Origin of the sequence: Dactylosporangium sp. NPDC000521 (assembly GCF_042898305.1) — a bacterium.
In the GTDB taxonomy this organism is placed as follows: Bacteria; Actinomycetota; Actinomycetes; order Mycobacteriales; family Micromonosporaceae; genus Dactylosporangium.
The window spans coordinates 54,319-110,267 of record NZ_JBIAYW010000025.1 but is presented as its reverse complement, the minus strand read 5'-3'; the positions used below and the strand labels follow the sequence as shown (position 1 = coordinate 110,267).

Below are 55,949 nucleotides of genomic sequence, written 5' to 3'. Positions count from 1 at the left end.
GACCTGAAGGCCAGCTTCACGTTCCACGTGACGGCGCCGGCGCACTGGAAGGTCATCTCCAACATGCCGCCGGAGCGGCGCGACGGCCTCACCGTGCACTTCCCGCCCACGCCGCGGATGAGCACCTACGTCACGGCGGTCTGCGCCGGGCCGTACCACGAGGTGCGCGACAGCCACGACGGCATCGACATGGGCGTCTTCTGCCGGCAGTCGATGAAGCAGTACCTGGACGCCGACGACATCCTGCTGATCACCAAGCAGGGCTTCGACTTCTTCCACCAGGAGTTCGGCATCCGGTATCCGCTGCCGAAGTACGACCAGGTGTACTCGCCGGAGTTCAACGCGGGCGCGATGGAGAACTTCGGCTGCGTCGTGCACGCCGAGCAGCACTACATCTTCCGCTCCCCCGTCACCGACTTCGAGTACGAGCAGCGGGCCAACACGATCCTGCACGAGCTCGCCCACATGTGGTTCGGCGACCTCGTCACCATGCGCTGGTGGGACGACCTGTGGCTCAACGAGTCGTTCGCGGAGTGGGCCAGCCACTGGTGCAACACCCGCGCGACCCGCTTCACCGACGCGTGGACGACGTTCCTGTCCATCCGCAAGAACTGGGGCTACCGGCAGGACCAGCTGTCCTCCACCCACCCCGTCTACTGCGAGATGCCCGACGTCGAGGCGGTCGAGGTCAACTTCGACGGCATCACCTACGCCAAGGGCGCCAGCGTCGTCAAGCAGCTCGTCGCGTACGTGGGGATCGACGCCTTCACGACCGGCCTCCGCGCGTACTTCCAGCAGCACCAGTGGGGCAACGCCACCTTCGACGACCTGCTGTCGGCCCTGGAGGCCGCCTCCGGCAAGGAGCTGCGCAAGTTCGCCGCGCAGTGGCTGGAGACCGCGCAGGTCAACACCCTGCGCCCCGAGCTGACCATCGCCGCCGACGGCACGTATGAGCAGGTCGTCGTCGTGCAGGAGGCGCCCGCCGCCTACCCGACGCTGCGCACCCACCGCATCGGCATCGGCCTGTACGACGTGACCGACGACGGCCTGATCCGCCGGGAGCTGGTCGAGGCCGACGTCGACGGCGAGCGCACCGAGATCACCACCCTCGCCGGCCGCCGCGCCGCCGACGTCCTGCTGCTCAACGACGACGACCTCACGTACGCGAAGCTGCGCCTGGACCCGCGCTCGATGGACACCGTCGCCGACCACATCCTCGGCATGGACAACTCCCTGGCCCGGGCGCTGGTCTGGACCGCGGCGTGGGACATGGTCCGCGACGCCGAGCTCGCCGTCCGCGACTACATCAAGCTGATCGCGTCGGGCCTGCCCGCCGAGCGCGACATCAACCTGGTCACCGCGACCATCCGGCAGGCGCAGTCGGCGCTCGTCTTCTACGCCGACCCGGCCTGGGCCCCGGAGGGCTGGCGCATCCTCGCCGCCACCGCCCGGACCGCCCTCCGCGACGCCCAGCCCAGCAGCGGCTTCCAGCTCGCCTGGGCCCGTTCGTTCGCCGCGGCGGCTCGTACCCCCGAAGACCTCGCGGTGCTGACGGGCTGGCTCGACGGCGTCGACGTCCCCTCCGGTCTCACCATCCAGGCGGACCTGCGCTGGGGCATCCTGCACGCCCTCATCGCCAACGGCGCGGCCGACCCGGCGCAGATCGAGACCGAGCTGGACCGCGACCGCACGGCCAGCGGCGAGCGGCAGGCCGCCCTCGCCCGCGCCCTCGTCCCGACCGCCGAGTCGAAGGCCGAGACCTGGCGCCGCCTGGTCGAGGACCACCACCTGCCCAACTGGCTGCAGCGGTCGATGCTGCAGGGCTTCCAGCACTCGGCGCAGGTGGCCCTCACGGCACCGTTCCTGCCCGCGTTCTTCGACGCGCTGACGACCGTGTGGGAGCAGCGCGACTCGGAGCCGGCCGCCGAGTTCGTCGAGCTCGGCTACCCGTCGTTCCAGGTCAGCGAGGACACTGTCGCCCGCACGGAGGCCTGGCTCGCCGAGTCCGGCCGCCCCGCGCCGCTGCGCCGCCTGGTCGGCGAGGGCCGCGACGGCATCGTCCGCGCCCTGAAGGCCCGCGCCAAGGACGCCGCCGCCGGCTGACGCCCTGCCCTCACGCCGTTCGAGCGAAGGACGGAGCCGGTCGGCTCCGTCCTTCGCTCTTTGCGCACCCGCGGCGCTTCTCATGATCCGGAAGACTTCTTGTCGCCTGGACGGCAACAACCCTTCCGGATCATCGCGGACGCCAGAGTCCGCCCGCCAAATGCCGATAAGTCGGATATGTTCGCGCAGCGGACATATCCGACAGGGCGCCGGGTGACCCTCCAAAGCGACGCGCGGCGGGTCCCCGGAGAGGGCCCGCCGCGCGCGAAGAGCGGTGGTGCGGTCAGTGGCGACCGGCGTGATCGGCGAGCTGGGACAGGCCGGCGACCAGGCCGCCGGCGAGGTCGCCGCCGCCGAAGGCGGCCGCCATGGACAGGGCGGCCAGCTTGGCGGCGCGGTCCGGGAGGCGGCGGCGCGCCTCGCCACCGGTGACGATCTCGAGGATGCGCTGGTTGGGCGACACCGCGATGAGCACGGAGTGCGGCGGGTCGGCGAGCTGGGCGTGCAGCTGCTCGGCGTGGCCGCGCACCGGCTCCTCGAGGTCGCCGACGTAGATGCTGAAGGTGAGGCCGGTCGAGGAGTCGGCCAGGCGCAGTGCCTCGTCGAGGCGCAGCAGCTGGCGCGTGGTGAACGGCCCGTTGAGGACGTCGGGCTGGCCCTTCAGGCCAGCTCCGTTACCACCGGTCACTTGCGCCTCCCATGGCGTGCGGCTGCGCCCGGTCGCCGGACCACTCGGTCACGCCCGGCGCACCCGCGGTCAGCTCGGCCCGCCGCGCGCCGGTGAGCTCGCGGGCCTTCGCCGCCCGCGTCACCTGCTCGGGCACGGACAGGAACCAGACCGGCGTGAACTCGAACGGCCGGCCCGGCCGGTAACGCTTGCCGCGCCGGGCGCTGCCGGCGTAGTTGGCGCCCGCGATGAGCACGATGACCGCGGCCGGAATACCGACGAAGATCAGCGTCGTCTCGATGATGGACAAGATCAACGCCCCCAGGCGTCGAAGGGACTAAAAGACCGGCTTCACGTTAGCGGTCCACGATGACCAGCGCGTTGCCGGGGGTCTTGCCGATCTTCGCAGACGATACCGTCGGTGCCATGGACCTCAGCCGCCAGTATGCCGAAACGCGTGACGCGCAGGACCCGATCGGTCACTTCAGCGCGCGTTTCCACATCGCCGACGAGCAGCTCGTGTACTTCGACGGCAACTCGCTCGGGCGGCTGCCGCTCACGACGCGTGACCGGCTGCGCGACGCGATCGACCGGGAGTGGGGCGGCGAGCTCGTCCGCGGCTGGGGACAGGTGGATCGACCTGGCCGGACAGGCCGGTGACGTGATCGCCGCAGGCGTGCTGGGCGTCGGCGACGGCGAGGTCGTCCTGTCCGACTCGTCCAGCGTGAACCTGTTCAAGCTGGCCTCCGCGGCCCTGGACGCGAACCCGCACCGGATCGTCATCGTGACCGATGACGACAACTTCCCTACCGACCGTTACGTCCTGGAGGGTCTGGCCTCGGCCCGGAACCTCGACCTGCGGGTCGTGCGGACCGACATCGACGAGGGCATCGACCCGGCGCGGGTCGCGAGCGCGCTGGGCGACGACGTCGCGCTGGTGTGTCTGTCGCACGTGGCGTACCGGTCGGGCGCGATCGCCGACATGGTGGCGATCACCACTGCCGCGCACCGGGTGGGGGCCCTCACACTGTGGGATCTGTGCCACTCCGCCGGTTCGGTGCCGGTGCCGCTGCGGGAGTCGGGGGCGGACCTGGCGGTCGGGTGCACATACAAGTACCTCAACGCCGGACCCGGCGCGCCGGCGTTCCTGTACGTGCGGCGCGACCTGCAGCAACGGCTGCGGCAGCCGATCTGGGGCTGGTTCGGCCAGCGGGACCAGTTCGCCATGGGCGCCGGCTACGACCCGGTCGAGTCGATCGGGTGCTTCCAGGTCGGCACGCCACCGATCCTCGGCGGATACGCCGCGCTGGAAGGGGCCAGGATCACCGCCGAGGCCGGCATCCAGAACCTGTATCCTGACCAGCGGCTCCTACCGTGAGTACGCAGCAGCCGCCGGACGGGTCACGTGATGCGGTCAGGCGGCGAGCTGCTGGCTGTCCATCGGGATGTCGAGCCAGTCCGCCCAGCGCGGGTCGGGGGTGCGGTGACCGAGGACCCGCCACGCGACGCCCTTGGGCGCGTGGGGGCTGGTAAGCAAACGCCAGCCGAGTTCGGCTGGCGTTTTGTCACCTTTGGTGTGGTTGCAGCGGGCGCAGGCGGCGACGACGTTGTCCCAGGCGTGCCGCCCGCCACGGCTGCGTGGCATCACGTGGTCGATGGTCTCGGCCGGGCCGCGGCAGTAGGCGCACCGCCAGCCGTCGCGGGCGAAGATGCCCCGGCGCGACAGGCCTATGTGGGTGCGGTACGGAACGCGCACGTAGCGCGTGAGCCTGACCACGGAGGGGACCGGGAGCTCGTTCATCGCACTGTGCAGGATGCCCTCACCGTCGGCGACACAGACAGCCTTCGAAGTGAGGACCAGGATGGTGGCACGTCTGACAGACACGACACACAGGGGCTCGTAGGTGGCATTCAAAACCAGCGCACCCGATACTCGTGCGGGTCGTATGTCAGGCATCGCCGTCCCCCTAGTGCGTGAAGGAAACTCCCTGAAGAAGGTCTGTGTGGCGGGCCACCGAGGCGGGGGTCCGTGAGCTAATCGTCCCTGATAGATCCTCGGATTGCACGTACTATTTGCGGCCGGCGAGTGAACCTTCGCCCCCCGCCGCGGGTGTTTGTGTGGACTCACCCCGGTTCGCACTGTTTGCAAGGAGTGTTTGTTGAGCAGCCTGCTGGCCTTCGCGCCCCTCGAGGCGCCCGAACCAACCCCGAGCTGCTCCGACAACGGGTTCTGCGAGTTCGTGTACGAGCAGACGAAGATCACCTGGCTGGCCGAGAGCAGCTACTGGATCCTGGTCAAGCCGCTGACCATCGCGCTGATCATCTTCCTCGCGTTCCTCATCCGCTGGATCATCCACCGGGCCGTCGACCGCCTCATCCGGCACACGGTCTCGGACAACGAGACGGGCGGCTCGCTGCTGCGCCCGCTGCGCCGGCGGCTGCCCAACGCGCTCACCGCGCCGTGGGAGCGGCGCAACCAGCGGGCCCGGGCGCTCGGCTCGGTGCTGCGCAGCATCGCCTCGGCGGTCGTGTTCAGCATCGCGACCATGCTGGTGCTCGGTGAGATCGGCCTCAACCTGGGGCCGCTGCTGGCCAGCGCCGGGATCGCCGGCCTGGCGATCGGCTTCGGCGCGCAGAACCTGGTGAAGGACTTCATCGCCGGCCTGTTCATGCTGCTGGAGGACCAGTACGGCATCGGCGACGTGGTCGACATCGGCGAGACCGTGGGCACCGTCGAGGCGGTCGGCCTGCGGATCACCACGATCCGTGACGGTGCCGGCGTCGTCTGGTACGTGCGCAACGGCGAGATCGTCCGGGTCGGCAACAAGAGCCAGGGCTGGGCCGTGGTGAACATCGACGTGCCGGTCGGCTTCGTCGCGGTCGACCAGGCCACCGCGGTGCTGCGCGAGGCCGCCACGGCGGTCGCGGAGGACCCCGAGTTCGTCGAGGACTTCATCGACCCGCCCACCGTGCTGGGGGTCGAGCAGCTCACGGTCGAGGGCGCCGTGCTGCGCACGACCGTCAAGACGTCGACCGAGGCGCAGTGGCGCGTCGGCCGGGAGCTGCGGCGCAGGCTCACGGAGTCCCTGGAGAAGGCCGGGATCACGGCGCAGATCAACGCCTCGCGCATGTTCATCCGCCCGCCCGCGGACGGCGGCCCCGACACCGGTCCGGGCGGACCGACCTGAGTCTGACCGTACCGCCGGTTTTGTCGATCTTGCGGTCACTTGCAACCAGCCCACTGGGTAGGGTCGCGCATCGGGTGGCTAGTCGGTTATCGTCCGTTCGTTCAGGTGCATCGCTGCACAGTGTCCCGGTCCGGCGTCGTTCGACCCCTCTCGACGCCGAAACAGGCCGGCTCGGCCGCGCCCGCGAACGCTCGACGCCGCTGTCGTGACCGATGGAAAGGGGGCTCCACCGGTGTCCGATCCCGACGAGTCCGCCGAACGCCCGGCCGGCGCCCGGGAGGTGCTGGCCGACCGCGAGTACCGCGCGGTGTTCACCGCCAGCGCACTGTCCTGGTTCGGCGACAGCACCGCCCGGGCGGCCGTCATCGCACTGGTCTATCTGCGCACGGAGTCGCCGATCGCGTCGGCGGCGGCGTTCGCGATCAGCTACCTGCCATGGCTCGGCATCGGCGCGGTGCTGTCCGCGATCACCGAGCGGCACTCGTACCGCAAGATCATGATCCTGTCGGACCTGATCCGGATGGCCATCATGACCGCGCTCGCGGTCTTCGGCGGCCTGCCGGTCGGCGCCCTGATCGGGCTGCTGTTCATCAGCGCGCTGCTGAGCCCGCCGTTCGACAGCGCCCGCTCCGCGCTGCTGCCGCGCATCCTGCAGGGCGAGCAGTACGTCACCGCGCTGACCCTGCAGCGCACGTCCGGCCAGTTCGCGCTCATCGCCGGGTACGCGGTGGGTGCCGCGCTGACCGCCGTCGACTCCCGGTACGCGCTGCTGCTCAACGCCGCCAGCTTCGGCGTCTCCGCCCTCCTGGTCGCGTTCCGGGTGCAGGAGCGCACGCCGAGCCTCACCGCCGACAAGCGCAGCAATCTGCTGCGGGAGACCGCCGAGGGCTACACGGTCGTGTTCCGCTCGCCGGTGATGCGCTCGATCGCGCTCGTCGTCTTCTGCGGGGTCTGCTTCGGCGTCGTGCCCGAGGGCCTCGCCGCGGCCTGGTCGGCCGACCTCGCCGGCGGCCCCAACGCCGTCTACCTCGGCACCATCATGGTCGCCGCGGCGGCCGGCTTCGTCGCCGGCAGCATCGTGATGACCTGGCTGGTCAAGCCGCAGCGCCGCAACGCCTACATCCGGCCGTTCTCCCTGCTCACGCCACTGGCGCTGGTGCCGGCGCTGTTCGACCTCAACATCTACGGGGTCCTCGCGATGACCCTGATCTCCGGCGCCGCCCTGTCCGGGACGCTCCCGGCCACCAACGGGCTGTTCGTGCAGGTGCTGCCGCCGGCGTACCGGGCGCGCGCGTTCGGCGTGATGCAGAGCGGCGTGCACCTCATCCAGGGCGGCTCGATCCTCTTCACGGGCTGGCTCGCCACCCACAACCCGCTGCCGCAGGTGGTCGGCTACTTCGCGATCGCGGGCGTGGTCGTGATGGCGGTCATCGTCGCCACCTGGCCGGCGCACGCCACGATCGCCGACGCCATCGCCGCCAACAAGGTCCAGGTCGCGGCCGACACGCACGCCGCCAGCCACACCTCCGACGAGGACTTCGGAGAGGTCACCATCGACCTCGGCCGCGCGCCCCTCCCGGCCCGCCGCTCGCGCCCGTCGCCCAGCCCGTCGCCCAGCCCGTCGCCCAGCCCGGTGCCGCGCCGGACGCCCGACGCCGCTCCCGGAGCCGCGGAGCGCGGCCCGGCCCAGCGCCGGACGCCGGTCCCCGACCCGGAGGAGCGCACGGTCGACCTCAGCGAGCGCACGACGGACCTCGGCGCGCTCCCGCCGCGCTCGTTGAGCCACGGTCGCGGCATAGTTGACGGGTGACGTCCTCCCCGAACTTCTACGAGCTCGTCGGCGGCGAGCCGACGTTCCGCAAGCTGGTCGACGAGTTCTACGCCGGCGTGGCCGACGACCCGATCCTGCGGCCGCTGTATCCGGAAGAAGACCTCGGGCCGGCCAACGAGCGGTTCCGTCTCTTCCTGATCCAGTACTGGGGCGGCCCCAGCACCTATTCGGAGGCCCGCGGCCACCCCCGGCTGCGGATGCGGCACGCGCCGTTCGTGATCGGCCCGGCCGAGCGCGACGCGTGGCTGCGGCAGATGCGGCGGGCGGTCGACGCGATCGCCCTGGAGCCCGAGGCCGAGGCCGTGCTGTGGGAGTACCTGGAGCGCGCCGCCCATTTCATGGTCAACGCACCCGAAGAGGGCCCGTCCGGCAGAATCGGACAGATAGTGTCTTAGGTAACTTTCCTTCGTTAGTCGGGTATGCGCCCCATGTTGGGCGCTTCCCTGGCAACTGACGAAGGAGCCGCACGTATGCGCCGACGATTGATCGCCGCCGCCGCTACCGCACTGGCCGCGTTCGCGGTCGCGATCCCCGCCTCGGCGGCGCTCAACCACGCCACGACCGTGTCGACGAACCCCGCCGACAACACGCCGAACGTCCTGGACGGCGAGGTGCGTGCGTTCGCGCTCGTCGGGGACGTCGTCGTGGTCGGCGGCGACTTCACCACGGTCGTCCCGGCCAAGAAGAGTGCGAAGCTCAAGCGCAAGAACATCTTCGCGTACCGGATGACCACCGGCGAGATCCTGCCGTTCGCACCGGAGGCCGACGACACGGTCCTCACGCTCGCCGCCGGGCCCAACAACACCGTGTACGCCGGCGGCGCGTTCCAGAAGATCGGCGGCGGCTCGCAGCGCGGCCTCGCGCAGCTCAGCCTCGCGGACGGCAAGCGGGTGCCGGCGTTCACCGGTCAGATCAACTGGGGCGACGTGCGCAGCCTCGTCACGTACGGTCCGTGGCTGTTCGCCGCCGGCTCGTTCAGCTCCATCGGCGACCAGAAGCGGGTCGGGCTGGCCCGCCTCAACGCCACCAGCGGCCTGGCCGACACGACGTTCGACGCCAAGCTCGCCGCGCCGAACCTCACCCGGGTCAAGCTCGAGGACCTCGCGATCAGCCCCGACGGCAACCGGCTCGCCGCCGTGGGCGCCGTGGAGCAGGCGTTCGGCCAGTACCGCGCCCAGCTCGTCGTCATCGAGAACGCGTCGAACTCGGCCCGGCTCGCCGACTGGTACACCGACGTCTACACCAAGCCGTGCCGCGCCGGATTCGAGACCTACCTGCGGGGCATCGACTTCGACCCGACCGGCACCTACGCCACGGTCGTCACGACCGGCCGCAAGTGGGGCGACCACCTCATGTGCGACACCGCCGCCCGCTTCGACCTGCGCGGCACCGGCATGCACAAGCCGATCTGGACCAACTGGACCGGCGGGGACTCGCTGTACTCGGTCGCCGACACCGGCGCCGCCGTGTACGTCGGCGGCCACCAGCGCTGGATGGACAACCCGTTCGGCAAGGAGACCGCCGGCAAGGGCGCCGTCAGCCGGCCCGGTATCGCCGCGATCGACCCGGTCACCGGCAAGGCGACCTCGTTCAACCCTCGCCGCGAGCCGCGTGGGGTCGGCGCCAGGGCCCTGCTCGCGACCCCGTACGGCCTGCTGGTCGGCTCCGACACGGAGAAGATCGGCGGCGAGTGGCATGCGCGGCTGGCGATGCTCCCCTTGTAGACGTATCTGACCGCAACGGCCCCCGTCTTGTAGACGGGGGCCGTTTCGCGTGTACGGGCGGCCACACTCGCCGCGACGTCCGGCCGAATGTCGCCCGGGCGCCGGTGCGCACCACGACCGTGACGCATAGGTTTGAGGAGCATGGATGGAAGGGACGGGATCAGATGGCATCGCAGGGCTATCGCGACTGGATCAGAGCCGGCCGGCCGTACACCTTGATCCGCCCGGCACGAGCGGTCCAGGCCACACTGCTCGGCCACGGCATCACCGTCTGGGACTTCCCGGACGAGAGCCACCAGAAGGCCGAGCCCCCCGAGGACCACACACCCTACTCGGCGACAGGCTGGCCGGGCCCGAACCAGCGGTGGAAGGCCCGCGGGCTGGACATCATGCCGCGCTCGGACTCCAGAACGCACCGCAAGGAGAACGCCGACATCGCCCGGCAGATGATCCGCGACCGTGACGCCGGGGTGCCCGGTGCCATGTGGATCAAGTACATCAACTGGACCGACGAGGACGGCGTCTGCCGTCAGGAACGGTGGACGAGCAGCGCCAACCCCCTGCAGCGGACCACCAGGTCCTCCACCGACAGGGGACACGTCCACGTCTCGGGCCGGTCCGACGCGGACAACGACACCCGAGCCGACGGGTACGACCCCCTCGCCCGCATGCGCGGCATGACAGGAGACGACATGGCCAACACCTGGACCTTCATCGATCAGGCACCGGCGGACCAGTGGCGGATCTCGCAGAACGCCGGCGCGCCCTTCCTCAACGGCCAGGCGCGCGACACCGTTCTCGCGATCGCCGCGGCCCACTCGGTGACCGCCAGCGCCGGCGTGCAGCAGCTGATCGCCGCGGCGGTCGCAGACGAGGCTCGCGACCAGGCCGCGCTCGCCGCCATCCAGGCGCTGACGGCGGTGATCCAGGCCGGCGGCGGGACCGTCGAGACCGAGCCGATCCTCGCCGAGATCCGCGCGGTGCGCACGGAGACCCATGCCGAGGTGACCCGGCTGCAGGAGGAGATCAACGCGCTCAAGGCGCAGAACGAGTCGCTCACCGCGGCCCTGGCGGCCGCGGACAAGGGCTGACACAGTTCAGCCCCGGTCCTTCGGACCGGGGCTGAACTGCTCGCATGGGGTGACTGATGGGATTTGAACCCACGACACCCGGGACCACAACCCGGTGCTCTGCCAACTGAGCTACAGCCACCATGAACGTGCTCGCCAATAATAGGGCATGAGCACAGGCATTCGTCGACTGGGTCAGCGCGCGCCGGTGTCGGTTTCCCGGCTCAACTCCGCCCCGATCGCCTTCGCCGCCTCCACGTCCGGCCCCGGCAGCGGCACGAACAGCGTCCGGCGGTAGTACTCCAGCTCCCGGATGCTCTCCCGGATGTCCGCGAGCGCCCGGTGGGCAAGGCCCTTCGGCGGCTGGCCGAAGTACACCCGCGGGTACCACCGGCGGCACAGCTCCTTGATCGAGGACACGTCGATCATCCGGTAGTGCAGGTGGTTGTCGAGCCGCGGCATGTCCCGCGCCAGGAACCCGCGGTCGGTGGCGATCGAGTTGCCGCACAGCGGCGCCGTGCGCGGATCGGGCACGTGGGTCGTGATGTAGTCCATGACGAGGTCCTCCGCCTCCGCCACGGTGACCGCCGACGCCCGCACCGCGTCGGTGAGCCCCGACTTGGCGTGCATGTCGCGCACCACGTCGAGCATGCCGTCCAGCAGCGCGTCCTCGGCGTGGATCACCACGTCGACGCCCTCGCCCAGCACGTTGAGATCCGGGTCCGTGACCAGCGCCGCCACTTCGATCAGCGCGTCCTTCCCCAGATCAAGCCCCGTCATCTCACAGTCGATCCAGACCAAAAGATCACCCACGCCCCACAGCCTAGTGTTCATCTGGCCGACTTCTCACACTCCACATCTGCTCGTTACCTTTATCCTTCGCCCGCGACCGCCGGACGTGGCGCGGCTCACGTGCCACCGAGGGCCGTCAGCGCGAGGTGACCGCCTCTTCCTGCCCCTCCACCGCGACCGGCGCCCAGGTGAACTGCAGCTCGATCGGCGGCAGCTTCGGCAGCGGCGGCAGCGCCACGGGCCCCGGCGCGTCGTCGTCGAGCGCCTCCGCCGGGGCGGGGCGGTCCAGCTCGGTCTCCGTAAGGGTGTCCTTGGCCGCGGCCTGACGCGTCGTCCGTGCCGCCGGGGCGTCTTCGCCACCGGCCGCCGCTCCTTGCCGCGCCTCACCCTCGGGCTCGGTGGCCTGGGCAGCCGGGTCGTCGGCGACCGGCGCCTCCGTCACCACGACCCCGATCACGGTGGTCTGGCGGTCGGCCTCGTCCGTCCGGCTCGCCACCGCGACCGCGACGACCGGCCCGTCCCCGCTCTTCTCCGCCGCGGTCGCATCGCCGGCGGTCCCGGCCACGGTCTTGTCGCCGTCGGTCCCAGCCGCGGTTTCGGTGCCGCCGGTCCCGGCCGCGGTCTTGTTGCCGGCGGTCCTGGCCGCGGTCTTGTTGCCGTCGGTTCCGGCCGCGGTCTTGTTGCCGCCGGTCTCGCCTACCGCGGTCGCTTCTCCGGCCGTGGTCTCGTCGCCGCCGGTCTCGCCGGTCGCGGTCGCTCCACCGGATTCGCTGGCTTCGCCGGTCTCCGGCACGTCGCGGTTCTTCGGCACGACGGGGTTGAGCAGGGCGGCGATCGGCTCCGACAGCGTCGACAGGTTGCGCCGCAGGCTCGCCCGGCTCTTCGTCGGCTGCGACGGCAGCGTCGGCAGCACGAGCCGCTCCTCCGCGCGCCGCGGCGGCCAGGCGAGGACCAGCAAGGCCAGCAGGAACATCGCCGCCCCGAGCATGAGCAGCCCACCGGCCGTCGGCCCGATCCACGCCGGCGCCAGCCGCGCCGTCACCGTCGCGTCGATCCCGGCGGTGCCGTCCGCGTTCATGACCACGAGCGCCAGGTGCCGCCCCCGCAACGCCGACGGCGACCAGGTCAGCTCCGCCGCCCCACCGGCCGTGACGCTCTTCGCCAGCCAGAACGTCTGCTCCCCCGGCGCCCCGCTCCCCACGTTCGCCACGCCCGGGCCCGCGTTGGGGTCCCCGGTCGCGCCGCCACTCGGCGTGGCGCTCGGGTCCCCCGTCGCCCCGGTGCTGCCGGCGTTCGGGTCACTCGCGGCGGTCGCGTCGCCGGCGGTCGCGCCGGGAACCTCGGACCCTGCCGTGCCGGGATCCACCACGGCCGGCCCCGTGACACCGGGCTCCGCGTCACCGGGGTTCGCGGCGCCGGGCTCACCGCTGCCGGGACCCGCGGCGCCGGGCTCACCGGCGCCAGGGCCTTCGGCGCCGGGAACGGTCGCGCCGGGGACCGCGGGCCCCGCCACCGCCGGGTCGCTCCCGCCGCCCTGTGCCTGCCCGGCCTGGGACCCGGCGGCGCCGGGCTTCCCGGGCATCGCCGCGGCCGCCCGGGTCTCGATCTCCGTGAACTCGACCGGCAACGGCCCCCGCGCCAGCCGCACCCGGTCGACCCGGGCCTGCACCTTCCCGTCGAGGTACCGGCCCACCGCCGCTTTCGGAGCCAGCCCGATGAACAGGGGGCCGCTGGAGCCGACCGCCGACAGGCTGAGCGTCGTCTGCCCACCCCGCGCGAACGGCGCATCGGCTCGCAGCAACGCGTCGACGTCAGGCACCACCACGGCGCGCCCCCCGGAGCGCAACCGCTCCAACCGCGCCGTGAACGTGTCATCCCCCGCACGATGCTCCATGGCCACCCAGAGTCCGCCCCCAGCCAGCCCCAGCGGCACCGCGATGAGCAGCAACAGCGCGCCGACACCTGCCCGAACCAGACGCACGACCATGCCAGCGGCCCCTTCCCCCAGCGATCCGAAGCCGACAATACCGCCAAAAAACCCGCGAATTGCCTTCTTTGCCGCAAACCCGCTAGACGGTTCCGAATTGCCACACCCCTGCACGAAGATGCCGATCCACCGCATTGACCAGCACCCGCCAGACGCGGCGGCCGGCATTCACCACCCACGCCCGCACCAGCCGCCATCGCGCCGAGCTCCCGCTCTCCCACCCGCCGACGCCGCGTGCAACGCGTCGCGTCCGCTGGCCTGACGTCCAGCAACGCGGTGATCCAAGTCCACATCCGGCCACCCCGGCGACCAGAACCGTCCTTCGATCAAGCCGCCACCACGACGACCAGCAGGCCACCCACCGACGTGACGTCCACCGCGTGGCGACCACCGCCCCGACGTCCAGCAACGCGGTGATCCAAGTCCACGTCCGGCCACGCCGACGACCAGAACCGTCCTTCGATCAAGCCATCAACATAAACGGGCAAACCGGCGGCACGGGGATCGGCAAGCCAGCAGCACGCGAACCGACGGGCCAGCAGCACGAAAGTCAGCTTCTACGCAGGCGTGCCCGGGCCCGGCATCCGGCGACGTTCGCGCCCGAAGCCGGCGATAGCCACAGACGCGCCGCGCAGCCCACGGCGACGCCGCACCACCGGCACGCTGACAGCACCCCGCGCACAGCAACGGCAGCACGGCACCCCCGCGTATGGCACCCCACGTACGGCACCCTCGCGCACGGCAGCACGGCACCCCCACGCACGGAGCACCCCCGCGCACGGCAACACGCACCCCGCGCGGCAGCCCCGCGCACGACAGCACGACAGCACGCACCCCGCGCGGCAGCACGGCACCCCCGCGTATGGCACCCCGCGTACGGCGCCCTCGCGCACGGCAGCACGGCACCCCCACGCACGGCGGCACGGCGGCACGGCGGCACGGCGGCAGCCGACCGGGCACGCGGTGCGCCCGGAAGCCCAAGGCCCGCACATCACCAGTGTGGACACGACCGACCACCACAGCGGCGACCCGGCCAGCGCCACGACCAACGGCCGACCCGGCGGGGTCGGCTGAAGCGCGGGCGAGGGCGCGTCAGCTGCGGATCGGGACCTGGACGGTGATGGTGGTCTGGTTGAATTCGTCGACGCGGACGGTGAACTTCATCTCCCACGTCCCCGCCGGCGTCAGCGTCACCGAGCCGGTGGCGTGGTCAGGAGTAAGGGAGAGGATCGGCACGACGATGGGTTCGATGCCCTTGGCCGGCAGCGCGGCGGTCGCCTTCCACTCCGCGACGGTCTGCGGGCCCGAGCCGTCGGGCTTGAGGGCATACAGGTGGACGGTGTTGGGGCCGACGCGCCCCGGCGAGACGTCGACCTCGAGCTTCACCAGGTTGGTCGTGACGACGGTGGTGAAGGGGCCCTCCGTCCCCTTGTCGCCAGCCGCCTCGCTGCGGGCCGGGCTCGTCTGCACCAGCACGGACGTGACGCCGAGCACCACGACGGCGATGAGCACCTCGATCAGCACCGCCCGCCGCAGCCGGGCCCGGTCGGCCGGCTCCGCCGGAGGCACGACCGGCGCGTCATCGGAGTCAGCGAAGTCGGAATCGGCGAAGTCGGAATCGGCGTCCGCGTCGTCGTCCGCGTCGTCGTCGGCATCGGCGAAGTCGGACGAGTCCGCCGATGCAGGCGTCAGGGCCGGCGTGAAGCGGCGGTTGGTGATGCTGCGGGAATAGGCCGCGACCCCCAGGATCACGGCCAGGAGCCCGACCTTGACCATGACGAGGCGGCCATACGTGGTGCCGGTCAACGCGTCCAGGGTGCCGATCTCGACGAGGGCCTGCGCGGTGCCGGCGAGGACCAGCACCGTGATCGCCAGCAGCGCCCAGCCGGACCAGACGGGCACGATCGCGGTGAGCTCGCGGGTGTTGGCGCGGCGCAGCAGGAACGCGAACAGCATGAGCAGGCCGCCGAGCCACACCGCCATCGCGGCGAGGTGCGCGGCGTCGGCGACGACCGTCAGGGTCGGCACCGGTGAGGCGCTCGGGTGGCCGGAGATCGGCCAGGTGGCGAGGCCGACCACGCCGAGGATGATGAGCAGCGTCTGGTCGATCTTGCCCGCGCGACCGGCGATGAGGGGGCGCAGCAGCACCGCGACGGCGATCGCGACGGCGATGCGGATCAGATGGGCGGCGCCGAACGCGGTGCCGAGCACCTCACGGGCGGCGGTCGAGGAGACGTCGAACAGGGAGGTGCCGGAGGTGTACGGGATCTGCAGGTACAACTCCAGGACGGCGCTGAACGCGAGCAGCCCGGTGCCGGTCAGGGCCACCCTGCCGGGGTCACGGGCGGAGAGCCGCCGGGGCCAGAGTGCGAACAGGACCAGTGCCGGGCCGACCAGCAGGATCAGGCCGGCGAAGCCGATGAACCGCGCGACGGACATCGCGTTCTTCACCACGGCGTCGGTCTTGACGTCGGCGCCGGCGTCGCTGCCGCCGGGCACGGCGGAGACCTGGCCGTAGGAGAAGCTGTAGCCGCCGCTCACGGGGTGGCTGTCGGCGGAGATGACCCGGTAGCTGACGAGGTAGGTGCCCTTGGGGCCGCCGGACTTGAGCGGGATGACGAGCTCGGTGTCGCGCGCGGCGGGCTTGCCCGTGTCGGCGCGGCTGCCGTCGGGCGCGATGACCCGGATCTTGTCGGCGACGATGCGCACGGGCTCGCTGAAGGTGAGCGTGATCTCGCCGGGCAGCTGGTCCACGACCGTGTCGGCGACGGGTGCGGTCCGCTCGATGATCGCGTGCGCGCCCGCCGGCGAGGCTGGCAGCAGCAGGATCAGCAGCACGCCGAAGAGCGTCGCCAGGGGGATGGACCATGCGCGGCGGGTCATGCCGACCATGATTTCGCGAATTTCTCGGAGATGCTGCTGCAGGGGTCGGGTTTATACGATCCGTCACGATAACGGGACGCACCGCTATGCGCCGTCATGGATGTCATCGCCGCGCGATAGAGTGCCGGACCATGACGACGACACGCCTGGAGCCGGGTGACACGGCTCCCGAGTTCACGCTGCAGACGGATCGCGACGAGCCCCTGTCGCTCGCCGACCTCCGGGGGCGCAAGGTCGTCCTCTACGCCTATCCGGCGGCGATGACGCCCGGCTGCACCAAGCAGGCATGCGACTTCCGTGACAATCTCGCTTCGCTCAAGGCCGCCGGCTACGAGATCGTCGGCATCTCGCCGGACTCCCCGGCGAAGCTGGCCCAGTTCCGCGAGCGCGACGCGATCACGTTCCCGCTCGTGTCGGACCCCGACCGGGCGGTCCTCAAGGCATACGGCGCGTTCGGCGAGAAGCAGAACTACGGCCGCACGGTGCTGGGCGTGATCCGCTCGACCTTCGTCATCGACGAGAAGGGGCAGATCGAGCGCGCGCTGTACAACGTGAAGGCCACCGGACATGTGGCGAAGCTCCGCCGGGACCTCGGACTGGACTGACGCCACACTGACGCCACGCGCAAACACATCGGTAATGCGGCTGAAACGGGCCGTGCCTAGCCTCTCGCCATGGCGGACATCTTCGACGACTATTCGATGTCCGGGGCCATGTTCGAGGCGTGGGACGAGATGTTCGAGCGCCCGGGTCAGCCGCGATCGCCGTACCGGTCGCTGTTCGCCGCGCTGCAGCCGCTCGCCCCGGCCGATCTGAGGTTCCGCGCCGATCAGCTGGCCCGGGTCTTCACGGACCGGGGGGTCACGTTCGCCTATGCGGGCGAGGAGCGTCCCTTCCCGCTGGACCTGATCCCCCGGATCCTCGACGCCCACGAGTGGGACCTGCTGACGGCGGCCGTACAGCAGCGGGTGAAGGCACTCGAGGCGTTCCTCGCCGACATCTACGGCGCCGGCCGCGTGTTCGCCGACGGTGTCGTGCCCCGGAAGCTGATCACCACCAGCGCGCACTTCCACCGCCAGGCCTACGGCATCGAGCCGGCCAACGGGGTGCGCGTGCACATCAGCGGCGTCGACCTGATCCGGGACGAGGACGGCAGGTTCCGCGTCCTGGAGGACAACCTGCGCATCCCGTCCGGGGTGTCGTACGTGATCGAGAACCGCCGCGCCCTGACCCACACAATGCCGGCGTTGTTCGCCGAGGCGCGGGTCAGGCCGGTCGACGACTACCCGGCCCGGCTCCTGGCGGCGCTGCGGGCCGCGGCACCGGAGGGCGTGGAGGACCCCACGGTGGTCGTGCTGACGCCGGGCGTCTACAACGCCGCCTACTTCGAGCACGCGCTGCTCGCCCGGCTCATGGGCGTGGAGCTGGTGGAGGGGCGCGACCTGGTCTACAGCGGCAACCGGGTCCGGATGCGCACCACGCAGGGCGAGCGTCCGGTGCACGTGGTCTACCGGCGGGTCGACGACGAGTTCATCGACCCGCTGCACTTCCGGCCAGACTCGGTGATCGGCTGCCCCGGCATCGTCAACGCGGCCCGCGCGGGCCAGGTCACGCTCGCCAACGCGGTGGGCAACGGCGTCGCCGACGACAAGCTCGTCTACACGTACGTGCCGGATCTCATCCGGTACTACCTGTCGGAGGAGCCACTCATCGACAACGTCGAGACGTACCGGCTGGACGACCGCGACCCAGAGGTCCTCCACGACGTGCTCGGCCGGCTCGACCAGCTCGTGCTGAAGCCGGTCGACGGCGCGGGCGGCAAGGGCATCGTGATCGGCCCGCAGGCGTCGCAGGAAACCCTGGAGGCGCTCAGGAGGCAGGTCGAGCGGGACCCGCGGGGCTGGATCGCGCAGCGCCCGGTGGCGTTGTCGACGTCGCCGACGCTGCTCGGTGACCGGGTCGCGCCGCGCCACATCGACCTGCGGCCGTTCGCGGTCAACGACGGCGACGAGATCTGGCTGGTGCCCGGCGGCCTGACCCGCGTCGCGCTGCCGGAGGGCGCGCTGGTCGTCAACTCCAGTCAGGGCGGTGGCTCCAAGGACACCTGGGTGCTCGCGCACCCCACCGATCCCGCGCCGTCCGTACCGCAGCAACACAAGCTGCCGGCGCCGCGTGAGGCCGGTGGCAGCCCCCGCGACTCCGGACCGGCCGCCGCGCAGCTCGCCGGTCAACAGCAGCAACAACAGTAGGAGGGGCCGTGCTCAGCCGCATCGCGGAGTCCCTGTTCTGGATCGGCCGCTACGTCGAGCGCGCCGACGACACCGCCCGCATCCTCGACGCGTTCCTCGGCCGGCTCCTGGAGGACCCGTGGGCCGACGAGGACGCCGCGTGCCGGACGCTCATGTCGGTGCTCGGCGCGCCCGCGCCGCAGGACCGGCGGATCACCACCGGTGACGTGCTGGAGTTGCTCGCGTTCGACGCGGAGGACCCGAGCGCGATCTCCGGCGCGATCGTCGCCGCCCGTGACAACGCGCGCGGGGTACGCGAGACGATCTCCAGCGAGATGTGGGAGTGCCTCAACGTCACCTGGCACACGCTCGCGTCCCGGCGGGTCGCGGCGGAGCGGCTCGGACCGGCCGTGTTCCTCAGCTTCGTGCGGGAGCGGTCTGCGGTACTGGCAGGGCTGGCCGAATCCACGATGAGCCGCGACGACGGCTGGCGATTCCTCGTGCTGGGGCGCAGCCTGGAGCGCGTCGACATGACCGCACGGCTGCTGTCGATCCAGACCAACACCACGGACGAGATCACGGGCTGGCGGACCGTGCTGCGCTCCTGCGGCGCCGACGAGGCGTTCCTGCGCACCCACGGCGGGACGTTCGACCCGCAGCGGGTCACGGAGTTCCTGCTGCTGGACCGGCTGTTCCCGCGGTCGGCGCTGCACGCGCTGGGCACCGCCGAGCTGTGCCTGCGCGAGCTGGCCCCGACGACCGAGCGGGCCGGCGTCACCGACGCGGCGCGCAGGCCGATCGGGCAGATCCGCACCCGCCTCGAGTACGCCGACACCGCCACCCTCCTGGCGGAGCTCCCGCAGCACCTGCGGGCGCTGCAGCAGTCCTGCGCCACGGCCAGCGCGGCGATCACGGCCCGCTACTTCCCGCAGTCAACCCCGGTCACCTGGGGCACCGTCGCATGGGGTGGATCATGAGTTGGCGTCTCAAGATCAGGCATGTCACCGGCTACAAGTACGCGGGCACCGTCTCCGCGTCCTACAACGAGGCGCGGCTGACCCCGCTGACGCTGCCCTGGCAGACCACGCTGTTCAGCCAGGTCGAGGTCACGCCGGGGGCGACGACCTACCGGTACCACGACTACTGGGCGACGCAGGTGACCGCGTTCGACCTGCACCGGCCGCACCAGCAGCTGCGGGTCGTGTCCAGCAGCCTCGTCGAGGTGTCGCCGCCGACGCCGCCGGCCGCCGGCCTCGGCTGGGCGGAGCTCGCCGGTGACGCGGTCCTCGACACCCACGCGGAGCTGCTGACGGAGCGCCCGCTGACGGCCGTCGACGCCGACCTGGCCGGCGAGGCGTGGGACGCGGTCGCCGGCAGGTCGCCGAATGCGTCCGCCGAGGCGTTGTCGCACTGGGTACGGGAGAACGTCGCCTACGTGCCGGGATCCACCGGCGTGCAGACGAGCGCCCAGGAGGCGTGGAAGCTGCGCAAGGGGGTCTGCCAGGACATCGCGCACCTGACCGTCGGCCTGCTGCGGGCGAGAGGTGTTCCGGCCCGGTACGTGTCCGGCTACCTGCACCCGAAGGTCGAGGCGGAGATCGGTGAGACGGTCGCGGGGCAGAGCCACGCCTGGGTCGAGTGGTGGACCGGCGATTGGACCGGCTTCGATCCCACGAACGGGATCCCGGTCGGCCCGCGGCACGTGGTGGTCGCCCGGGGCCGCGACTACGACGACGTGCCGCCGCTGCGCGGGGTCTATCACGGCGCGCCGAGCAAACACCTCGGGGTCACGGTGGAGATCACGCGCCTGGCCTGAGTAGAGTGATGCCCGGTCACACATGGGGCCGTAGCCCAATGGCAGAGGCACACGGTTTAGGTCCGTGCCAGTGTGAGTTCGACTCTCACCGGCCCCACAAACCCGGGTTCACCCTGCTCATGGCCGCGCGCATTCGCCGAAGGTTTTGTGGATGCTCCGCGCAGGCCTCGGCCGCTCCCCAACAGGGGCTGCGCCTCCCGCATCCCCGATGCTCTGCCGCGCATCGCACTTCAGGCACATTATCTCGGATGAATTTCGTCGTACCCGGCTCGTACACTCGGCCGCATCATGACGAAGCTGAATCAGATCATCGCGGTCGAGAAGGGCGTCAAGTCGCGCTCCTTCCAGGAACTGACCGACGCGCACCACGTGCTGCAGAAGCCCGCCCTGCTCGCCGGCATCGCGCGCACCTACCGTCCGAAGGACGAGGAGGGCGAGCAGCTGCCGCCCGAGTCCACCCGCGTGCAGGTCAAGGCCGACGAGATCCTGCGGCAGACGGCCACCATCCTGACCCGGCTCTTCGACGTCACCGCGACGAAGGACTGGACCAACTGCGTCGCCCGCGCCGACGTCGTCGTCGACGGCACGCCGCTGCTGCGGGACGTGCCGGTGTCCTACCTGCTGTTCCTGGAGAAGCAGCTGGTCGACCTGCTGACCTTCGTGCGGAAGCTGCCGGTGCTGGACGCGTCCGAGTCGTGGGTGTATGACGCCTCCGCGGACTGCTATGCGACCGAGCCGACGCAGACCACCCGGACCAAGAAGATCCCGCGCAACCACGTGAAGGCCGAGGCCACGGAGAAGCACCCGGCGCAGGTCGAGGTGTACTACGAGGACGTCGTGATCGGCTACTGGAAGACGGTGAAGTTCTCCGGCGCGCTGCCCGCCCAGCGGGTCAACGAGCTGGTGGAGCGGGTCGAGAAGCTCCAGGCCGCGGTGAAGTTCGCCCGCGAGGAGGCCAACGGCGCGGAGGTCGTGCAACAGGAGGCCGGCGAGAAAGTCTTTCGCTTCCTCTTCTCCTGACGGCTAGGATCGATGGCGCGCAAGGAGCGCAGACTGAACCTGAGGCTCAGTTTGACAGGTGCGCGCGGTGTCAATGTGGAGGTTCGATTCCTTCCGCCGTCACTCGTGACGGCGTAGCCCAATGGCAGAGGCGGCCGCGGGAGCCGAAACACAAACTCAACTTCTCGCTCCAGTCTGAGCATTCGCCGCTCAACACCGGATCGACCGATCGCAGACCTCGTCGTCGAGGCTACGGGTTCAACTCCCGTTCGGGCCTCCAAACACGGCCCGATAGCTCAATCGCAGAGCGCGACGCATTCAAGCTGATCTGCGACCTTAAACGTGCCGGTGTGTGCAATTGGGCGGCAAATCGAGGCCCGGGGATGGATACTCCCCGGGCTTCACCAATTCCGGCGTCAGCGGGCGCTGCTGCGCATCCGGTTCAGGGCCGCCTCGGCCTCTTCGGGGTCGTCGACGCTGACCGTGAACTGGCGACCGGCGAAGTCGAACAGGAGCGCGGGCCCTGACCGTACGATGACGGCCCGGCCCCGACCGGGAATCCAGGTCCAACCCCATCGCTGCGCGATGCTCGACTGCACGTCGACGGCGCGCAGGCTGTTGACCATGCGCAGCGGCACCTGGATCGGTGGCATCGGCAGCAGCCCGTGCCGGATGCGGACGTTGTACATGCTGATCTGCACGCCGACGTGCGCCATCGCGGCGGCCCAGACCAGGGCGGCGAGCGCGGCGACGGACAGCAGCGCGGCGGCCGCCAGGGCCTTCGGCCGGTCGAACGGGTGCTCCGGGAAGAGCGTCACCGCCGCCGCGGCGCAGGCCACCGCCACGAGGGCGCCGACGCCGGCGCGGCGGTGCCCGATCGCCCGTCCCGACCACAGCAGAAACGACACGCGCGTTGTTCTACCAGAGGCTCCGCCTCATGCGGCGCGGGCCCTGACGGCGTCGGCGAGGTGGGTCAGCGACTGCACGACGGCGTTGCTGCCCTCGCCGCCGTGCAGCATCTTGCGCGGCTCGCGGATGCGCTCGACGCCGATGGCGTGGGCGCCGGCCCGCTGGGTGGCGGACATGGCCGAGAAGGTCGCGCACACCACCGCCGTCTCGCCCGGGAGAGCGCCGATCGCGTCCAGTACAGGAGCCATCGTGCGCACGGCGGGGTGACGCATCGCGAATCCCCGGCCCAGTGCCGGCCCGACCAGGGCGCGCAGGCCGTGGTGCTGCAGGAAGCGACCCACCGCCGACTCGCTGTGTGGTGCGTAGACGGTGACGGCGCGGCCGGTGGCCCGGCAGGCCTCGAGGAGGGCGGGCGCACCGGCCGTGATCGGCGCCCGCCCGGCCGCGTCGAGCTCCGCGTCGTGGACGAGCTGCTCGGCGTGCCTGCCGAGGTCGTCGCCCGCGGTATACGCCTCGGCCAGCATGTCGAACGGGTTGTCGCTCACGCCGACCATGATCGACATCTGGTGGCCGGTGTCCAGCAGCAGCTCGCGGATCTGCCGGGCGACGGCCGCGGGCTCGGGCAGCAGGTTGCCGAGCACGCTGAACGTCAGCACCACGTGCCCGGTCCGGTCGAGGATCTCGGCGAGGTGGGGCCGGACCCGCAGGGGCGTCACCCCTTGATCATGACGCGTCACCCGCCCCGCCGGGCCCGTTATGCGACGATCACCTCGTCGCCCACAGCGATCTTGCCCTGGTGGTCCGGGATGAGGTTGACGCCGAACAGCAGGCCGTCCGGGAAGCGGCGGCGCTCGCCGAGCACGCGCAGCGGCTGGCGGCCCTTCTCTCCGGTCTCCGGGTCGATGGTGGTCAGGACGCAGCGGCTGCACGCCTTCGGCACCCGGAACGACACGTCGCCGATGACGACGCGCCGACCGATCCAGGAGTCCTCGGCCCAGGCGGGCGCGCCGCCGACGACCACGTTGGGCCGGAAGCGGGTCATCTCGACGGGCTCGTCGCCGGCCTCGACCAGCCAGTCGTTGACGGCGTCGAGCGAGGCCGCGTTGGCCAGCAGCAGCGGGAAGCCGTCGGCGAAGCTGACCCGGTCGCCGGGCTCGCTGTAGCCGGGTTCGACCGGGCGGCGGGTCGGGTCGTCGAGCCAGACGAGGCTGACGGGGCGGCCGATCACGCCGGAGATCCACCGGTCGGCGGCCTCGCCGGCGGGCGTGGCGGCGACCGACACGTGGAAGTGGCGGACGTCCGTGGTGGCGCCCCGCGGCAGCGGCACCCACAGGTCCGGGGCGCCGTGCGCCTGCAGCATCATCCCGCCGTCGCGCGGCTCGGGCCGGATGCGGCCGAGCGCCGGGGTGTCGCGCTGGGTGACGAGCTTGGCGTCGCCGTCGACGACGAGCCAGCGGCGGTCCCCGGCCAGCCCCCAGGGCTCCACCTCGGCGGAGCCCGCCTCCACCCGATAGCAGCTCTTGACGGGATACGTAGCCAGGTAGGTCAACCGCACGCCGCGAGCGTCGCACGCTCACCCCTTGGTTAGGCAACACTATGAATGACTTGATGCGCTTGACTCGATCTTGAATGGAGTCTTACATTCGAGCGGTGACTTCGGAGATGGAGCGGCGGCTGCTGGAGCTGTTCGACGGGCAGCGGCTCACGCCCGCCCAGCGGCGCATCGCCCGCTGCCTGGTCGACAACGCGAGCCAGGCGGGCTATCTGTCCAGCGGCGACGTCGCCACGCTCGCCGGGGTGAGCCAGCCGTCGGTCACCAGGTTCGCCACGGCGCTGGGCTTCGACGGCTATCACGCGCTCCGTGACGAGATCCGAGTCACGTTCGACGGTTACCAGCATCGCCCGCCCCGCGACGACGAGCCGGTCGAGTCCGAGACCAACCAGTTCCAGCAGGCGCTGGGCGCCGAGATCGCCAACCTGCAGCGCCTCGCCGACGCGCTCGCCGACCCCAAGCCACTCGCCGAGGCGGGCCGGGTGCTCATCGGCAGCCGGCCACTGCCCGTGTTCGGCATACGGGCCGCCCGCGCCCTGGCGACCGCGTTCAGCTACTTCGCCGCGAAGGTCCACCCCGACGTGCGCCCGCTGCACGAGCACGGCAGTCTGCTGGCGGATAGGCTGGATCAGGCACGCGCGGCGGGCGCAATTGCGATGCTGGCGTTTGTGCTGCCCCGGTATCCGCGCGAGGCGGTCGACGCGCTGCGGGAGGCACGCGCCGCCGGTCTCACGGTCGTCACCGTCACGGACTCACCGGTCAGCCCCGCTGCCGCCGAGTCCGACATCGTGCTGCCCGCGCCTGTGGGGTCGCGGCTGGTGTTCGACTCCCACAGCGCGCCGACGGCGATGGTGACGATGCTGCTGCAGGCCATGTGCGACGCCGCGCCGACCGAGACCCAGGCCCGACTCGAGGCATTCGAGCGGTCCGCCGCCACCCGCCAGGTCTTCCTGCCCTAACCCGAGGAGTTCGATGGAGACGGTCCGTGCCCCTCGCGGCACCACGCTGACGGCCCGCGGCTGGCAGCAGGAAGCCGCGCTGCGCATGCTGATGAACAACCTCGACCCCGACGTCGCCGAGCGGCCGCAGGACCTGGTCGTCTATGGCGGCACGGGCAAGGCGGCGCGCGACTGGCCGTCGTTCCGCGCGCTCGTGCGCACGCTCACGACGCTGGCGCCCGACGAGACGATGCTGGTGCAGTCCGGCCGCCCCGTCGGCGTGCTGCAGACCCACGAGTGGGCGCCGCGGGTGCTGATCGCCAACTCCAACCTCGTCGGCGACTGGGCCACCTGGCCCGAGTTCCGGCGTCTCGAAGCGCTCGGCCTGACCATGTATGGGCAGATGACCGCCGGCTCCTGGATCTACATCGGCACCCAGGGCATCCTGCAGGGCACCTATGAGACGTTCGCGGCGGTGGCGGCCAAGCGGTTCGGCGGCACCCTCGCCGGCACGCTGACGCTCACCGCGGGCTGTGGCGGCATGGGTGGTGCCCAGCCGCTCGCCGTCACGATGAACGGTGGCGCCTGCCTGATCGTCGACGTCGACCGGGCACGCCTGGAGCGGCGGGTCGCGACCCGCTATCTCGACGTCGTCGCCGACTCGCTCGAAGAAGGGGTGCGGCTCGCGGTCGAGGCGCAGATCGCCCGGCGGGCGCTGTCGGTCGGCGTCGTCGGCAACGCCGCGCTGCTGCTGCCCGAGCTGCTGCGCATGGGCGTGCCGGTCGACATCGTCACCGACCAGACCTCCGCGCACGACCCGCTGTCCTACGTGCCGAGCGGGGTCGACCCCGGCGACGCCGCCGACTACGCGGCGAAGAAGCCCGAGGAGTTCACCGAGCGGGCCCGTCACTCGATGGCCCGCCACGTCGAGGCGATGGTCGGGTTCCTCGACCGGGGCGCCGAGGTCTTCGACTACGGCAACTCGATCCGCGGCGAGGCGCAGCTGGGCGGGTTCGACCGGGCGTTCGCGTTCCCCGGCTTCGTCCCCGCGTACATCCGGCCGCTGTTCTGCGAGGGCAAGGGCCCGTTCCGCTGGGCCGCCCTGTCGGGCAACCCGGCCGACATCGCCGCCACCGACCGGGCCGTGCTCGACCTCTTCCCCGACAACGACTCGCTGCACCGCTGGATCCGCATGGCCGGCGAGCGGGTCGCGTTCCAGGGCCTGCCCGCCAGGATCTGCTGGCTGGGGCAGGGCGAGCGCGACAAGGCCGGCCTGAGGTTCAACGAGATGGTCGCCGACGGCACCGTCGAGGCGCCGCTCGTGATCGGCCGCGACCACCTCGACACCGGCTCCGTCGCCTCGCCCTACCGGGAGACCGAGGCGATGCGCGACGGCTCCGACGCGATCGCCGACTGGCCCCTGCTCAACGCGCTGGTCAACACCGCCTCCGGCGCGTCGTGGGTGTCGATCCACCACGGCGGCGGCGTCGGGATCGGCCGCTCCATCCACGCCGGGCAGGTCTCCGTCGCCGACGGCACCGAGCTCGCCGCGCAGAAGCTCGCCAGGGTGCTGACCAACGACCCGGCGATGGGCGTGCTCCGGCACGTCGACGCCGGCTATGACGAGGCCGCCGAGGTCGCCGGGCGGACCGGGCTCCGGGTGCCGATGGGAGAGACGTCATGACGATGACCGGTGAGCGGTTCGCGGCGCTGTGGGGTTCGCTCAGCCCCATCGGCATGGCCGGCGGCGACGGCGGCTACCTGCGGCACTCGTGGACGGATGCCGACATGGTGTGCCGGGAGTGGTTCGTCGAGGAGGCGATCGACCGCGACCTGGAGGTGGAGGTCGACCGCAACGGCAACCTGTGGGCCTGGTGGGGCGACCCCCACGGCGAGGGCGCCGTCGTCACCGGCAGCCACCTCGACTCGGTGCCGCACGGCGGCGGCTATGACGGGCCGCTCGGCGTCGTCTCCGGGCTGCTCGCCGTCGACCGGCTCCGCGAGCGCGGCGTCACACCGGCCCGTCCCCTGGCCGTGGTGGTCTTCACCGAGGAGGAGGGCGCCCGCTTCGGCGTGCCGTGCCTCGGCTCCCGCCTGCTCACCGGCGCGTTCGACCCGGCGCAGGCGCTGCGGCTGCAGGACCGCGACGGGATCCACCTGGCCGAGGCGATGGGCAAGGCCGGCCTCGACGTCGACGCGCTCGGACCCGACACCGACCGGCTGGCGCGCATCGGCGCCTTCGTCGAGCTGCACGTCGAGCAGGGCCGCGCCCTCGACGTGCTCGACGCCCCGGTCGGGGTGGCGAGCGGGATCTGGCCCCACGGGCGCTACCGGCTCGACTTCTCCGGCGAGGGCAACCACGCCGGCACGACCCGGATGCTCGACCGGCACGACCCGATGCTCACCCTCGCGCACACCGTCCTCGCCGCCGACGAGGCCGCCAGGTCGCACGGCGCCCACGCCACGGTCGGCCGGGTCGACGTCGCGCCCAATGCGACCAACGCGATCGCCGCCCGCGCCTCGGCGTGGCTGGACGCGCGCGCCGCCGACACCGACACCCTCGACCGGCTCGTCAACGCGATCCGCCAGCGCGCCGAGGAGCGCGCCATGCACGACGGCACCCACGTCGCCCTGCACGCCGAGTCGGTGACCGGGGAGGTGGCCTTCGCCGGCGACGTCAGCCGCCTGGCGGCGCTGGAGCTCGGCGCCCCGGTCCTGCCGACCGGCGCCGGCCACGACGCGGGCGTCCTGTCGAAGCACGTCGACACCGCCATGCTCTTCGTCCGCAACCCGACCGGCATCTCGCACGCCCCGCAGGAGTCGGCCACGGACGCCGACTGCGCAGCCGGCGTCGAGAAGCTCACCGACCTGCTGGCCAGGCTGTGCCGATGACCCCTTCCACCGCCCCGCTGCGCTTCCACTGCGAGTGGGCCTGGCTCACGGACGGCCTCGCGGCCGACGTGCTGATCGAGGTGGTCGACGGCCGGTTCACCACGGTCGCCCCCGGTGTGCCGCTCGCCGCCGGGCTCGAGGTGGTCTGGTTGCCGGGGGTGACGCTGCCGGGGTTCGCCAACGCGCACTCGCACGCGTTCCACCGGGCGCTGCGCGGGCGGACGCACGGAGGGCGGGGCACGTTCTGGACGTGGCGGGAGCAGATGTACGCCGTGGCCGCCGCCCTCGACCCCGACTCCTATCACCGGCTGGCCCGGGCCGTGTACGCCGAGATGGCCCTGGCCGGCATCACCTGCGTCGGCGAGTTCCACTACCTGCACCACGGCCCCGACGGCGCACCCTATGACGACCCCAACGCGATGGGCGAGGCCCTGGTCGCCGCGGCTGCCGACGCCGGCATCAGGATCACGCTGCTGGACACGCTGTACCTGACGTCGAGCGTCGACGGCAGGCCGCTGGAAGGGGTCCAGCGGCGCTTCGGCGACACCGGCTTCGACGGCTGGGCGGACCGCGTCGGCCGGCTCGCCGCACCGCCACACGCGAAGATCGGCGCCGCGGCGCACAGCGTGCGGGCCGTTCCGGCGGCGGCGCTCACCGAGCTCGCCAGGCACACCGAGGGGGTGCCGGTGCACGTACACCTGTCGGAGCAGCGCGCGGAGAATGACGCCTGCCTGGCAGTCCACGGCCGCACCCCCACGGAGCTGCTCGTCGACCGCGGGCTGACCGGGCCGCGGGTGACCGCCGTCCACGCGACCCACCTCACCGACACCGACCGCGCCGAGCTGGGCGACTCCGGCACCGGGGTGTGCTTCTGCCCCACCACCGAGCGGGACCTCGCCGACGGCATCGGCCACGCCCGGTCGCTGACCGACGGGGGCAGCCCGCTGTCGCTCGGCAGTGACAGCCACGCCGTGATCGACCCCTTCGAGGAGGCGCGCGGCGTCGAGATGCACGAGCGCCTGCACACCGAGCACCGCGGCCACTTCACCGGCGCCGACCTGATCACCGCCGCGACCGCCACCGGCCACGCCGCCCTCGGCTGGACCGACGCGGGCGGCATCACCCCCGGCACCCGCGCCGACCTCGTCACGGTCTCGCTGACCTCCCCCCGCACCGCCGGCTGCGACCCGGCCGCCGTCATGTTCGCCGCGACCGCCGCCGACGTCCGTCACGTCGTCGCCGACGGCCGCGTCATCGTCCGCGACGGCACCCACCTCGCCGTCCCCGACGTCGGTGCCGCCCTGACCGCCGCCCTCGACACCGCACTCATCGGCGGCCAGCGATGACCACCACACCCGCCACCCACGGCGGCGCACCGGCCGCCGCGAGCGCCACCGCCCGCCGCGTCATCGCCGCCACCGCCCGCCGCGTCACCGCCGCCGACGGCCGACGCGGCAGCGCCGGTGGTTGCGTCATCGTCCGCCGTGGCGGCTACCGCACCGGGGCCGGTGCCGGCGGTGCCCTGGCCGGCGCGGTGGCGGCCGGCTCGATCGGCGGGTGGCATGTGCGTGACCGTTCCCGGCCAGGAAGCCTGACCCGCGCGGGTCGGCGGCGGCGGTCTCCAGCGTTGCGGGCGACGCTCGTCTCCACCTTCGGCGCGGCCCGGACCGTCGCGCTGGTCGGGGCTGCGACGAGGTCCGTGCCCGCCGGCGCCGTCCGGGACGGTGGTCGCCCCACCGTGCGGGGCGGCGTCGCCCGGCTGACCTTCGGTGCCGCGGGGATCGGAGGGCTGGGATGAGGTCGATGCTCATCACCAACATCGGCGAGCTGGTCACGTGCGTGCCGGGGCACGGTGAGGGGCCGCTGGGTATCAGGCGGCAGGCGGCGCTCGTGGTCGACGATCGCAAGGTGGCGTGGATCGGCCGGGCCGCCGACGCGCCGGCGGCCGACGGGCGGGTGGACGCCGGTGGGGGTGCGGTCGTGCCCGGGTTCGTCGACAGCCACGCGCACCTGGTGTTCGCCGGTGACCGGGCCGGTGAGTTCGCCGCGAGGATGGCGGGCGAGCCGTACACGGGCGGCGGCATCCGCACGACGGTCGGGGCGACCCGGGCGGCCGGTGACGAGCAGCTGCGGACCAACGTGGCGCGGCTGCGGCAGGAGGCGCTGCGGCAGGGCACCACCACGATGGAGATCAAGTCGGGGTACGGGCTGACGGTCGCCGACGAGGCGCGGTCGCTGCGGATCGCGCGGGAGTTCAGCGCCGAGACGACGTTCCTGGGTGCGCATGTGGTGCCGGCCGAGTACGCGGGACGGACCGACGACTACGTGAGCCTCGTCTGCGGCCCGATGCTGAGCGCCGCGCGGGCCGCCGGGGCGCGGTGGGTCGACGTGTTCTGCGAGCGGGGGGCGTTCGACGCCGACCACTCCCGCGCGATCCTGACCGTCGGCGCCGCCGAAGGGCTCGGCACCAGGATCCACGCCAACCAGCTGACCGCCGGGCCCGGGGTGCGGCTGGCCGTCGAGCTCGGGGCGGCGTCCGCCGACCACTGCACGCACCTCACGCCGGCCGACATCGACGCGCTCGCCGGGTCCACGACGGTGGCGACGCTGCTGCCGGGGGCGGAGTTCTCGACCCGGTCGCCGTACCCGCCGGCGCGGGCGCTGCTCGACGCCGGTGCGACGGTCGCGCTCGCCACGGACTGCAACCCGGGCTCGTCGTACACGACGTCGATGCCGTTCTGCGTGGCGCTTGCCGTGCGGGAGATGGCGATGACGCCGGCCGAAGCACTCCTCGCGGCCACCGCCGGCGGGGCCGCCGCACTGCGCCGCGACGACGTCGGGCAGCTGCGGATCAGTGCGCGTGGCGACCTCGCGATCCTGGACGCCCCGTCGTTCCTGCACCTGGCGTACCGGCCGGGTGTACCCCTCGTATCCACCGTCATGCTCAATGGGGAGCTGGTTTGATCACCGTCACCGCTTCAGGCATCACCCCCGCCGACCTCATCGCGGTCGCCCGGGGCAACGCGCGGGTGACCCTCGCGCAGGACGCGCTCGACGCGATGCGCACCAGCCGGTCGATCGTCGACGCCATCGAGCGTGACGGCCGGCCGGTCTACGGCATCTCGACCGGCTTCGGCGCGCTCGCCAACACGTTCATCGCGCCGGAGCGACGCGCCGAGCTGCAGCATGCCCTGATCCGCTCCCACGCCGCCGGCATCGGCGCGCCCATGCCCCGGGAGGTGGTGCGGGCGATGATGCTGCTGCGCGTCAGATCCCTTGCCATGGGGCGTTCCGGTGTACGGCCGGAGGTCGCGGCCGCCCTGGTCGACCTGCTGAACGCGGACATCACGCCATGGGTGCCGCAGCACGGCTCACTGGGCGCGTCTGGGGACCTCGCGCCCCTGGCGCACTGCGCCCTCGTGCTCATGGGCGAAGGTTGGGTGCTCGCCAAGGACGGCACGAGGATCAGCGCCACCGAGGCGGGGGTCAGCCCGATCGCCCTGTCGTCGAAGGAGGGCCTGGCGCTGATCAACGGCACCGACGGCATGCTCGGCATGCTGCTGCTCGCGATCGCCGACGCAGCCCACCTGTTCACGATGGCCGACGTCACCGCCGCGCTGTCGATCGAGGCGATGCTGGGATCGGACCGGCCGTTCATGCCCGAGCTGCACACGATCCGCCCGCACCCCGGGCAGGCCGCCTCCGCCGCCAACCTGCACCGCCTGCTGCAGGGCTCGCCGATCATGGACTCGCACCGCGACGACCTCGAGCACGCCGTGCAGGACGCGTACTCGATGCGGTGCGCGCCCCAGGTCGCCGGCGCCGCCCGCGACACGCTCGAGTTCGCGACGACGGTCGCCGCCCGTGAGCTGCTCTCGATCGTCGACAACCCCGTCGTCCTCACCGACGGCCGGGTCGAGTCGACGGGCAACTTCCACGGGGCGCCGCTCGGGTTCGCCGCCGACTACCTCGCGATCGCCGCGGCCGAGGTGGGCGCGATCGCCGAACGCCGCGTCGACCGCATGCTCGACGTCTGCCGATCGCGCGACCTGCCGCCGTTCCTCACGCCCGACGCGGGGGTCAACTCGGGGCTGATGATCGCGCAGTACACGGCGGCGGGCATCGTCGCGGAGAACCGGCGCCTCGCGTCCCCGGCCAGCGTCGACTCCCTGCCCACGTCGGGCATGCAGGAGGATCACGTCTCGATGGGCTGGGCCGCGACCCGCAAGCTCCGCACCGTCCTGGACAACCTGTGCAGCATCCTCGCGGTCGAGCTGCTGTCCGCGGTACGGGGGCTGCAGCTGCGCGCTCCGCTCACCCCTTCGGTGGCGGGCAGGATCGCGATGGCCGCGGTCGAGGAGCACGCCGGCGTGCCGGGCCCTGACGTGTTCCTCGCCCCGGTCCTGGAGGCGGTGCGGGCGACCGTCTCGGGCCCCGCCCTGCGCGCCGCCATCGAGCGGGAGGTCGGCGCGCTGGCCTGAAGCCTGACCTGCGGGCGCAGAATCTCGAGCCGCACCGTGATCGCGGAGCCTCGGCGGACGAACGCCACCGAGGCCCGCGGCCATGGAACCGGGCCGGCTCCGCGCGGCCGCAGAGGAGCCGACCGCAGAAAGCCTGCCCGCAATGGAGCTACGCCACGCGGAAGTCGGCCGCACGAGAGCCGGCCCACACGGCGAGCCCGGCCCACACGGGGAGCCGAGCCGCGCGGGAATCCGGCCGCACGAGAGCCGGCCCACACGACGAGCCCGGCCCACACGGGGAACCGAGCCGCGCGGGAATCCGGCCGCACGAGAGCCGGCCCACACGGCGAGCCCGGCCCGCACGGGGGGCCGGGGCCGCGTGAGAGCTGGCCTACGCGGGGGTCAGAGGGTGGCGGCCAGGGCGCGGAAGGCGATGCCGCGGTGGCTGATGGCGTCCTTCTCGGCGGGGGAGAGCTCGGCGGTGGTCAGCTCGTAGCCGGCGGCGACGAAGATCGGGTCGTAGCCGAAGCCGCCGTCGCCGCGGGGGGACCTGACCAGGTGGCCGGGCATCTCGCCGCGGAAGACCTGCTCGCGGCCGTCGGGCCAGACGAGCGCGGCGGCGCAGACGAAGGCGGCGCCCAGGTGCTCGTCGGGGACGTCGGCGACCTGGGCGAGGACGAGGCGGAGGTTGGCGCCGTCGCGGTCGGGGGTGCCGCTGGGCAGGCCGGACCAGCGGGCGCTGAAGACGCCGGGCATGCCGTTGAGGGCGTCGACGGCCAGGCCTGAGTCGTCGCCGACGCTGGGCAGGCCGGTGATGGTGGCCGCCTCGCGGGCCTTGAGCAGGGCGTTTTCCTCGAAGGTGAGGCCGGTCTCGGGCGACTCGGGATACGGGGGCACGTCGTCCAGGCCGACAAGCGAAACGTGCGGCGCGGCCTCGGCGAGGACCCGGCGCAGCTCGACGAGCTTCTTCTGGTTGCGGGTCGCGAGCAGCAGCTTCATCCGGCGATCGCCTTCTGCTGGAGGGTGGTGAGCTCGGCGCAGCCGAGGGCGCCCAGGTCGACGAGGAGGTCGAGCTCGGCGCGCGAGAACACGGCCTGCTCGCCGGTGCCCTGCACCTCGACGAAGTCGCCGGCGCCGGTGCAGACGACGTTCATGTCGACGTCGGCGATGACGTCCTCCTCGTAGCAGAGGTCGAGGCGCGGCTCGCCGGCGATGATGCCGACGCTGACGGCGGCGACGGAGCGGTGCAGGACCTGCGCGGGCTTGCCGGCGAGCTTCTTGTTGGCGGCCAGGAAGGCGACGGCGTCGGCGAGGGCGACGTAGGCGCCGGTGATGGCGGCAGTGCGGGTGCCGCCGTCGGCCTGCAGGACGTCGCAGTCGAGGACGATCGAGTTCTCGCCGAGGGCCTTGAGGTCGATGCAGGCGCGGAGGCTGCGGCCGATGAGGCGGGAGATCTCGTGGGTCCGGCCGCCGATCTTGCCCTTGACGCTCTCGCGGTCGTTGCGGGTGGTGGTGGCGCGGGGCAGCATCGCGTACTCAGCGGTGAGCCAGCCCAGCCCGGAGCCCTTCCGCCAGCGGGGCACGCCTTCGGTGACGCTGGCCGTGCACAGCACCCGGGTGTTGCCGAACTCGATGAGCACCGACCCCTCCGGGTGCATGCTCCACTGACGGGTGATCGATACGGGCCGAAGTTGATCTGCTGCGCGAGCATCCGGACGAGCCATGCGGTCCAGCCTAGTCAAGCCACCCGGTCCGGCAGCGACAGGCCTGGAGGAAGCTCGGCGGTCTCACCGGAGAAGAGCTCCGCGATCGCCAGGCTGAACAGGCCCGGCAGCAGGTCCGTCGAGCGGCGGATCATCCAGCGGGTGCCCTGGGTCGCCATCCACCACGCCTGCGCGGTGCGGGTCGGCGGCGGGCTGCTCGGCGCCGGGTCGGGGCGGGTGCCGATGACGGTGCCGAGGCGGGCCGTGAGGAGGTCGTAGAACGAGCAGGCGAGAAAGCGGTGCCCCCGTTCGCTCGGGTGGAGGCGGTCGACGCTCCACATGCGGCGGTCGTACGAGTCGGCGTTGCCCGCGGCGTCGAAGTGCACGGTGGCGTGCCGGGCGGCGACGAGGTCCGCGGCGGCGTTCAGGTCGCGCATCCGCCGGGCGAGCGGGCGGGCCAAGGGGCCGGGCAGCCCGAACATGCGGCCGGGGTCCGGCAGCCGGATGGTGAGGACCTCGGCGCCGGTCGCGCGGAGGGCGGCGACGGTGCGCTCCAGGTTGCGGCCGACCCGCGTGGCGTCGAACGGGCTGCGCAGCGTGTCGTTGGTGCCGACGAGGACGGCGGCGACGTCAGGGCGCAGGTCGAGGGCCCGGGGCAGCTGGTCGGTGACGACGTCGGCGCTCTGGGCGCCGCTGCTGGCGATGTTGTGCAGGCGGGCGCCGAGCGCGGCCGCGAGGATCGGGGCCCAGCCGCGCCAGGAGCCGTCCGGCATCCGGTCCCCGAAGCCGACGGTGGTGGAGTCGCCGAGCGCCACGAAGACGGTCACGGCACACCCGCCGAGACGGGGACGTCGTGCACGGCGAGGAACCCGGCGACCGCCGCCGGCCAGGAGTACCGCTCGGCGCGGTCCCGGGCGGCCCGCCGGCGCTCGTCCGCGGGCCGGGCCAGCACCTCCAGTACACCTGCCGCGAAATCCGACAGGACGGCCGCTCCGGCATCCCCGATGACCTCGGGCAGGGCCGAGGCCGAGGACACGACGACGGGCGTCCCGCAGGCGAGGGCCTCCAGCGCGGCAAGGCCGAACGTCTCGATCGGGCCGGGTGCGAGGACCACGTCGGCGGTGGCGAGGAGCGAGGCGACGGCGGTGCGGTCGGCGACGAACTGCATGAAGTGCACCGCGTGCACCGCGTGCCCCTCGGCCAGCTCCTGCAGCCGGGGGCGCAGCGGCCCGTCGCCGGCGACGACCAGGACCGCGTCGACGCCCCGGGCGCGCAGGGCGATGAGGGCCTCGACGGAGCGTTCGGGGCGCTTCTCGGCCGAGAGCCGCCCGCAGTGCACCAGCAGCACCTGGCCGGGGGCCACGAACTGTGCGCGCAGGGCCGGCGACGCCCGCGAGGGGTGGAACAGGCCGAGGTCGACGCCGAGCGGGACGCGGACGAGGTTGCCGGCGCCGATGCGGTCGAACTCGGCCGCGGCCCAGGCGGTGGTGCACAGGATCTGGTCGTAGGCGCGGTGGCTGCGGGCGTTGAGCAGGTCCGCGCAGGCCGCCCCGACCGGGCCGGCGAACCTGAGCAGCCCGGCGAGGCTCTCGTGCGACACCATGACGGCGGGGATGCCCCGGTCGCGGGCCCAGCGGCCGGTCCAGCGCAGCGTGAACCGGTCGGAGACCTCCAGCCGGTCGGGCTGGAGGCGGTCGAGGAGCTTGGCGAGGCGGCGCCGGTGGATGAGCACCCGGTAGCCGCCGGTGCCGGGCACGACGGGCCCGGGCAGCGTGATCACCCGGCCCTGCGCGTCCGACACGTCGGAGTGCTCCTCGCCGGGCACGATCAGGATCGACTCGTGACCCGCGGCGACGTAGCCCTCGCCGAGGGCGCGCAGGGCGGTGCGCAGACCACCGGACCGGGGCATGACGAAGTTCGCCAGGCGGACGATCCTCACGCGGACACCGCCGGCACGCTCACCGGGATGACGGAGGTGTAGTGCCGGATCAGCTCATCGCCGACCGCCGACCAGCTGCGGGACGCGACCGCGACGCGGGCGGCGAGGCCCATCGCCTGCCGGCGCTCGGGGTCGGCGACCAGGTCGGTGACCGCGTCGCGCAACGCCACGGCGTCACAGGGCGGCACGAGCAGCCCGGTGCGCCCGTCGTCCACGAGGTCGAGCGGTCCGCCCTGGGCGGGGGCGACGACCGGTACACCTGAGGCGAGGGCCTCCTGGACCGTCTGGCCGAACGTCTCGAACGGCCCGGTGTGGGCGAACACGTCGAGGCTGGCGTAGAGCCGGGCGAGCTGGTCGCCGCGGCGCTCGCCGAGGAAGGCCGCGCCGGGCATGGCGCGCTCCAGGGCGGCGCGGGCCGGGCCGTCGCCGATCACCACGACGCGGACGCCGGGGATGCGGCTCAGCGGCGCGAGCAGGTCGACGCGCTTCTCCACGGCGAGCCGGCCGACGTAGCCGACGAGCACGGACCGGTCGGTGCCCAGCAGCGCCCGGCGGAGGGCGGCGCTGCGGCGGCCGGGGTCGAAGCGGGCGGCGTCGACGCCGCGGCGCCACAGCCAGACCCGCTCGATGCCGTGGCTGTGCAGGGCCGTGGCGGCGGCGGTGGACGGTGCGAGGGTCCGGTCGGCGGCGTTGTGGATCCGGCGCAGCCACCGCCACGCGGCCTGCTCGCCGAGGCCGGAGTGGTAGTACAGGCGGGCGTAGGCGGGGACGTCCGTCTGGTACACCGCGACGGTCGGCAGGCCGAGCGACGCGGCGACCGTCATACCGCGGGCGCCGAGCACGAACGGGCTGGCCAGGTGGACCAGGTCGGTGCGGTGGGCCCGCAGCGCGGCGGCGAGCCGCCGGCTGGGCAGGCCGAGCCGGAAGGTCCCGTAGCCGGGGGTGGCGACCGAGGGGACCCGGATGATCTCGTACGGGAAGGCGCCGGTGACCGACCGCGCCCCGGAGGAGGGCTGAGGGGCGATCACGAGGGGCTCGTGGCCTCGCGCGACGAGGTGTTCGGCGACCCGGACGACGGAGTGGGCGACGCCGTTCACATCGGGCGGGAACGATTCGGTGACGATCGCGATCCGCATGCCGTCACCATGGGGTCGGAGACCGTGCATGCGGCCACCATCGACTGACCAACCGGCGAACCCTGCCTAAATAGACGGCCTAGATGTCGTACCTCGCGCCCGGCCGCACGATGTCGATCGGCCCGTCGAACGCGGCCTTCGCCGCCTCCAGGGTGAGCGCCTCGCTCCCCCACGCCGGCACCAGGTGGGTCAGCAGCAGCCGGCCGACCTCGGCCTTGGTGGCGTGCTCGGCCGCCTCGCGCCCGGTGAGGTGCAGGTCCGGCGGGTTGTCGGCGCCGTCGAGGTAGCTCGCCTCGCACAGGAACAGGTCCGCGCCCTGGGCGAGGCGGATCAGCTGGTCGCAGGCGGCGGTGTCGGCGGAGTACGTGATGACCCGGCCGCCGTGCTCGATGCGCACGCCGTAGGTCTCTATCGGGTGGTTGACCCGGTCGACGGTGACGTGGAGCGGGCCGATCGGGAAGCTGCCTGGCTGCAGCGAGTAGAACGTGTAGACGTCGCTGATCGCCATGGGCTCGTTCTCCCCGCCGTACGCGGCGGAGATGCGCTCGGGTGCGGCGACCGGCGCGTAGACGGGCAGCGGTGGCAGCGGGCCGCTCGGTGCGTAGCGCCTGGCCACTATGTAGGAGCACGCGTCGAGCATGTGGTCGCAGTGCAGGTGCGTGAGCAGGATGGCGTCGACGTTGTAGAGGCCGGAGAACCGTTGCAGCGTCGACATCGACCCGGGGCCGAAGTCCACCAGCAGCCGGAACCCGTCCGCCTCGACGAGATACGCCGAGCAGGGCGCCTCGGGTCCCGGGAAGCTGCCGGCGCAGCCGAGAACGGTGAGCCTCATGCTTCCCCTAAGAACAACGCGGGCGCGCCACTGTGGATCACGCCGGTGAGGTGAGGATAGTTCGTGGTCCCGGGGCGCCGGATGACGGCACCGGCACAGCAACCGGGCGCTGACGGACTGCACCGGCGGGGGTTGCCCGGCCGGTTGCTGCCGATGGGCGAGTCCGTCACTGGCGCAGCCTACGCCGGACTGGCAGGCAAGGCTGAACGATCGGACGGCAGATGTCGCCAACGTGACAGGGTCGCGTGACGCCTGCCGCCCGGGCTCGTTGGGATTCGTAAGCCACCAAACGACCCCGGGCAACAGGAGTGGACGTGACCGTCGAGGTGTCCAGGACCAAGCGGCTGCGGCAGCAGCTTCCCGACGCCTTCCGGCTGCCGACGGACCGCGACCCGGCGCCGGAGCCGCGCCACCTCGCCGCCGTCTGCGGCTGGGCGGCGCTCCTCGGCCTCGGCGGCATGGCGGTGGCGCTGCGGGCGTTCGTGGGGCTCGTCAGCGCGTCCCGGGCCTGGTACGCGCCGACGGTCATCGCCATCGGGCTGATCGGGCTGGCGTGCACGATCGCCGCGTTCGCCAGCGTGCACAAGCGCCGACTGCCGTTCGCCCTGCTCGGCGCCGCCTCGGTGAGCCTCCTGCTCGGCTGGATCGTGACAGGGCTCTAGCGCCTGCTTCACATGCGCGGCGGGCTCTGAGGGACAGGCGTCAGGCCCACAGCTGGCCGTCGAGGGCCGACTCGGCGTCGGCGAGGGTGCCGCCGTACGCGCCGGTCGACAGGTACTTCCAGCCGCCGTCGGCGACCAGAAACACCACGTCGGCCCGCTTGCCGGCCTTGAGCGCCTGGTGGGCGACCGCGAGGGCGGCGTGTAGCACCGCACCGGCGGAGAAGCCCACGAACATGCCCTCGACCTCGACGAGCTGGCGGGTCCGCAGCACCGAGTCGCGGGTGCCGACGGAGAAGCGCCGGGTGAGGACGGTCGCGTCGTACAGCTCCGGGACGTAGCCCTCGTCGAGGTTGCGCAGCCCGTAGACCAGCTCGCCGTAGCGGGGCTCGGCGGCGATGATCTCGATGTCCTCGACCTTCTCGCGAAGGTAGCGCCCGATGCCCATCAGCGTGCCCGTGGTGCCGAGACCGGCCACGAAGTGCGTGATGGTCGGCATGTCCCGGAGGATCTCCGGACCCGTCGACTCGTAGTGCGCCCTGGCGTTGGCCTCGTTGCCGTACTGGTAGAGCATCACCCAGTCGGGGTGGTCCGCGGCGATCTCCTTCGCGACCGCGACGGCCCGGTTGGACCCGCCGGCGGCCTCGGAGAAGATGATCTCCGCGCCGTACATCCGCAGCAGCGCGGTGCGCTCCGACGAGACGTTCTCGGGCATGACGCAGACCAGGCGGTATCCGCGCAGCTTCGCCACCATCGCCAGGGCGATGCCGGTGTTGCCGCTGGTCGGCTCGATGATCGTGTCACCGGGGCGGAGGCGGCCCGCTTCCTCGGCCGCCTTCACCATCCACAACGCGACCCGATCCTTCACGCTGCCCGTCGGGTTGCGGTCCTCGAGCTTCGCCCAGAGGCGGACCTCCGGGCTCGGCGACAGCTTGGGCAACCCGACGAGCGGCGTGTTTCCGCACGCCTCGAGCACCGACTCGTAGCGCGCCACGGAGATCAGCCCCGCAGGGCCTGGGCGGCCGCGAACGCGAGCGCGCCACCCGCCACGGCGGGCAGGATCGTCACCGAGTCGCCGTCGCTGAGCTTCGCGTCGAGCGCGCCCAGGAAGCGGACGTCCTCGTCGTTGACGTAGACGTTGACGAAGCGGTGCAGGCCGCCCTCCGGGGTCAGCAGGCGGGCCTTGATGCCCGAGTGCCGGCTGTCCAGGTCGGCGAGCAGGTCGGCGATGGTGTCACCGGAGCCCTCGACGGTCTTGGCACCGCCGGTGTAGCTGCGCAGGATGGTCGGGATGCGAACCTCGATAGCCATGATCATTTCCTCTTGTGTACGAGCGGCGAACTGGACGACTGGACATGGTGCGACGACAGGCGGCGGTCAGCTGCCTGCGCGACACTCGTAGTCGACGGTCGTCGGGCTCTGCCCGAAGAGATATGACTGGACGGCGTGTGAGTCCACGACTGCATTAACTACCTGAACCGGCTCTTCGGTGACGGCTCCGTCCACGATGCGGAACGACCTGATCTCGGTCTGCTCCGGATCGCGGGTGGAAACCAGCAGATAGTGCGCATTCGGCTCACCCGCGAACGACACGTCAGTCCGCGACGGGTAGGCCTCGGTGGCGGTGTGCGAGTGGTAGACGACCACCGGCTCCTCGTCCGCGTCGTCCATCTCGCGCCACAGCCGCAGCTGCTCCTTCGAGTCGAACTCGTAGAACGTCATGGAGCGGGCGGCATTCTCCATCGGCACGTGCCGGACCGGGGTGTCCGAGCCGGCCGGACCCGCGACGATCCCGCACGCCTCGTCGGGGTGGTCCCGGCGGGCGTGCGCAACGATCGCGTCGAGGATCGCGGCGTCGATGGTCAGCACGCCCACAGCCTACCGAAACCTGAAGGCAACTCGCCCGTGACCGCGCTCACGCCGGCCGCGCCGCGCTCCGCTCACCCCATCAGCGCGCCGACGAGACTCTCCTGCAGGTACGTCAGGTACTGGTACACCGACAGCTGCCCGACCCTCGCTGAGGTGGGGTCCTTCAGGATCGCCTCGTCGAGCTCCGCCTCGATGTCGACGTCGTCGTCGACGATCCCGAGCCGGGAGCCCAGCGTCAGGCGGACGTCGGTCAGCGCGCGCAGCCACGCCTCGGCCTGCTCCTCGTCGAGGGCGACCTCGCCGCCCTCCACCGGCAGCACGTCCAGCAGCAGCGCCGCCTGCTCCAGCTTCGCCGAGCGGAGGTCGTCCTCCAGGTAGCGGCGCAGCTCCTCCGAGGCGGCGGCGTCGTTGCGGTACAGGTCGGGGAAGAGCCGCGCGATCACCGGGTCGCCGCGGTCGAAGCCCTCCGACAGCAGCGTGATGACCTCGAGCATGACCTCGTTGAGCACCGCGGCCTCGGCCGGGCCGAACCGGGCGATGCACACGGTCCCGTTGCGAACGAACATCGTCATGCCGTCACCTCCGCCGCGCCCCGGCGACGGCCTGACCGAACACTGCGTCCCGGACCGGTCACGACTTGTCCACCGTCGCCCACAGCCCGTAGGCCTGCAGCCTGGAGGCGTCGTACTCCATCTTCTCGCGTGGCCCGCTGGACACGATCGCCTTGCCCTTGCGGTGCACGTCGAGCATCAGGCGCTCGGCCTTCTCCTTGCTGAATCCGAACAGTTTCTGCAGGACCCATGTCACGTAGCTCATGAGGTTGACCGGGTCGTTCCAGACCACGGTCACCCACGGACGGTCGGTCTCGGGCACCTCATCAGCCTCGAGACGGGTCTCTTCGATCGGTACGACCTGCGGCGCCGCCATACCAACATGGTGCCATCAAGCGAGCAGCACGCCATGGTCGACCGCATCCCCACCGATGACGGCCAGCGCCTGACCCAGTGCCGTGTAGCGCTCGCCCAGCTCGTGACCCACCTCGACCTCGATCTCGCGCAGCGCGTGTTGCAGCCAGCGCCGGCAGTCCTTCTTGTCGGCGAGCTTCGGCGGCCCGCCCGGCGCGCTCCTCGGCTGCCACAGCGCATAGCAGCTGGCGTTGAGCGCGATGCCCAGCGACGGCAGCACCTGATCGGCCGGCTCGCCGCCGCCGACGGCGCAGAGGTTGTCCACCGCGGCCGCGCCGGCCATCGAGGCCACCGCCGAGGTGGCGGTGAGCAGCAGCGCCCGGTCGCGGTCGCGGCCGTCGTCGCGCAGGGAGCAGTCGACCGCGCGGCGGGCCGCGGCGGCGATCCTGGCCAGGACGACCTCGTCGGGAGCGGTGTCCAGCAGTTCGGTGAAGACCGTGGTGATCACCTCGCGCGTGTCCTCGCGCAGCTGACGGGTCGTGCGCACGGACAGCGCGTGCAGCTCGCGGTCGAGCACGAACGGCAGCTCCGGGCAGCCCTTGCCGGAGCCGAGCTCCTGCACGCACCGCACATGGATGGTCGCCAGGTCGATGGAGACGCGCTGCACGGCGGCGACCCGCCGATTGGCGATCTCGCGGTCGAGCAGCTCCTGCCACTCGTCGCCGGCGCGGGAGACGGTCGCGGCGGCGACCCCGGCCGGCGCGGGCCGCGCCTCGCCCCAGGTCTCCAGCTCGTGGCGCAGCTCGGCGACGCCGAAGACGGCCTGCGGGTCCAGCGACACCGGGAACCAGGGCGCGGACGCCAGGCGCTGGCCGCGGGAGGCGAGCAGCGCCCGGTTGGCGACCAGCATCTCCGGCCAGGCGTCGTGCTGGTCGATGCGGGTGAGCACGAACGCGATCCGGCCGGCCCGGCCCGCGGCGGCGGCGAGCAGGTCCAGGTCGGCGCGGGCGAGCGGGGCCGCGGCGTCGACGACGAACAGCAGCCCGAGCCCCCGCTCGGCGGCGTCGAGGACGATCTCGGCGTTGGCGGCGTCCAGGCCCCCGCTGCCGGGCGTGTCGACCAACGCGAGGCGCTTGAGCAGGCTCGCGGAGTGGTTGATCTCGATGCGACGGGCGGGTCGCGTCGGGCCGGGCCGCGGGTCGCGCTGGCCGGGGATCAGGGCGGCCCGCGCCTCGCGGTGACCCGGGACGAACGCGCGGGTCTCGGCCTTGTCGCCGTGCCGGAAAACCAGCCAGGCGTCGCCGGCCGGGGCCGGCTCGGCGCGCCGGATCAGCGCGTTGAGCAGGGCGGTCTTGCCACTGCGGGGCGAGCCGGTGATCACCGCGAAGCTGCCGGCGCCCACCGCCTGAGGTGGCTCGGACTGCCGGTGGCTCCTGCTGCCGCGGACCGGCATCGCAGACACTGGACCCCCGGGCGTCGTGACTGTCAGATCGATCAGCGGCGCCTGCATGATCCCAGACCCCATGTGCGACCTCCTCGTGCACGGCCGGGTAAGCACCGGAACGCTACGTGAACAGGCACTTACGGAGGCAGTACTCCAGCTACTCAACTGAGAACGGAAGCACTACTCAAGTTCGTGCATCGGCCGGTACGCGCAGTAATCGACCTATCGATATGCTGCGACGGTGCCCCCCTGGAGCTTTGTCGGTCGAAACGCTGAACTGGTCCGCCTCGCCGAAGCAGCCACCGGCTCAACCGGTCGCGGCCTCATTCTCGGCGGCCCGCCGGGCATCGGCAAGAGCCGATTGCTGCGCGAGGGTGTCAACACCCTCGACCAGGACAGACTGGCCGTCTGGACGGCGACCGCGAACGCGGCCACGGCGGGCCTTCCGCTGGGCGGCCTGGCCCAGGTGCTGCCACCGGACCAGCCCTCGGGCGGCTCGCCGGCCGGCCTGCTCCGCTGGGCCGTCGACGCGCTGCACCGGCAGGCGGCCGGCCGGCCGATCGTCGTCGCCATCGACGACGCCCACTTGCTCGACCCGCTGTCGGCCGCGCTCGTGTACTACGTCGCCAGGTCCGAGAACGCGACGGTGATCGGCACCGTGCGCACCGGCGAGCCGGTGCACGACCCGATCAGCGCCCTGTGGAAGGACGACCTGGTCGAGCGGATCGAGCTGACCCCGCTGACCCTGCAGGAGACCTCCGACCTGCTCCAGCAGGTCCTCGGCGGCCCGGTCGACTCGGCCTCCGTCGACCGGCTCCAGCAGCTGTCGCAGGGCAACGCGCTGCTGCTGCGTGAGCTGGTCATCGCCGCGCACGCCAGCGGCGAGATCATCGAGAGCTACGGGATGCAGCGCTGGACGGGCAGGGTCGACCTCGCCCCCACGCTGACCGAGGTGGTGGACGCCCGCATCGGCAAGCTCACCCCGCAGGAGCGGGCCGTGCTGGAGCTGGTCGCGTTCGGCGAGCCGATCGGGCTGCCGCTGCTGGTCAGCGCCACCGACCTGAACACCGTGGAGACGGCCGAGGAGCGGCAGCTGATCCGGGTCGTCGTCGAGGACCGGCGCACCACGGTCCGCCTCGCGCATCCCCTGTACGGCGAGGTCGTGCGCCGCCGCTGCCCCGTGACCCGGGTCCGCAGGCTGCTCGCCGACCTGGCCGGCCTGGTGGAGGGCAGCGGCGCCCGCCGCCGCGACGACCTGCTCCGCGTCGCCGTCTGGCGGCTCGACAGCGACACCGCCCGCGACCCGCAGCAGCTGCTCATGGCGTGCCGGCTCGCGTTCGCCACCTATGACATGGCGCTGGCGATGCGGCTGGGCAAGGCCGCCCTCGCCGCCGGCGGCGGATTCGACGCCGCGGAGACCCTCGCGACGATCCTCATGTTCGTCAACATGCCCGACGAGGCCGTCGCGATCCTCGACGCCAACCGGGACCAGACCGTCGAGGAGTCCCAGCGCAGCCGGTGGCTCGCCATCCGGCACATCACCGCCCAGTGGGGCCTCGGCGACCCCGACACCGTCGACGACATCGACCGTGAGGCGCACAAGCTGACCGACCTGCGCGAGCGCTCCCTGGTGCTGGCCGTGGAGTCGACGATGCGGCTGCACCGCGGCGACTACGCGCAGGCGCTCACCCTCGCCCGGCAGGTCCTCGACAGCGCGGCCAGCGCGCCGGGCCCGCGGGCCCTCGCCCGCAGCAACATGGCCCAGCTGCAGGCAATGCGCGGCACACCGGTGCAGACCGTCAAGGCGTTGGCCGCGGTCGACGCCGAGGCGGCGCAGTGGCGGGTCGAGCTGCCGTACTTCCAGCTCGGCATCGAGCTCTCCCGCGGCACCGCCATGATCCTCGCCGCCGACCTGGAGGCCGTCGACGCGATCGTCGCCGCCGAGTTCGCCGGCATGGCCGACGCCGGCAACTTCAACATGGGCTCCGGCTACCTGCAGATCGTCCGCGCCCAGGCGGCCCGCCTCCGGGGCAGGCTCACCGAGGCGGCCCGGGCCGCGTCTCAGGCTTGCGCGGCCCTGGCCACCGGCAAGGTCTTCGTCGCGCTCGCCCACGCCGAGCGGGCGCACATCGCCGCCCTCACCGGGGACGCGGCCGGCGCCGCGGAGGCGTTCGCGATCGCCGAGGCGTCGCACTACCGGTCGATGGAGGTGCTGTACCCGGCGCTCGAGGAGGCCAGGGCGTGGGTCGCGGTCGCCTCCGGTGACCTGCCGACCGCCGCCGAGGTCCTGCGGCTGCTCGCGGCGCGCACCCGCGGCGACGGGTTCGCCGCGCACGAGATGTCCGCGCTGTACCACCTGGGCCGGCTCGGCTTCGCCCGCGAGGTCACCGACCGGCTCGACGCGCTGTCGAACACCGTCGAGGGCCGCATCGCGCCCGCGATGGCCTGGCACGTGCGGGCGATCGCTGGCGAGGACGGCGGCAGCCTCCTCGCGGTCGCCGAGGAGTTCGCCGATCAGGAGCTCAACCTGTACGCCGCGGAGGCGGCCGCCGGTGCGGTCACGCTGCTGCGGGGCATCCGGTCGCCGCAGACGCCGCGGGCCGCGCAGCGCCTCGCCGAGCTGCGGACCCTCTGCCCGGCCGCGGCCACCCCGGCGCTGGTCGTGCCGCAGCCCATGCTCACCGGCCGCGAGCGGCAGATCGCCCGGCTCGCCGCGGCCGGCGTGCCGTCGAAGGAGATCGCGGACCAGCTGTACCTGTCCTCCCGTACCGTCGACAACCACCTCATGCGCGTCTACGCCAAGCTCGGTGTGACGGGGCGCGCAGAACTGGCCGCGGCCCTGCGCTCGCTGCCACCGGAGGAGTGAATAGGCTTGGCGGCGTGACGACAAGCGCGCTGCTGACCGACCACTACGAGCTGACGATGCTGTCGGCGGCACTGCGCGACGGGACCGCGTCGCGCCGCTGCGTCTTCGAGGTGTTCGCCCGCCGCCTGCCGACGGGCCGGCGGTACGGTGTCGTCGCCGGGACCGGACGGCTGCTCTCCCACCTCGCGGACTTCCGCTTCTCCGCGGACGACGTCGAGTTCCTGCTCGACCGTGGCGTCGTCTCCGCTTCCACGGCCGAGTGGCTGGCGGCCTACCGCTTCACCGGCGACATCGACGGTTACGCCGAGGGCGAGCTGTTCTTCCCCGGCTCGCCGATCCTCACCGTCAGCGGCACGTTCGCCGAGTGCGTCGTGCTGGAGACGCTGATCCTGTCGGTCCTCAACCACGACAGCGCGATCGCGGCCGGCGCCGCCCGCATGGTCACCGCGGCCCGCGGCCGCTCGGTGATCGAGATGGGCTCCCGGCGCACCCATGAGGAGGCCGCGGTGGCCGCGGCGCGAGCCGCCTATCTGGCCGGCTTCGCGTACACCTCCAACCTCGAGGCCGGCCGGCGCTACGGCATCCCGACGACCGGCACGGCCGCGCACGCGTTCACGCTGCTGCACGACACCGAGCAGGCCGCGTTCGCCTCCCAGGTCGCGACGCTCGGCAAGCAGACGACGCTGCTCGTCGACACGTACGACATCGCCCAGGGCATCCGCAACGCCATCGAGGTCGCGGGCCCCGACCTGCGGGCCGTGCGCATCGACTCCGGCGACCTGTCCGTCCTCGCCGCGCACTCCCGCGCGCTCCTGGACTCCCTCGGCGCGACCGAGACCCAGATCATCGTCTCCGGCGACCTCGACGAGTATGCGATCGCGGCCCTCGCGGCCGAGCCCGTCGACGCGTACGGCGCGGGCACGGCCGTCGTGGTCGGCTCCGGCGCCCCGACCGCCGGCCTGGTCTACAAGCTGGTCGAGGTCGACGGCCGCCCGGTGGTCAAGCGCTCGGAGAACAAGGGCACGGTCGGCGGCCGCAAGACCGCCGTCCGCCGGCACAAGCCGACCGGCACCGCGACCGAGGAAGTCGTCATGTCCATGGGCACGCCTCCCGCCGAGCCCAACGACCGGCTCCTGCAGCGGGCGTTCGTCCGCGACGGCGCGCTGGTGCCCGACCTGCCCGATCTGGCCGCCTCCCGTGAGCACCTGCGCCAGTGCCTCATCTCGATCCCCTGGGAGGGGCTGAAGCTGTCCGCCGGCGACCCGGCGGTTCCCGTCCAGATGCTTGGGGGCTCCCTGTGACTCGCGCCTTGATCATCGTTGACGTGCAGAACGACTTCTGCGAGGGCGGCTCGCTCGCCGTGGGCGGCGGCGCCGGCGTCGCGGCCGCGATCTCCGCCGCCGTGGCCGACGGCTCCTGGGACCACGTGGTGGCCACTCAGGACCACCACATCAACCCGGCCGGGCACTTCGGCGACCCGCCGGACTACGTGTCGACCTGGCCCGTGCACTGCGTGGTCGGCACCGGCGGCGTCGATCTCCACCCGTCACTGGACGTGTCCCGCGTCGAGGCCGTGTTCACCAAGGGCGAGTACTCGGCGGCGTACTCCGGCTTCCAGGGCTCATCGTCGGGCGTCGACCTCGCGTCCTGGCTCCGCGCCCGCTCGGTCTCCGAGGTCGACGTCGTCGGCATCGCCACCGACCACTGCGTGCGCGCGACCGCCATCGATGCGCAACGCGAAGGATTTGTTACATCCGTGCTGCTGAACCTCACCGCGGGCGTCGCCCGGCCGACGGTGGACGCCGCGCTCGCTGAGCTGCGCGCCGCTGGCGTGACCCTTGTGGGTGAACCGGTCGTATCGCCAAGCTGACCATCCGGTGGATGGCACACAACTGGACTTGCCGTGTAACAACCGACGTGTACCGTCATCCCGGCAAGCGGTTCCGCACCCGATGTGAGAGATTCTCACATCACAACGTAAGGACCACCTACACGGAGCGTGGCGAAACGGGGAAGACTTCGCTACGCTTGCGGGACCTCGAAGGGTCGTCCATGGTGGACGACTCAGCACCAGGAGGGTCACGTGAAGTTGTCGATCGAAACTCGCCCCTCGGATCAGCGCGAAGCACTGCTGACCCTGAGCGGCGAAATCGACTATGAGACCGCTCAGGAGCTCCGCACAGCGGTGAGTTCAGTGCTCGACGGCAACATCGACACGCTCGTCATCGACCTCGCCGGCGTCACGTTCCTCGACTCCACCGGCATCGGCACCCTCGTGGTCGCCAAGCGCATCTGCCACAGCATGGGCGTCAAGCTGCACATTCGCCGGCCCAACCCGTTCATCGCGCGGCTGTTCGCGGTGGTCGGGGTCAGCGACATCCTCGGGGTCCCGATCCCGCCGGGCACCGTCTCCGGCCGGCTTCCCCAGCCCCGCGAGCGCGGCGTCACCCAGCCGGCCTGACACCACAGGGCCGCCCTACGACCCGGACCTTGGACCCCGCACGTCCAAGGTCCGCGTTGTCTCTTCCTCGCCCCTGCGACCGCCGGTTTACGCCCCGCAGCGGCCCGCTGAGCGCTTCCCAGCCACCTTTCCGCGGCGCCTCACCCCCGCGCATCTTCACTACGCCCCGTCACCCACGCACCGCGACCTTCCCACTACCGAATGGTAGGACGACTCCCCTCACCGAGCCGCCACTTCCACCCATGATCGAACCGCACTCCCAGTCACCACGATGACCAGATCCGCCATTCGATCTGTGAGGCTCACGCTCCGCCGGGCGGTCGACGGTTGCTCCGAACCCGCCACGGCTCCCTGTTTCCCCCCGAGCTGCCACGTCCGGCGCCGCTCCGGTGCGGCCCGCTCCGGCAGACCCACACCTCAAGCGGCCACGCGCCACTCCCCACCGTTCCAGCGGTCGGGCCGCCTGCTGCCGCTCCGACACCACCACCGGCCCCTGTGTGGCACCAACCCCCCGCCTCACAACGCCCTCTGCGACCGAAGACGCACCGGCCGCCCACATGACCAGACCCCCCCTCCGGCCACGCCCCCAGCCACACCGCTGAGGCGGCAGCCGGCCAACGACCGGAGCCAGGACGAAGCGGACACACGAACCGACGCGGCACAGGCGTCCGCACAAATCGAGGCCGGCGGCCGGGGAACATCACCGCGGCAACGGCACAGACGGGAACCACGCCACCTGGCGCCCGGTCTCCAGCGTGGGCGGGAAGAACCCACCCACCGCGCTGGCCTGCGGTCCGTCGATCATGGCGGCGGAGCCAAGGTCGGCCCGCCACAGCGGTCGAAGGACAGGCCTGGCCGCCCGGACGACCACCACACGACGTCGATCACACCGGCAGGGGCGACGGCCAGCCGAAGGCGGCCCGAGCGCATGCCTTCCGCCGGCCGGACGAACACGCACCTCGATCCAAGGACGGATCCGGCCGCCATGACGACCAGAGCGGTCCGTCGATCATGGCGGCGAAGCCAAGGGCGGCCCGCCGCAGTGATCGAAGGACAGGCCTGGCCGCCCGGACGACCACCACACGACGTCGATCACGCCGGCAAGGGCGACAGCCAGCCGAAGGCAGCCCGAGCGCATGCCTACCGCCGGCCGGACGAACACGCACCTCGATCCAAGGACGGATCTGGCCGCCATGACGACCAGAGCGGTCCGTCGATCATGGCGGTGGAGCGAAGGGCGGCCCGCCGCACCTCAGACAGGGCGGCGCAGGACCTGCCGCGGCACGGAAACCAGTCCGGCGCAGGAGCCGACGCGAGCGGACATCACCGCAGGGGGAACTGGCACCATCGCAGAGCACAAGCCAGCGCGGGAACCGGCGCGGGTGGAGACCACCGCGAACCGAACGCCGGCGTGGAGCGGGAGCCGGCGCGACTCGGCGCAGGGCCGGGGACGAATCGAATGACGGCACGGACCGGGAGCCGGCCCGGAGCAGGAGCCGGCCCGGAGCAGGAGCCGGCCCGGAGCAGGAGCCGGCCCGGAGCAGGAGCCGGCCCGGAGCGGGAGCCGGTGCGGAGCGGGAGTCGGTGCGGAGCGGGAGTCGGTGCGGAGCGGGAGCCGGTGCGGAGCTGAGGTGGAGCGGGAAGGGCGCAGCCCCGGCCGCGGGGCCTCCGGGAGGAGGCGGGGCGGGCCGGGGCTGCGTCGTGGTGGAGCGGGGAGGAGACGGCGCGTCAGCGCTGTTCCTCGTAGGTGGCGCCGCCGTCGGCCTCGTGGCTGAGAGGGCGGGCGCCGCCGGGCGGCGGGGCGTCCAGGGAGTGCCCTGGGGCGTGGGCCGGGAAGCGGGCGTCGAAGGCGGGGCGCTCCGAGCGGATGCGCGGCATGCTGTCGAAGTTGCGCAGCGGCGGCGGGCAGGAGGTGGCCCACTCGAGGGACATGCCGTGGCCCCACGGGTCGTTGACCTCGACGACGCGGCCGGTCTTGTAGGACTTCCACACGTTCCAGAGGAAGGGCAGCGTGGAGAGGCCGGTGATGAAGGAGCCGATGGTCGAGATCGTGTTGAGGGTGGTGAAGCCGTCGGTCGCGAGGTAGTCGGCGTAGCGGCGGGGCATGCCCTGCGTGCCGAGCCAGTGCTGCACCAGGAACGTGGTGTGGAAGCCGATCGTGGTGAGCCAGAAGTGCACCTTGCCGAGGCGGTCGTCGAGCATCCGGCCGGTCATCTTCGGGAACCAGAAGTAGACGCCGGAGTAGACGGCGAACACGATGGTGCCGAAGAGCACGTAGTGGAAGTGGGCGACCACGAAGTACGTGTCGGAGACGTGGAAGTCGATCGGCGGGCTCGCGAGCAGGACGCCGGAGAGGCCACCGAAGAGGAAGGTCACCAGGAAGCCGATGGCGAAGAGCATCGGTGTCTCGAAGGTGATCTGGCCCCGCCACATGGTGCCGATCCAGTTGAAGAACTTCATGCCGGTCGGGACGGCGATGACGAAGCTCAGGAACGAGAAGAACGGCATGAGGACCTGGCCGGTCGCGAACATGTGGTGGGCCCACACGCTCATCGACAGGGCACCGATCGAGATGGTCGCGCCGACGAGGCCCTTGTAGCCGAAGACGGGCTTGCGGCTGAAGACCGGGATGACCTCCGTGATGATGCCGAAGAACGGCAGCGCCACGATGTAGACCTCGGGGTGGCCGAAGAACCAGAACAGGTGCTGCCAGAGCATCGCGCCGCCGGTCGCCGCGTCGTAGACGTGGGCACCGAGGCGGCGGTCGGCCTCCAGGGCGAGCAGCGCGGCGGCCAGGATCGGGAAGACCATGATGACCAGGACGCTGGTGACCAGGATGTTCCACGTGAACATCGGCATGCGGAACATGGTCATGCCGGGCGCGCGCAGCGTCAGGATCGTCGTGATCATGTTGACGGCGCCGAGGATGGTGCCGAGGCCGGAGAGGACCAGGCCGACGATCCACAGGTCGGCGCCGACGCCGGGCGAGTGGACCATGCTGTTGAGCGGCGCGTAGGCGAACCAGCCGAAGTCCGCGGCGCCGCCCGGCGTGATGAAGCCGATCAGCGTGATCGACCCACCGAACGCGTAGAGCCAGTAGGCGAACGAGTTGAGCCGCGGGAACGAGACGTCGGGCGCGCCGATCTGCAGCGGCGTGATGTAGTTCGCGAAGGCGAACACGATCGGCGTCGCGAAGAACAGCAGCATGATCGTGCCGTGCATCGTGAACAGCTGGTTGTACTGCTCCGGGGAGAGGAACTGCAGCCCCGGCCGGGCCAGCTCGGCGCGCATCAGCAGCGCCATGAACCCGCCGATCATGAAGAACACGAACGACGTGGTCAGATACATCAAGCCGATCTGCTTGGCGTCCGTCGTGCGCAACAGCCGAGCGAACGCCGAGCCCTTGACCGGCTTGTGCACCGGCCAAGGCCTGGTGACGATCGGCTTTGGTGCAACGGTGGTCACGAAAGGCCTCCTGAGGCTGTTGAACCCGCTGGCAAGCCAGCTCCGCGAGGTGGCCGCGCGATCAGCCGCCCAATCGACGGCACGATCAACACGTCACCTCGGAGGCAGAATAGTCTCCCGGTCCGACACAAAATCGCTGGGGGCACAAGACCTAGCGGGTAGCAGGCGTGGCACCACCCGCCGCGCCGAGGTTGAACGTGATCGCACCGGCCGCGATGGCCGCGAGCACCAGCAGGACGACGCCCCAGAAGATCAGCCGGTCCGCCGCGGTCGGCTCCTTCCAGGCGCCCGAGATCCGGGCACCGACCGGCACCGTGGGCGACAGATCAGAAATGTCAGATTCGTCCGGAGTTGGGCCGGCGGCGGGAGCGGGACGAGCGGGCAGCGCCCGGAGCAGAATCAGGGTCGCGCCCGCAAGGACCAGCAGGACGCCCAGGACGGCAATGATGACGGCGATCCAGTCACGCATCGCAGATCTCCCGACTGAAGGGGGGTCGATGCCAAGCAGGCTAGGAGATCCACGCAGGTCACGCCAGAACCCCGCGCGACGGCCCGAGGGGCGCCCCGGCCGCCCCGGCGTGAAAACCCGGTGAAATTTACAGTCGAAACCCCGGTAGTGAAACCTGGCGGCAATCTCGTGTTGACAGTGCGGAAACCGTGTACGACGCTCGGCATGGAAGCGCTCCCAAAATCGACGCCTTGCTATCCGAGGAGGTCGCGATGTCGATTACCGCCGCTGCCGAACACCCCACCCTTGCCCATGTCGCCGCGCTTGCAGGTGTTTCTTCCGCCACTGCCTCCCGCGTGCTCAACGGCTCCGCCCGAGTCAGCCCCACCGCCCGCCAGCAGGTCCGTGACGCCGTCGACCGGCTCGGCTACGTCAGGCAGCGCGCCGCCCGCGCCGTCGACCGCCGCCCCCGCTCGGTCGCCGCCGTGGTCTGCGAGCCCAACGCCCGGTTGTTCGCCGATCCGTTCTACTCCCGCGTGCTCGCGGGCGCCAGCGCCGCGTTCGCCGAGCGCGACATGCCGATGCTGCTCGCCGCGGGCGAACGGCCGGCGTCGCTGCAGCGGTACCTCAGCAGCGGCCACATCGACGGGGTCCTGCTGATCTACTGCCGCAGCAGCCACCCCCTGGTCGTGACGCTGCCCGCGCTCGGCGTGCCGGTCACGCTCATCGGCCGCCCGCTGCAGACCAGCACGCTGCCGTACGTCGACGCCGACAACAGGGGCGGCGCCCGGCAGGCCGTGGAGCACCTGGCGCGGACCGGGCGGAAGCGGATCGTCACGATCGCCGGGCCGCCGGACGTGTCCGCCGGCGTCGACCGGCTCGCCGGGTTCCGCGAGGGCCTGGAGCGGGCCGGCCTGGAGCCGGGGCCGATCGCGTACGGCGACTTCACCAGGCCCGCCGGCGTCCACGCCATGACCAGGCTGCTCGACCACCGGCCCACCCTCGACGCGGTGTTCGCCGCGTCGGACCTGATGGCCGTCGGGGCGCTGCACGCACTGCGCCAGGCCGGCCGCCGGGTGCCGGAGGACGTGGCCGTCATCGGCTTCGACGACCTGCCGCTGGCCGCGTTCACGCAGCCGCCGCTCACCACGATCAAGCAGCCGGTCGAGGAGATCGGCGCGGCCGCGGCGAGGCAGCTCCTGGCGCTGATGAATGCCGACAACCCGGAGCCGTCGCCGGTGCTGCCGACCACCCTGGTGCGCAGGCAATCCGCGTGAGACCGCATCCAAGCGGGGCCGCCGCGACGAACAGAAAGGTATGCAACGGCAACGGCTACTGGAGGCGGCCCGGTCGCTCGACACCGGCACGGTCGCGCGCACCGTCCGGGAGCTGATGGACGACCACGGCGTGGCCGAGGTCTGGACCAGGGTGTGCGTCCCGGCGCTGCACCACGTGACCGGCGACGTCGCCGTCGAGCACGCCCTCAGCCAGGGCGTCGCGCACGGTCTGGACCTGGTCAGCGCGCCGCGGCACGACGACATCAGGACCAACCACGTCCTGCTGGCGTGCGCGCCCCGCGAGGCGCACTCGCTGCCGCTGCGCGCGCTGGCCGCGGCCCTGTTCGAGCGCCGGATCGGCACGTTCCTGCTGGGCGCGGAGGTGCCGTGGAGCGCGCTGCGGGCCGCGGTCCACCGCACCGTGCCCGGCACCGCGATCGTCTGGTCGCAGCAGCCGGGCACCGCCGACCCGGCCACGCTGCTCGCCCTCGCGGCGAGGTTTCCGGGCACCCGGTTCGCGGTGGCCGGACCGGGCTGGGACCCCGCGCCGGCCGGTCTGCCGCACCTGGCGTCCATCGAGGATGCCGTTTCCGCGTGTGTACCGGTGGCCGCCGGTCGGCCTCCCGACGCCGACTGGTAGCGATCACCCCGAACCGATAGCGTGCCGGGCATGATCGAGCTGGGGCCGCCGGCGTACACGGGACGGCGCCGGGCGGGCATCGGCGGTCAGCCACGGTTCGTGTTCGCGGCGGTGCTCGTGGTGCTCGCGCTCGTCGCGCTGCTGCTGCGGGTCATGGCCGGCGGCGACCCGCCGGAGGCACTGGCGACGTTCGAGCCACCGCCGGGTCCGGTCGTGCCCGTCGAGCCGGACAGCGCCGCCGCGCAGACGACGGCCGCCGCCGCGTCCCCCAGCACCAGGGCGAGCCACAGCGCGACACCGTCCGCGTCGCCGAGCACCTCGGCGACCCCGTCCGCTTCCCCTCAGACACCGGCACCGAGCGCGAGCCCGAGCCCGAGCCCGAGCCCGAGCCCGAGCGGTACAGGAGCGAAAACGGTCGAAGCGGAGGCCGCCGCGAACTTCAGGCCCAGCCAGATGACGGTGCGTGAGGTGTCGTCGGCGTCCGGCGGGCGGGCGGTCACCGGCGTGGGCAACAACCGGGTGCTCACGTTCACCGGGGTCACCGCCGAACGGGCCGGCGAGGCCGGCGTCACCGTCGCCTACCTGTCGACCGAGGACCGCTCCTGCTGGCTGCGCACCGGCCGCGGCAACTGGCAGCAGGTCCGGTTCCCCGCCAGCGGCGGCTGGGACCGGGTCGCGACCGTCACGCTGACCGTCCGGCTCGAATCGGGCCAGAACACGATCGAGGCCGGGAACACCACCGGCAGATGGTGCCCCGACCTCGATCGCATCACCGTTGCCCCCCGCTGACCACCCCAGCCGCGGCAACATGATGTGCAACGTTTGGCGTGACCGTGCGCCGGGTGGACCATCCAGGGAGGCTTCCGGTTTTGTCCGGCGCCGGTCACATGAACAAATATGCGGGCCGGACCTGAGTCGCACCCGTAATCGCGCTGGGAAGTTCCTGGTAATAGGGTCCCGGGATGGCGCTCTTCGACCTTCCCCTCGCCGAGCTGCGGCAGTACCGCACAGCGACCCCCGAACCCGCCGACCTCGACGCGTTCTGGGCGGCGACCCTCGACGAGGCGCGCCGGCTGGCCGCCCCCGCGGTGCTCACACCGGCCGACACCGGCCTGCGGGCGGTCGACACCACCGATGTGACGTTCACGGGCTTCGGCGGCCAGCCGGTCAAGGCCTGGCTGAGCCGTCCCGCCGGGGCGACCGGGCCCCTTCCGGTCGTCGTGGAGTTCGTCGGGTACGGCGGGGGGCGGGGCTTCCCCCACGACTGGCTGCTCTGGTCCGCCGCCGGCTACGCGCACCTGGTGATGGACACCCGCGGGCAGGGCGGCGGCTGGCGGGCCGGCGACACCCCCGACCCGGACGGGTCCGGCCCGCAGGCGCCCGGGTTCCTCACCCGCGGCGTCCTCGACCCCCAGACGTACTACTACCGGCGCCTGATCACGGACGCGGTCCGGGCCGTCGACACCGCCAGGGCGCTGCCCTTCGCGTCCGACGTGCTGGTCACCGGGATCAGCCAGGGCGGCGGGCTGGCGCTCGCCGCGGCCGGCCTGAGCGACGTGGCGGGCGTCATCGCCGGCGTGCCCTTCCTGTGTGACATCCGCCGCGCCGTGACGATCACCGACCGGGCGCCGTACGCGGAGTTCGCCGCGTTCTGCCGGCTCAACCCCGCCCGCGCCGCGCAGGCCCTGGCCACCGTCGACTACGTGGACGGCGTGCACTTCGCCGCGCGGATCATCGCACCGGCCCTCGTGTCGGCGGCGCTCATGGACCTGACGTGCCCGCCGTCGACGGTGTTCGCGGCGTACAACGCGCTCACCGGCCCCAAGGAGCTGGAGCTGTACGAGTGGGACGGCCACGACGGCGGCCAGGGCCACTTCGCCGCCCGCTCGGTCGCCTTCGCCAACACGCTCTTCGGGCGCTAGGCGACCCGGTACGACTCGCCGAGGGTGTGCACGACGTCGCCGCGGTGCAGCTGGCGGCCGCGCCGGGTGTCGACCTCGCCGTTGACGGTGACCTCGCCGTAGGCGATGAGGTCCTTGCCCTCGCCGCCGGTCTCCAGCACGTCGGCGAGCTTCAGGAACTGCCCCAGCCGGATCATGTCGCCACGGATCTGGACGTCTCTCATCGGTCACGCTCCAGCAGCGTCAGCATCTCGGGCAGGTCGAAGAACCGGGCCGTCTCCAGCGCCGACGGCCCGCCCGCGGCCGGGTCGGCGCCGGCGTCCAGCAGCGCCCGCACGGACTCCTCGGACCGGCGGAACACGGCG

The 55,949-nt window shown here is 72.1% G+C and carries 55 protein-coding genes and 3 tRNA genes (2 of these 58 only partly in view); 31 read left to right on the top strand and 27 right to left on the bottom strand.

Annotated features, from left to right (window positions below):
• Positions 1-2,103, top strand: partial view of an aminopeptidase N gene (gene pepN, locus ACFY3L_RS46485; protein WP_389339961.1) — the 3' portion only. 489 nt of this gene lie to the left of the window's left edge; only the last 2,103 of its 2,592 coding nucleotides appear in the window; its start codon lies beyond the left edge, outside the window; the stop codon is at positions 2,101-2,103.
• 283 nt (positions 2,104-2,386) lie between these two features.
• Here pepN and ACFY3L_RS46480 read toward each other — a convergent pair whose 3' ends face one another.
• Together ACFY3L_RS46480 and ACFY3L_RS46475 are read right to left on the bottom strand one after the other, a co-directional pair.
• Positions 2,387-2,791, bottom strand: coding sequence for a DUF5130 family protein (locus tag ACFY3L_RS46480; protein ID WP_389339905.1), 405 nt, complete (start codon positions 2,789-2,791; stop codon positions 2,387-2,389).
• Positions 2,778-3,080 carry a hypothetical protein gene (locus ACFY3L_RS46475; protein ID WP_389339903.1) on the bottom strand — a complete coding sequence of 101 codons (303 nt, stop codon included), beginning with the start codon at positions 3,078-3,080 and terminating at the stop codon, positions 2,778-2,780. The genes ACFY3L_RS46480 and ACFY3L_RS46475 overlap by 14 nt, the downstream gene beginning before the upstream one ends.
• Before the next feature lie 59 nt (positions 3,081-3,139).
• Here ACFY3L_RS46475 and ACFY3L_RS46470 point away from each other — a divergent pair, with 59 nt between their 5' ends.
• Complete coding sequence (locus ACFY3L_RS46470) at positions 3,140-3,430, top strand: hypothetical protein (RefSeq protein ID WP_389339901.1); 291 nt, start codon at positions 3,140-3,142, stop codon at positions 3,428-3,430.
• Between the two features lies 1 nt (position 3,431).
• Positions 3,432-4,148, top strand: a complete 717-nt coding sequence (locus tag ACFY3L_RS46465; RefSeq protein WP_389339899.1) for an aminotransferase class V-fold PLP-dependent enzyme — start codon at positions 3,432-3,434, stop codon at positions 4,146-4,148.
• Between the two features lie 36 nt (positions 4,149-4,184).
• Here the strand turns inward: ACFY3L_RS46465 and ACFY3L_RS46460 are convergent, their stop codons facing one another.
• A complete protein-coding gene (locus tag ACFY3L_RS46460) occupies positions 4,185-4,727 on the bottom strand; it encodes an HNH endonuclease (protein WP_389339897.1) in 543 nt (180 codons plus the stop codon).
• A 202-nt stretch (positions 4,728-4,929) separates the two neighbouring features.
• On the opposite strand from ACFY3L_RS46460, the gene ACFY3L_RS46455 reads away from it, so the two are divergent.
• The 5 genes from ACFY3L_RS46455 to ACFY3L_RS46435 all read left to right on the top strand — a co-directional run bounded on the left by ACFY3L_RS46455 (position 4,930) and on the right by ACFY3L_RS46435 (position 10,604).
• A complete protein-coding gene (locus ACFY3L_RS46455) occupies positions 4,930-5,958 on the top strand; it encodes a mechanosensitive ion channel family protein (protein WP_389339895.1) in 1,029 nt (342 codons plus the stop codon).
• Between the two features lie 232 nt (positions 5,959-6,190).
• The gene (locus ACFY3L_RS46450; RefSeq protein ID WP_389339893.1) at positions 6,191-7,768 is read left to right on the top strand and encodes an MFS transporter; all 1,578 of its coding nucleotides are present in this window, start codon (positions 6,191-6,193) and stop codon (positions 7,766-7,768) included.
• The gene (locus ACFY3L_RS46445) at positions 7,765-8,184 is read left to right on the top strand and encodes a globin (RefSeq protein WP_389339891.1); all 420 of its coding nucleotides are present in this window, start codon (positions 7,765-7,767) and stop codon (positions 8,182-8,184) included. The genes ACFY3L_RS46450 and ACFY3L_RS46445 overlap by 4 nt, the downstream gene beginning before the upstream one ends.
• 75 nt (positions 8,185-8,259) lie before the next feature.
• On the top strand, positions 8,260-9,513 hold the full coding sequence (locus ACFY3L_RS46440; RefSeq protein ID WP_389339889.1) for a PKD domain containing protein: 1,254 nt from the start codon (positions 8,260-8,262) through the stop codon (positions 9,511-9,513).
• A 164-nt stretch (positions 9,514-9,677) separates the two neighbouring features.
• Positions 9,678-10,604, top strand: a complete 927-nt coding sequence (locus tag ACFY3L_RS46435) for a hypothetical protein (protein WP_389339887.1) — start codon at positions 9,678-9,680, stop codon at positions 10,602-10,604.
• Positions 10,605-10,649: 45 nt separating this feature from the next.
• Here the strand turns inward: ACFY3L_RS46435 and ACFY3L_RS46430 are convergent.
• The 5 genes from ACFY3L_RS46430 to ACFY3L_RS46410 all read right to left on the bottom strand — a co-directional run bounded on the left by ACFY3L_RS46430 (position 10,650) and on the right by ACFY3L_RS46410 (position 16,245).
• Positions 10,650-10,725, bottom strand: a tRNA-His gene (locus tag ACFY3L_RS46430).
• 53 nt (positions 10,726-10,778) lie between these two features.
• Positions 10,779-11,396 carry an oligoribonuclease gene (gene orn, locus ACFY3L_RS46425; protein WP_389339885.1) on the bottom strand — a complete coding sequence of 206 codons (618 nt, stop codon included), beginning with the start codon at positions 11,394-11,396 and terminating at the stop codon, positions 10,779-10,781.
• A 115-nt stretch (positions 11,397-11,511) separates the two neighbouring features.
• Positions 11,512-13,362: a hypothetical protein gene (locus ACFY3L_RS46420; RefSeq protein WP_389339883.1), complete on the bottom strand. Its 1,851-nt coding sequence runs from the start codon at positions 13,360-13,362 to the stop codon at positions 11,512-11,514.
• Positions 13,363-13,688: 326 nt separating this feature from the next.
• Positions 13,689-13,907 (bottom strand): hypothetical protein, encoded by a 219-nt coding sequence (locus ACFY3L_RS46415; protein ID WP_389339881.1) that lies wholly within the window; start codon positions 13,905-13,907, stop codon positions 13,689-13,691.
• Positions 13,908-14,454: 547 nt separating this feature from the next.
• Entirely contained in the window at positions 14,455-16,245 is a 1,791-nt protein-coding gene (locus ACFY3L_RS46410; protein ID WP_389339879.1) for a copper resistance CopC/CopD family protein, read from the bottom strand.
• Positions 16,246-16,376: 131 nt separating this feature from the next.
• Here ACFY3L_RS46410 and bcp point away from each other — a divergent pair, with 131 nt between their 5' ends.
• The 7 genes from bcp (at position 16,377) to ACFY3L_RS46375 (ending at position 21,568) form a co-directional block, all read left to right on the top strand.
• Entirely contained in the window at positions 16,377-16,850 is a 474-nt protein-coding gene (gene bcp / locus ACFY3L_RS46405; RefSeq protein ID WP_389339877.1) for a thioredoxin-dependent thiol peroxidase, read from the top strand.
• 69 nt (positions 16,851-16,919) lie between these two features.
• Positions 16,920-18,494, top strand: coding sequence for a circularly permuted type 2 ATP-grasp protein (locus tag ACFY3L_RS46400; protein ID WP_389339875.1), 1,575 nt, complete (start codon positions 16,920-16,922; stop codon positions 18,492-18,494).
• Between the two features lie 8 nt (positions 18,495-18,502).
• Entirely contained in the window at positions 18,503-19,450 is a 948-nt protein-coding gene (locus ACFY3L_RS46395) for an alpha-E domain-containing protein (RefSeq protein WP_389339873.1), read from the top strand.
• A complete protein-coding gene (locus ACFY3L_RS46390; protein ID WP_389339871.1) occupies positions 19,447-20,289 on the top strand; it encodes a transglutaminase domain-containing protein in 843 nt (280 codons plus the stop codon). Before ACFY3L_RS46395 ends, ACFY3L_RS46390 begins: the two co-directional genes overlap by 4 nt.
• Positions 20,290-20,313: 24 nt before the next feature.
• Positions 20,314-20,386, top strand: a tRNA-Leu gene (locus ACFY3L_RS46385).
• 191 nt (positions 20,387-20,577) lie between these two features.
• Positions 20,578-21,309 carry a hypothetical protein gene (locus ACFY3L_RS46380; RefSeq protein WP_344501512.1) on the top strand — a complete coding sequence of 244 codons (732 nt, stop codon included), beginning with the start codon at positions 20,578-20,580 and terminating at the stop codon, positions 21,307-21,309.
• Positions 21,310-21,419: 110 nt separating this feature from the next.
• Positions 21,420-21,568 (top strand) — tRNA-OTHER (locus tag ACFY3L_RS46375).
• A 136-nt stretch (positions 21,569-21,704) separates the two neighbouring features.
• Here the strand turns inward: ACFY3L_RS46375 and ACFY3L_RS46370 are convergent.
• From ACFY3L_RS46370 to ACFY3L_RS46360, 3 genes are read right to left on the bottom strand one after another with little or no spacing between them, the layout of a single operon-like run.
• Positions 21,705-22,196 (bottom strand): hypothetical protein, encoded by a 492-nt coding sequence (locus tag ACFY3L_RS46370; protein WP_389339869.1) that lies wholly within the window; start codon positions 22,194-22,196, stop codon positions 21,705-21,707.
• Positions 22,197-22,223: 27 nt separating this feature from the next.
• Complete coding sequence (locus ACFY3L_RS46365) at positions 22,224-22,913, bottom strand: hypothetical protein (protein WP_389339867.1); 690 nt, start codon at positions 22,911-22,913, stop codon at positions 22,224-22,226.
• Positions 22,914-22,951: 38 nt separating this feature from the next.
• Positions 22,952-23,752: an MOSC domain-containing protein gene (locus tag ACFY3L_RS46360; RefSeq protein WP_389339865.1), complete on the bottom strand. Its 801-nt coding sequence runs from the start codon at positions 23,750-23,752 to the stop codon at positions 22,952-22,954.
• Between the two features lie 107 nt (positions 23,753-23,859).
• Here ACFY3L_RS46360 and ACFY3L_RS46355 point away from each other — a divergent pair, with 107 nt between their 5' ends.
• Genes ACFY3L_RS46355 through hutH form a run of 7 tightly spaced genes read left to right on the top strand, consistent with a single transcriptional unit; the run spans position 23,860 to position 32,060 of the window.
• Positions 23,860-24,708, top strand: coding sequence for a MurR/RpiR family transcriptional regulator (locus ACFY3L_RS46355; protein WP_389339959.1), 849 nt, complete (start codon positions 23,860-23,862; stop codon positions 24,706-24,708).
• A 13-nt stretch (positions 24,709-24,721) separates the two neighbouring features.
• Positions 24,722-26,371, top strand: a complete 1,650-nt coding sequence (gene hutU / locus ACFY3L_RS46350) for a urocanate hydratase (protein ID WP_389339863.1) — start codon at positions 24,722-24,724, stop codon at positions 26,369-26,371.
• A gap of 2 nt (positions 26,372-26,373) precedes the next feature.
• Positions 26,374-27,579 carry an allantoate amidohydrolase gene (locus ACFY3L_RS46345; RefSeq protein WP_389339957.1) on the top strand — a complete coding sequence of 402 codons (1,206 nt, stop codon included), beginning with the start codon at positions 26,374-26,376 and terminating at the stop codon, positions 27,577-27,579.
• A complete protein-coding gene (locus ACFY3L_RS46340; protein ID WP_389339861.1) occupies positions 27,576-28,925 on the top strand; it encodes a formimidoylglutamate deiminase in 1,350 nt (449 codons plus the stop codon). Before ACFY3L_RS46345 ends, ACFY3L_RS46340 begins: the two co-directional genes overlap by 4 nt.
• On the top strand, positions 28,922-29,377 hold the full coding sequence (locus ACFY3L_RS46335; RefSeq protein ID WP_389339859.1) for a hypothetical protein: 456 nt from the start codon (positions 28,922-28,924) through the stop codon (positions 29,375-29,377). The genes ACFY3L_RS46340 and ACFY3L_RS46335 overlap by 4 nt, the downstream gene beginning before the upstream one ends.
• Positions 29,374-30,543, top strand: a complete 1,170-nt coding sequence (gene hutI, locus ACFY3L_RS46330; protein WP_389339857.1) for an imidazolonepropionase — start codon at positions 29,374-29,376, stop codon at positions 30,541-30,543. Before ACFY3L_RS46335 ends, hutI begins: the two co-directional genes overlap by 4 nt.
• A complete protein-coding gene (hutH, locus tag ACFY3L_RS46325) occupies positions 30,540-32,060 on the top strand; it encodes a histidine ammonia-lyase (RefSeq protein ID WP_389339855.1) in 1,521 nt (506 codons plus the stop codon). Before hutI ends, hutH begins: the two co-directional genes overlap by 4 nt.
• A gap of 381 nt (positions 32,061-32,441) precedes the next feature.
• On the opposite strand, the gene rdgB is transcribed toward hutH, so the two are convergent.
• The 6 genes from rdgB to ACFY3L_RS46295 form a co-directional block, all read right to left on the bottom strand.
• The gene (gene rdgB / locus ACFY3L_RS46320; protein WP_389339853.1) at positions 32,442-33,038 is read right to left on the bottom strand and encodes an RdgB/HAM1 family non-canonical purine NTP pyrophosphatase; all 597 of its coding nucleotides are present in this window, start codon (positions 33,036-33,038) and stop codon (positions 32,442-32,444) included.
• A complete protein-coding gene (gene rph, locus ACFY3L_RS46315) occupies positions 33,035-33,763 on the bottom strand; it encodes a ribonuclease PH (RefSeq protein WP_389339852.1) in 729 nt (242 codons plus the stop codon). The genes rdgB and rph overlap by 4 nt, the downstream gene beginning before the upstream one ends.
• 14 nt (positions 33,764-33,777) lie before the next feature.
• Positions 33,778-34,569 carry an SGNH/GDSL hydrolase family protein gene (locus ACFY3L_RS46310; RefSeq protein ID WP_389339851.1) on the bottom strand — a complete coding sequence of 264 codons (792 nt, stop codon included), beginning with the start codon at positions 34,567-34,569 and terminating at the stop codon, positions 33,778-33,780.
• Positions 34,566-35,681, bottom strand: a complete 1,116-nt coding sequence (locus tag ACFY3L_RS46305; protein WP_389339849.1) for a glycosyltransferase — start codon at positions 35,679-35,681, stop codon at positions 34,566-34,568. Before ACFY3L_RS46305 ends, ACFY3L_RS46310 begins: the two co-directional genes overlap by 4 nt.
• Positions 35,678-36,817 (bottom strand): glycosyltransferase family 4 protein, encoded by a 1,140-nt coding sequence (locus ACFY3L_RS46300; RefSeq protein WP_389339847.1) that lies wholly within the window; start codon positions 36,815-36,817, stop codon positions 35,678-35,680. The genes ACFY3L_RS46305 and ACFY3L_RS46300 overlap by 4 nt, the downstream gene beginning before the upstream one ends.
• A gap of 79 nt (positions 36,818-36,896) precedes the next feature.
• On the bottom strand, positions 36,897-37,649 hold the full coding sequence (locus ACFY3L_RS46295) for an MBL fold metallo-hydrolase (RefSeq protein WP_360559478.1): 753 nt from the start codon (positions 37,647-37,649) through the stop codon (positions 36,897-36,899).
• A 314-nt stretch (positions 37,650-37,963) separates the two neighbouring features.
• Between ACFY3L_RS46295 and ACFY3L_RS46290 the strand changes: the two genes are divergently transcribed.
• Positions 37,964-38,311 carry a hypothetical protein gene (locus ACFY3L_RS46290; RefSeq protein WP_389339845.1) on the top strand — a complete coding sequence of 116 codons (348 nt, stop codon included), beginning with the start codon at positions 37,964-37,966 and terminating at the stop codon, positions 38,309-38,311.
• Positions 38,312-38,351: 40 nt separating this feature from the next.
• Here the strand turns inward: ACFY3L_RS46290 and ACFY3L_RS46285 are convergent, their stop codons facing one another.
• The 6 genes from ACFY3L_RS46285 to ACFY3L_RS46260 form a co-directional block, all read right to left on the bottom strand.
• On the bottom strand, positions 38,352-39,302 hold the full coding sequence (locus ACFY3L_RS46285) for a PLP-dependent cysteine synthase family protein (RefSeq protein WP_389339843.1): 951 nt from the start codon (positions 39,300-39,302) through the stop codon (positions 38,352-38,354).
• A gap of 5 nt (positions 39,303-39,307) precedes the next feature.
• Positions 39,308-39,619 (bottom strand): MoaD family protein, encoded by a 312-nt coding sequence (locus ACFY3L_RS46280; protein ID WP_389339841.1) that lies wholly within the window; start codon positions 39,617-39,619, stop codon positions 39,308-39,310.
• Positions 39,620-39,685: 66 nt separating this feature from the next.
• On the bottom strand, positions 39,686-40,177 hold the full coding sequence (locus ACFY3L_RS46275; RefSeq protein WP_344501530.1) for a M67 family metallopeptidase: 492 nt from the start codon (positions 40,175-40,177) through the stop codon (positions 39,686-39,688).
• 71 nt (positions 40,178-40,248) lie between these two features.
• Positions 40,249-40,749 (bottom strand): DUF2017 domain-containing protein, encoded by a 501-nt coding sequence (locus tag ACFY3L_RS46270; protein ID WP_389339839.1) that lies wholly within the window; start codon positions 40,747-40,749, stop codon positions 40,249-40,251.
• 58 nt (positions 40,750-40,807) lie between these two features.
• Positions 40,808-41,104: an ATP-dependent Clp protease adapter ClpS gene (gene clpS, locus ACFY3L_RS46265; protein WP_389339837.1), complete on the bottom strand. Its 297-nt coding sequence runs from the start codon at positions 41,102-41,104 to the stop codon at positions 40,808-40,810.
• 15 nt (positions 41,105-41,119) lie between these two features.
• Entirely contained in the window at positions 41,120-42,535 is a 1,416-nt protein-coding gene (locus tag ACFY3L_RS46260; protein ID WP_389339835.1) for a hypothetical protein, read from the bottom strand.
• A gap of 232 nt (positions 42,536-42,767) precedes the next feature.
• Between ACFY3L_RS46260 and ACFY3L_RS46255 the strand changes: the two genes are divergently transcribed.
• The 4 genes from ACFY3L_RS46255 (at position 42,768) to ACFY3L_RS46240 (ending at position 47,853) form a co-directional block, all read left to right on the top strand.
• Positions 42,768-45,392, top strand: a complete 2,625-nt coding sequence (locus tag ACFY3L_RS46255; protein WP_389339833.1) for a LuxR C-terminal-related transcriptional regulator — start codon at positions 42,768-42,770, stop codon at positions 45,390-45,392.
• Positions 45,393-45,406: 14 nt separating this feature from the next.
• Entirely contained in the window at positions 45,407-46,693 is a 1,287-nt protein-coding gene (locus tag ACFY3L_RS46250; protein ID WP_389339831.1) for a nicotinate phosphoribosyltransferase, read from the top strand.
• On the top strand, positions 46,690-47,262 hold the full coding sequence (locus ACFY3L_RS46245; protein WP_389339829.1) for an isochorismatase family protein: 573 nt from the start codon (positions 46,690-46,692) through the stop codon (positions 47,260-47,262). The genes ACFY3L_RS46250 and ACFY3L_RS46245 overlap by 4 nt, the downstream gene beginning before the upstream one ends.
• 129 nt (positions 47,263-47,391) lie before the next feature.
• Positions 47,392-47,853, top strand: coding sequence for an STAS domain-containing protein (locus tag ACFY3L_RS46240; protein ID WP_389339827.1), 462 nt, complete (start codon positions 47,392-47,394; stop codon positions 47,851-47,853).
• Positions 47,854-49,581: 1,728 nt separating this feature from the next.
• Here ACFY3L_RS46240 and ctaD read toward each other — a convergent pair.
• Positions 49,582-51,318, bottom strand: coding sequence for a cytochrome c oxidase subunit I (ctaD, locus tag ACFY3L_RS46235; RefSeq protein WP_389339825.1), 1,737 nt, complete (start codon positions 51,316-51,318; stop codon positions 49,582-49,584).
• 151 nt (positions 51,319-51,469) lie between these two features.
• A complete protein-coding gene (locus tag ACFY3L_RS46230) occupies positions 51,470-51,787 on the bottom strand; it encodes a hypothetical protein (protein WP_389339823.1) in 318 nt (105 codons plus the stop codon).
• 251 nt (positions 51,788-52,038) lie between these two features.
• Between ACFY3L_RS46230 and ACFY3L_RS46225 the strand changes: the two genes are divergently transcribed.
• From ACFY3L_RS46225 to ACFY3L_RS46210, 4 genes are all read left to right on the top strand, one after another.
• Entirely contained in the window at positions 52,039-53,043 is a 1,005-nt protein-coding gene (locus tag ACFY3L_RS46225; RefSeq protein ID WP_389339821.1) for a LacI family DNA-binding transcriptional regulator, read from the top strand.
• A 40-nt stretch (positions 53,044-53,083) separates the two neighbouring features.
• Positions 53,084-53,683, top strand: coding sequence for a transcriptional regulator (locus ACFY3L_RS46220; RefSeq protein WP_389339819.1), 600 nt, complete (start codon positions 53,084-53,086; stop codon positions 53,681-53,683).
• A 30-nt stretch (positions 53,684-53,713) separates the two neighbouring features.
• Positions 53,714-54,472 carry a hypothetical protein gene (locus ACFY3L_RS46215; RefSeq protein ID WP_389339817.1) on the top strand — a complete coding sequence of 253 codons (759 nt, stop codon included), beginning with the start codon at positions 53,714-53,716 and terminating at the stop codon, positions 54,470-54,472.
• Between the two features lie 173 nt (positions 54,473-54,645).
• Entirely contained in the window at positions 54,646-55,605 is a 960-nt protein-coding gene (locus ACFY3L_RS46210; protein ID WP_389339815.1) for an acetylxylan esterase, read from the top strand.
• On the opposite strand, the gene ACFY3L_RS46205 is transcribed toward ACFY3L_RS46210, so the two are convergent.
• Complete coding sequence (locus ACFY3L_RS46205) at positions 55,602-55,808, bottom strand: RNA-binding S4 domain-containing protein (protein ID WP_389339813.1); 207 nt, start codon at positions 55,806-55,808, stop codon at positions 55,602-55,604. The two genes, ACFY3L_RS46210 and ACFY3L_RS46205, sit on opposite strands and share 4 nt — an antisense overlap.
• Positions 55,805-55,949: the 3' portion of an ankyrin repeat domain-containing protein gene (locus ACFY3L_RS46200; RefSeq protein WP_389339955.1), read on the bottom strand. It continues 206 nt past the right edge of the window; 145 of the gene's 351 nt are visible here — the last part of the coding sequence; its start codon lies beyond the right edge, outside the window; the stop codon is at positions 55,805-55,807. Before ACFY3L_RS46200 ends, ACFY3L_RS46205 begins: the two co-directional genes overlap by 4 nt.

What these genes read in the sequence shown, in the direction of transcription:
- ACFY3L_RS46345 (WP_389339957.1), top strand. Translation starts at nt 26,374, where the DNA reads ATGACCGGTGAGCGGTTCGCGGCGCTGTGGGGTTCGCTCAGCCCCATC.
- ACFY3L_RS46420 (WP_389339883.1), bottom strand. Translation starts at nt 13,362, where the DNA reads ATGGTCGTGCGTCTGGTTCGGGCAGGTGTCGGCGCGCTGTTGCTGCTC.
- ACFY3L_RS46280 (WP_389339841.1), bottom strand. Translation starts at nt 39,619, where the DNA reads ATGGCTATCGAGGTTCGCATCCCGACCATCCTGCGCAGCTACACCGGC.
- hutI (WP_389339857.1), top strand. Translation starts at nt 29,374, where the DNA reads ATGAGGTCGATGCTCATCACCAACATCGGCGAGCTGGTCACGTGCGTG.
- ACFY3L_RS46205 (WP_389339813.1), bottom strand. Translation starts at nt 55,808, where the DNA reads ATGAGAGACGTCCAGATCCGTGGCGACATGATCCGGCTGGGGCAGTTC.
- bcp (WP_389339877.1), top strand. Translation starts at nt 16,377, where the DNA reads ATGACGACGACACGCCTGGAGCCGGGTGACACGGCTCCCGAGTTCACG.
- ACFY3L_RS46380 (WP_344501512.1), top strand. Translation starts at nt 20,578, where the DNA reads ATGACGAAGCTGAATCAGATCATCGCGGTCGAGAAGGGCGTCAAGTCG.
- clpS (WP_389339837.1), bottom strand. Translation starts at nt 41,104, where the DNA reads ATGGCGGCGCCGCAGGTCGTACCGATCGAAGAGACCCGTCTCGAGGCT.
- ACFY3L_RS46225 (WP_389339821.1), top strand. Translation starts at nt 52,039, where the DNA reads ATGTCGATTACCGCCGCTGCCGAACACCCCACCCTTGCCCATGTCGCC.
- ACFY3L_RS46300 (WP_389339847.1), bottom strand. Translation starts at nt 36,817, where the DNA reads ATGCGGATCGCGATCGTCACCGAATCGTTCCCGCCCGATGTGAACGGC.
- hutU (WP_389339863.1), top strand. Translation starts at nt 24,722, where the DNA reads ATGGAGACGGTCCGTGCCCCTCGCGGCACCACGCTGACGGCCCGCGGC.
- ACFY3L_RS46335 (WP_389339859.1), top strand. Translation starts at nt 28,922, where the DNA reads ATGACCACCACACCCGCCACCCACGGCGGCGCACCGGCCGCCGCGAGC.
- ACFY3L_RS46210 (WP_389339815.1), top strand. Translation starts at nt 54,646, where the DNA reads ATGGCGCTCTTCGACCTTCCCCTCGCCGAGCTGCGGCAGTACCGCACA.
- ACFY3L_RS46230 (WP_389339823.1), bottom strand. Translation starts at nt 51,787, where the DNA reads ATGCGTGACTGGATCGCCGTCATCATTGCCGTCCTGGGCGTCCTGCTG.
- ACFY3L_RS46435 (WP_389339887.1), top strand. Translation starts at nt 9,678, where the DNA reads ATGGCATCGCAGGGCTATCGCGACTGGATCAGAGCCGGCCGGCCGTAC.
- ACFY3L_RS46340 (WP_389339861.1), top strand. Translation starts at nt 27,576, where the DNA reads ATGACCCCTTCCACCGCCCCGCTGCGCTTCCACTGCGAGTGGGCCTGG.
- ACFY3L_RS46260 (WP_389339835.1), bottom strand. Translation starts at nt 42,535, where the DNA reads ATGCCGGTCCGCGGCAGCAGGAGCCACCGGCAGTCCGAGCCACCTCAG.
- ACFY3L_RS46390 (WP_389339871.1), top strand. Translation starts at nt 19,447, where the DNA reads ATGAGTTGGCGTCTCAAGATCAGGCATGTCACCGGCTACAAGTACGCG.
- ACFY3L_RS46470 (WP_389339901.1), top strand. Translation starts at nt 3,140, where the DNA reads ATGACCAGCGCGTTGCCGGGGGTCTTGCCGATCTTCGCAGACGATACC.
- ACFY3L_RS46215 (WP_389339817.1), top strand. Translation starts at nt 53,714, where the DNA reads ATGATCGAGCTGGGGCCGCCGGCGTACACGGGACGGCGCCGGGCGGGC.
- ACFY3L_RS46440 (WP_389339889.1), top strand. Translation starts at nt 8,260, where the DNA reads ATGCGCCGACGATTGATCGCCGCCGCCGCTACCGCACTGGCCGCGTTC.
- rph (WP_389339852.1), bottom strand. Translation starts at nt 33,763, where the DNA reads ATGGCTCGTCCGGATGCTCGCGCAGCAGATCAACTTCGGCCCGTATCG.
- ACFY3L_RS46270 (WP_389339839.1), bottom strand. Translation starts at nt 40,749, where the DNA reads ATGACGATGTTCGTTCGCAACGGGACCGTGTGCATCGCCCGGTTCGGC.
- ACFY3L_RS46410 (WP_389339879.1), bottom strand. Translation starts at nt 16,245, where the DNA reads ATGACCCGCCGCGCATGGTCCATCCCCCTGGCGACGCTCTTCGGCGTG.
- rdgB (WP_389339853.1), bottom strand. Translation starts at nt 33,038, where the DNA reads ATGAAGCTGCTGCTCGCGACCCGCAACCAGAAGAAGCTCGTCGAGCTG.
- ACFY3L_RS46295 (WP_360559478.1), bottom strand. Translation starts at nt 37,649, where the DNA reads ATGAGGCTCACCGTTCTCGGCTGCGCCGGCAGCTTCCCGGGACCCGAG.
- ACFY3L_RS46460 (WP_389339897.1), bottom strand. Translation starts at nt 4,727, where the DNA reads ATGCCTGACATACGACCCGCACGAGTATCGGGTGCGCTGGTTTTGAAT.
- ACFY3L_RS46355 (WP_389339959.1), top strand. Translation starts at nt 23,860, where the DNA reads ATGGAGCGGCGGCTGCTGGAGCTGTTCGACGGGCAGCGGCTCACGCCC.
- ACFY3L_RS46400 (WP_389339875.1), top strand. Translation starts at nt 16,920, where the DNA reads ATGGCGGACATCTTCGACGACTATTCGATGTCCGGGGCCATGTTCGAG.
- ACFY3L_RS46220 (WP_389339819.1), top strand. Translation starts at nt 53,084, where the DNA reads ATGCAACGGCAACGGCTACTGGAGGCGGCCCGGTCGCTCGACACCGGC.